Here is a 54,391-nt window from a genome sequence, read left to right as displayed (position 1 = left end):
CCCCCGGATCATGCAAGCGACTGGGGGGACAAAGTCATGCCGGACCTGGCGACCAGGGGCTCCAAGATCAGAGCCACGAAAACGGTAACGGGGGTGCATGACCTGGGGTTCTGGGCGCCCGCAGGGTCTGAGCCGGATGGGCGGGTGCGGGCGATCTGGTGAGTCCGAACACGACCGGCCCATTTTCTTGACTAGTTCCAGTTTTCTGATGGCATACTGGAACCCGTCATGACCCGCGGCGAGCATGCTGGGCCGCACTGGCGACAAGATCGTCGCCGAGGTCAAGGGCCGACGACGTCGGCCCGCCGCTGCTGACTGCGGCAACCACCACGAGCGAAGACCCGGGAGCCCCCGTCTCCCGGGTCTTCGCCCATCCGGGCCGGTGATCGTGCCCGACCGCCCTGTCGCTTCAGGTGAAATCGGCCACCGCGGCCGAGGCCGTGATCAATCCACAATGGATGGTGATGCCCCGTGGGAGTGGGCCCTCGGGGGTGTCCTGCGAGCCGGCGCGACGATGCCGCTTCGCACTCGCCTGGAGCGGGCGGGCGAACCCCGCCTGCCCGGAATTCGGGGACGACGGCAGCCGGTGCGTGTTCGTCTGCAGCCACTCGAACTCGCTACACCCCATGGCGAGACCAGCGACAAGTCCGTCGATGTGGCTGAGCCTGCTCCGTCAGGTCCGCTTCTTCCGCCGGTGACCCTTGGCAGTTTCAATTGAAACTGCCAAGGGTCACCGAGGCTCAGGGGTGAAGGCCTGGGGAGCAGGGCCGACGTCGTCGGCCCATCGTGAACGATTGCGGCGGACCGCCACCTCCGTGCTGGGGCGAGCAGGGCAGCTCGTGGCAGATCGTCCCGCAGCCCGAGGGGAATCTGGGCATCGCGAAAACCGGTGCGTGCACCATGTCCACAATGGAATCGCGGTTAGTCGCGGGCGTGGGCTCCCGGGGCGCTCTGGGGCTGGCCGGGTTGTGGGTGGTGGTGCCGCTGCGGGTGCCCTTGCTGCGGGCGCTGGGGGCCCGGCTGCGAGTGAGCGCCGCGCTGTGCCGAAGCGCCGTGCGAGCCAGGGGAACCCTGCTGACCCGAAGCGCCGTGCTGACCTGAAGAACCGTGCTGACCGTGGGCGGATTGCTGGCGTTGAGGATTCTGCTGGTGCTGCGAGCTCTGCGGCTGTTGCGGCGTCTGCGGGGTCTGTGGCTGCTGCGGGCCGTGGGCCTGGTGGAGAATCAGCCGTTCGCAGCTGCGCAGGACCGTGCGGACCGCGTCGCGATGCGGCCGGTCGTGCAGCGGGTTCACCGCCTGCTCCCGCCAGCGCGACAGCGCCGCAGCCGCTTCGTCGGCCAGATCCACGGCCAGGGCCGTCTCGTCCCGGCCGAGCCGCGCGTGCGGCGCGCTGCCGAACGCTCCCAGCAGCCGCTTCGCTTCCGTCTGCAGCGGACGGGCGAACCGCACCTGCCCGGAATCCAGCGCCGACAGCAGCCGCAGCTCGTTCCACTCGTGCGCGTTCGCCAGCAGCCGCTCGAACTCGCCGCGCAACTGCTGCACGCCGGGACGGGGATTCGCGCGCAGCACCATGTCGACGGCCAGCAACGCCGACCGCGCGCGCAACGCGTCTTGCCGCTCAACGAACTGCTGGTGCACGGTCTCCTGCAGCAGGTTCATTCCGCTCTCGTCGAGCAGTGCCGACTGCAGCTTCTTCCGCTCCGTCACGCCGCTGCGGATCAGCGTCAACGCGCGCACGACGCCGTAGTGGCCGAATCGTTCGAGGAGGCGCTGACGGGCCGGTCCCGGCGTCGATTCCATGGTGCTGTTGATGAATCGATCCGCTGAAAGCAGCAGCGCGTCCTGGTCGTTCTGGGGGAGCCGTGCAACGTTGTGCAGCGACTGGAAGTCGTCGTCGGTCATCGTCGCCACGGCCTGCCCGAGCAGCCCGATCACCGGGATCAGGTGCTGCGCGAACGAACGCAGCGTGGGGTCGTTGCGGTAGCGGTCGGCGATCCGCTCGGCGGCTTCGAGCGCCTCCGCGCCGCCGCTGCCCGTCTCGTCGGCGCGCGAGAACGCGACGATCGTGTTGATCGGCACGCATCGGGCGGTCTGCAATTCGTTGACGGACTGGAGGAACTGCAGGTCCGTCTGCCGCGGGTACCGCGTCAGGTACAGCACCGCGTCCGCCTCGGACAGGATCTGCGCGAGCGCGGAGCGGCCCGTCTCCTGCACCGCCGCGGACGCGACGCCGGGCGTTTCGATCAGGGTGATCGCCTGCAGTCCCGGCGTCGGCGATTCGATGACCAGCCGGGACACCTCGTCCGGCCGCCAGTGCTGCAGGTCGCGGATGGTGCCTGTGTCCAAAGTGGTCACCGGCACGTTCTGCACCGCGCCGTGCGGGGTGTGCACCAGGATCTTCGGTTCCGGCCCGTACTGGTAGAAGGTGCTGACCTGGGTGCGCTCCTCGGCGTCGGTGGGCGCGAGCTCCGCGCCGACCAGCGCGTTGATCAGCGTCGACTTGCCCGCCTTCACCCGCCCGCCGACGGCGATGCGCAGCGGCTGGTCCAGCCTCTCCAGCCGGCCGCGCAGCCACGTCGAGGTGCGCGGATCGTCCCGGTAGAAGGTCATGGTGCGGATCAGCAGCGCCCGGGCGCGTTCCAGCAAGGGATCGCCGCTCATGCCGCGGTGATCCGGTTCTGCGTCAGCATCGTCGCGCGCCGCTGCAGCACCGCGAGTTCTTCCAGCTTCCGCCGGATCTCCCTGGCGCGCTGGTCGCGGTCGACCGCGCTGCGTTCCGCCGATCGCTTGATCTCCTGGATGGCCCGGCTGATCTCCATCTGGGCATCTTCGGTGATCTGCATGTAGTGCGCGTGCAGGCCCCGGTGGACGCCGCGGATGGCGTCCCTGGCCTCCTTGTTCACGTGGAAGATGACCTGCTCCACGTAGCGCTGCACGGCGGCCTTGGCCTCGGCCTGGCGGCGGCGCAGCCGCAGGTCCTTGTCCTCGCCGAGGCTCTTGAGACCCAGCAGCACGCCCGCCGAGATCGACACCACGTTGATCAGCGGCAGGAACGCCGAGGTGATCAGGCCGAACATCAGCACGCCGCCGTAGGAGCCGCGAAGACCGGTGAGGAACTGGTCGAAGCGCTTGTACTCCGAGCCGGGCGGCAGCTTCGGCTCGGGAACCTCGCCCAGCGGTTCCGGCTGCTGGAGCTCCGTCAGGTCGGGCAGGCTGCGCCCGTGTTCGGCGAGCATCTCGTTGGCGACCTGCTCGGCGAGCCGGGCCTGCCGTTGGTCCAGCCACTCGAAGGTTTCGACGATCGCGTCGGTAAGCCGTGCTTCGAGCCAGTCGAGGAACTCGTCCCAGACCTCCAGCGGATCCGCGGTTTCGAAGGCCTCGTTGACCTGGTGCAACACCGCCCAGCTGCGTTCCCGGAAGTCGAACTCGATGTCGGTGTACAGCTCGGAAACGCCGTCGTTGAGCGCCTTCTGCCAACGGGCCGAGACGCGCCGGAGGTCTTCGGCGCGGTGCTGCGCGGTCTCCAGCTCGATGAGGGTTTCGGCCGCGGTGCGCGGGTTCTGCGCCGCCAGCTCGGCGCGCAGCGCGTCGTTGACCTGGGTCAGCGCCTCGGAAACGTTGTGCGCCACCAGGCGCCGGGTCATGTTGTCGTGCGTGCCCGCCATCTCCTTGAGGAATTCCAGCAGCGGCGGGAATCCGGATTCGGCGTTGAGGTTGGCGTCCCGGGCCTGCATCGCGTGCATCCGGATGTTGGCCGAAACCGGGAAGATCTTGGCCGCTATCCCGGCGTTCTCCAGGTGTTTCCGGTTGACTTCGAGGACTTTCCGCCAGTGCGGCGTGCGGTCGATCTTCGGCAGCACCAGCGCGACGTTCGGGCACAGCGCGGTCGCCTGCTTGAGGAACGTCAGCTCGTTGGTGGTCAGTTCCTGGGTCGCGTCGGAGACCATCAGCAACGCGTCGGCCTCGGCGACGACGGAGAGCGTGGTGGCCGTCAACGACGAAGACACGCTGCCGACGCCGGGCGTGTCCATCAGCGCGAGGCCGTTCTGCAGCACGGCGCGGGGGATGCCGACCTCGCCGCGGGTTACCGGGCGCCCGAGCGCGAGGGCGCGTTCCAGCTGCTCGCCGACCTGTTCTATCGGCACCGGCACGCGATCCAGGGCGGCCGGGCCGCGCGTCGCCTCGTGCTCGATGAGCAGGGCGGACGGTTCGTCGGAGTACCGGACGAGGGTGGGCACGACGGTGGTGACGTCGTCGCCGGAGGCGCACACGGACGCGTTCACGATGGCGTTGACCAGGGCGCTCTTGCCCTGCTTCGATTCCCCGACGACCAGCACGAGCTGCGTCGGGTCGAGCACGCGGGTGCGGATCTGCCGCAGCCTTCCGTGCAGATCAGCGCGTTGCTGCTCGGCACATTCCGCAGTCGCGCGATCGATCAGTTCCACCAACGCCGTCTCGATCACGGCGTCGATTGTGGCGTGCCGCGGCGAATAGAGAAACCCAAACGGCTGAACTCACATCCCAGGCGTGCACTGGGAGTACCAAAAGTGCAAGTTTTCCGGGCGAAAGGCGAAGAATGCCGGGATCCGCGAATCGCGGATCCCGGCATTCAGTTGCTCACTGCGTTCAGAGCACGCCGTCCAACGGCAGGGCGCTCGTCACGGTGTCGAGAGCGCCACCGGCGACGTCGCCGACGACCGGCAGGTCCTGCGGGGCCGACAGCGGCAGCGCGGCGGTCACGTCGTCGACCGGGAGGGCCGAGGTCACGTCGTCGACCGGCAGAGCGGAGACGTCGCCAGCGCCACCGGCGATGCCACCCACGGTGTCGACCACGCCGCCGACGACCGGGACGTCGCCCAGGACACCGGTCACGTTGTCGGTCACGTTGGTGATGTCGCCACCGGCGACGTTGGAGACCAGGTCACCGGCGACCGGGATGTTGGTGGCGACCGAGGTGACGTCGCCGACCACGTTGCCCACGACCGGAGCGTTGGTGACGACCGAGGTCAGGTCGCCGTTGCTCACGTTGGTGGTCACGTCGCCCAGCACGTTGGTGACGTTGTTGGCGATGTCGCCGACGACCGGGGCCTCGTTCACGACGTTGAGGACGTCGATGTTGGTCGAGTTGTCGACCACGTTGGTGACGTCGCCGTGCACGACGGTGGCGGCACCGGCGGTCAGGTCGACGCTGGTGTCGAAGACGTGCGTCGCGGTCTGGTTGACCTCGCTGACGGTGTTGCCCACGACGTTGGTGACGTCGCCCAGGGCGAGGCTGTCGCCGACCTGGCCGACGGTGTTGCCCACGACGCTGCCGACGATGTTGCCGTTGGCGATGTCGTTGCCGCTGGCGATGTCGTGGATGCTGATGAAGTTGTGCGAGTCCGTGTCGTTGTGACGCACGTCGATGTCGACGTTGTTCGACGGAGCCGGGGTCGCCGGGACGGCCGGGATGGTGGGCTCGACGTCGCCGTTCTTACCGAAGTCTTCGGCGGGGGCGGGGTTCTTCAGCATGCTCAGATCTTCCTGCTCGTTCGGATGTGCGGGATGCAGTTGGTTGATCGCGACGTGTTGGGTGCTCGCAGCGAACTTCTCGACGCTGCTCTGGAGTGAGCGGTCGTACTCGGTCACGACCTCGACCGGCGCGTAGTCGAGGACGAGTGACGTGGCTTGCAGTACGTCCGTCGCGGTCATGCCCCCGAGGCCGGCCTGATCCAGCGTGGCTTGCGGATCAGAGTCGAAGGCCGATCGGGCTGCCGGGTCGCTGACGAGGCGCGTGAGGAACTCGTGCAGCGTCGGCTCGTCCGATGGGCCGGTGGTGGAGTGTGTCCCCGGGTCGGGAGTGGAGGACTCGGCCGCGTGCTGAGGGTTCACCATCGTTGGGCCTCCCGATGCTCAGCGGTTACTCGGCTGGGTGTCCGAGTGAGGTCGTGTCCCTCACTCCCCTGTGTTGATCACGTTAGGGCGACGGGGCCCCCTAGCCATCGGGTACGACTCCTAGTTATTCGAACCTCTATTAGGGGATCCAGTAGGTGACCCATTGGGGGGTAGGTTGGGGCATCTGACACCTGTGAGTAACCGAGTACGCGCTAAATTGTGTCCACCATCGGGCCGCGCGGGCATCGCCCGATGGTGGCCGATTCGGTGACACGAAGGGATTGCATGCCTTACGTCCTGGGCATTCATCTAGGCGCGACGGCGACCACGGCCGCCATCGCCCGCCGGGACGGCAGCCGGTGGGCGGCGGCCGTGCCGGTTCCGCTGGCGGCCGGGCCGGTGGTGCCGACGGTGCTGTGCAAGGTGCAGGACGGCTCGTTCGTGGCCGGTGAAGCCGCCCAACGGCAGGAGATCACCCACCACGAATGGGTCGCCCGCGGCTTCACCGGGCGGCTCGGGGACGACCTGCCGCTGCTGGTGGGCAGCGAGTTCATCCCGGCGCAGCGGCTGGTCGCGACGATGGTCGAGTGGGTGGCCGACACGGTCGCCCACCGGCAGGGGCACCCCGCCGAGCACATCGCCATCGCGCACAGCGCCACCTGGGGTCCGCACCGCACCCGGCTCGTCCACCAGGCGCTGGTCCAGCTCGGGCTGACCGACGTGACGCTGGTGGCCGAGCCGATGGCCGTCGCCCTGGACTACGCCGCCAAGCAACGGGTCGCCGAGCACGAGCCGATCGTCATCGCCAACGTCGGCGGCAGCGGCTTCGACGCGACCGTGCTGCGGCGGCGCGAGCGCGGGTTCGAGGTGGTCGGGTCGCCGCTGAACGCCGACCACCCCAGCGGCCAGGACCTGGACGACGAGATCTTCGCCGCCGTGCGCGCCGAGTTGGGCGACCGGCTGGACGCGCTGGACCTCGCCGATCTCAACCAGCGGGCCGCCCTCGCGCACCTGCGCGCGGAGTGCGTCCGGGCGAAGGAAGCGCTGTCGCACCAGTCCGGCATGCAGCTGCGGGTGGAATTGCCCGGTCTGCGCACGGAATTCGCGTTGTCCCGTTCGCGGTACGAGCAGCTCGCCCGGCCGCACCTGGAGCGGGTTCCCGAGCTGATCCTGCAGGCGGTGCAGTCGGCGACGCTGTCGCCGGACGACCTCGATTCCGTCGTGCTGGCGGGCGGAACCGCGCGTACGCCGCTGCTGAAGCAGCTGGTGGCCGAGCGGTTGCAGCTGCCGCCGCAGGTCGACGTCGCGCCCGAGCTGGCCGCGGCCGGTGGGGCGGCGCTGGCGGCGGTGCAGGTGCTTTCCACCGACACCGACCAGGGTTCGGTGGCCGAGACCAGCGTGCTGATGCGCATCGAGGGCCCCGAGGAGTCGTTCGACGACGACGCGGAACCGGTGGAGGCGCCGCGCCCGCCGGTCGACGTGGAGCCGCTGCCGCTGGAACCGCCGGACGAAGACCGGGCGCGGCGGATCAAGATCATTAAACTGTCGATCGCCGCCGTGCTGATCATCGGCGGGCTGCTGCTCACTTACTTCCTGCCCAACAACGCGCCACTCGGCGGCGTCCTCAGCGCGATCCAGCACATGCGCCAGTGACCCGGATGACAAGGAATCCAGGCGTGAACCACTCGACGACATCCCGTCCCGCCCTGCTGCCGGACGGGCACGCGGCCGGGCTGCGGTCGGTGATCGCCGCCGATCCGGCCGCGTCGCTCGTCGCCGGAGTGCAAGGTGCGGGCGGATACGGGAAGACGGCGCTGCTGGAGCAGCTCGCCCGCACCTACCACGACGCCGGGATCCCGGTGTTCGACGCGAACGCGCTCGACCGGGCCGGCGACGGCGCGGTGCTGGTCGACGATGCCCACCGGCTCGACGACGCGGTGCTCGGCGAGCTCCGCGAGGTCGCCCGGCGGCCAGGCGCGCGGCTGGTCGTCGCCTACCGGCCGGGGCCGCGGCCCGTGGCGCTGGCGGAGCTGATCGGCGAGCTCGGCGCGCCGGTGCTGCTCGCCGCGCTCGGGCGGGACGAGATCGCGGCGCAGGCCGGGGCGGTCGCGCCGGAGTGGATCGGCTGGCTGCAGGCGCAGACCGGCGGCGTGCCGCGCTACGTGAGCCGGGTGCTCGCGGCGGCCGAGCCGGGCGCGACGGAGCTGCCGGCGCGCGCGCTCGACCAGTTCCAGCACGACCTGGACCAGCTCGGCGAGGCGGGCCGGGAATGCGTGATGGCGATGGCGATCGGTGCGACCCCGCACCCCGATCTGCTCGCCGCGCTGCTCGACCTCGACCCGGCGGAGGTCGGCTCCGCGCTGCTCGCGGTGCGAGCCGCCGGCCTGGTCGGCGCCGACGACGTGCTGCTGCCGATCGTCCGGGCGGCGGCGCTGCGGCTGGCGCCGTGGGAACGGCGGCTCCGGGTGACCCGTCGCCTCGTCGAAACCCAACTGGCCCGCGGCGGTTCGGTGTTGCCGCTGGTCGCTCCGCTGCTCGGGGCCGACATCGCGTTGCTGCCGGAAGCGACCCTGGCCGCGGCGTTCGAGAAGGCGGGCGACGAGGCCCTGCGCGATGCCCCGCACCTGGCGCGGCCGCTGTTCGCCGCCGCGGTTTCGGCGGGGACCCCGGTGGTGTCGGTGGCCGCGCGGCAGGCGCGCGCCGCCGCCGTGGCTGGCGATCTCGACGAGGCGTTGCGCCTGGCGGATCAGGTGATCGTCGACGACGCGGTGCCGGACAAGGAACTCGGCGTGCAGGTCGCGGCGAGCGTCCTGGCGCACCGCGGGCTGCTGGAGCGTTCGGCCGAGCTGTGCCGGTGGTCGGTGGGGAAGCTGCGCTGGCCCGGCGACCGCGCGTTCGCCGCGCTGGGCCTGATCGGCTCCGGCCGGCTGGCCGAGGCCGACGAGCTGCTCAGCTCCTCCGACGACGCCGGGCCGCCGACGTCGATGACCGGCGCCGCCGCGCAACTCGCCGCCGGAGTGCGGGAATCGGTCGTCGGCTCGGCCGCGGCGGCACTGTCCACATTGGTGCGATCAGCCTCGCTTTCGGAGCCGGTGGGCCGAGGCATCCTGGCGCCGGACAGCCCGGCTGCGATCGCCGCCCTCGTCGCGCTGCACTGCGGTGAGCTGGACGTCGCGCAGTCCACGCTGGACCGGGCGATCGGTGCGGACGCGGGCGGCCCGCTGCTGCACCACCGGCACCGGCTGCTGGCGGCCTGGCTGCCCCTCGTGCGCGGCGACACGGTGACGGCGCGCGTGAAACTCCAGGCTGCCGCCGGTCCGGCGGCGCGCGACCGGCTGCTGGCGACCGCGATCGAGGCGGGCATCGCGAGCCGGGACAACGACATGGGGGCCCTCGCCGCCGCCCGGGGGCAGGCGAGGCAGGCCGTCGCCGAGCACTCGGTGGACCTGTTCGCCCTGCTCCCGCTGGGCGAACTCGTGGTCGCGGCGGCGCGACTGCGCGACCAGGACTGGATCGCGCCGTACCTGGCGGAGGCGCGCAGGCTGCTGGAACGGCTCGGCAATCCTCCACTGTGGACGTCAATGCTCACCTGGAAGCGCCTGCAGGCCGCGATCGTGCTGGAAGATCTGGACGACGCGCGGCATCTCGCGGCGGACCTGGACGGCATGGCGCACCACAACCCGCTGGCCACGGCGATGGCCGAAGCCGCCCGCGTGTGGCTGCAGATCCTCACCGGCCAGGTGGACCAGGACGAGGTGGAACAGGCGGCGCGAGGGCTGCACTCGGCCGGGCTGGCCTGGGACGGGGCGCGGCTGGCGGGGCAGGCGGCGATCCACACGAAGGACCGGCGCGCGATGCTCGCGCTGCTGGAATGCGCGCGGGCCCTGCAGGGCAAGCCGCCGCGGCCGCGGGCGGTGCGCGGCGGCGACACCGACCTGCTCAGCGAGCGGGAGAAGGAGGTCGCCGAGCTGGTGCTGGCCGGACTGACCTACAAGCAGGTCGGCAAGCGCCTGTTCATCTCGGCGAAGACGGTGGAGCACCACATAAGCCGCATAAAGCAACGCCTGGGCTGCGCCAACCGGGAAGACCTCCTCAACCGCCTCCGCGAACTCCTGGGCCGGTGACGACCCGGTCCGGATCCCGGGTCCGGCGTCGATTTCGCGCGAAAACGGCGCCTTCGCCCGGTTAGCCGACAGGCGCTAACCGCATCCATCGGCGTCCACCGGCCCTGCGATCAGGCCTTCTGGAGTTCCAGCCCGGCCCGGAGGGTGCCGACGATCTCGAACAGCGCCTCCTGGAAGCGGTCGCCGATCGGGCGGAGGTTGGCGAAGCCGTGGATCAGGTCCGGGAACCGCCGCGCGATCACCGGCACCCCGGACTCGGCAAGCCGCCGCGCGTACTCCTCGCCCTCGTCGCGCAGCGGGTCGAAGCCCGCGGTGACGACGTGCGCCGTCGGCAGCCCGCTGAGGTCCTCGGCGAGCAGCACCGACAGCCGCGGGTCGCCGCGGACGTCCTCCCCCGGCGCGTAGTGGTTCATGAACCAGTCCATGTCGCCGTCGGTGAGCAGGAATCCGTTGGCGAACAGCTCGCGCGACCGGCGGCGCGTGGTGGCGTCGACGGCGGGGTAGATCAGCAGCTGGAACACCGGCTTCGCGGGCCCGGACCGGGTGGCGTGCAGGGCGACCGAGGCGGCCAGGTTGCCGCCCGCGCTGTCCCCGCCGACCGCGATCGCGTCGGGGCTGGTGCCCAGCTCGGCGGCGTTCTCGACGGCGAACCGGTAGGCGTCGAGGGCGTCGTCCAAGGCGGCCGGGTACGGGAACTCCGGCGCGAGCCGGTAGCCCACCGACAGCACCCGGATGCCGGCGTGCTTGGCGAGGAACCGGCACAGGTCGTCGTGGCTGTCCAGGTCGCCGATGACCCAGCCGCCGCCGTGGAAGAAGACCAGCAGCGGGCCCGGCTCGGAAAGCTCGCGCGGCCGGTACAGCCGCGCCGTCAGGTCGCCCGACGCGGTCGGGATCCGGCGGTCCGCCACCACCACGCCGGGCACCTGTCCGGCGGTGATCTTGGTCGACCGCCGCATCGCGGCGCGGGCGATCTCGGGCGTGGCCGCCGACAGCTGCTCGTGGCCGGCCAGCCGCATCAACTTGAGCAGCAGTTGAGCATCGAGCGCGAGTTCCTGGTCGTCCAGTCGAATCGCGCGCCCCGCGAGGAGCCGCCGCGCGGGCTCGGGGAGCGCGAAAACGCCGCGGACGACCGCGGCCTCCAGCGTCGGCTGCACCAGTTCGAGGACCTTCGACATCGGCGTTGACCTCCCCGGAAGGCGACAAGTGGTGCTGAGGTTACCCGCAGGTAGCTGTGGTCCGGGACACGGCCGGGTGGCTTTGACCTCCAGCGCGCTCGAAGTTCTAGCGTGGCGGACAGCCCCGCAGGAGGGGGACAGACGCGGGCAGCGGGTGAAAGGATCGAACGCATGACGGTGACCGTGGTGGGAATCGGCGGATCGGTGCGACCGGACTCGCAATCCGAGCGGGTGCTGCACGCGGCGCTCGCCGGGGCTCGAGAGGCCGGGGCCAAGGTCCACGCGATCACCGGCAGCAGCCTGGCGATGCCGTTCTACGACCCGCACCTGACCGAGCGCACCGACAACGCGCTGGAGCTGGTCGACGCCCTGCGCTCGGCGGACGGCGTCATCCTCGCCTCGCCCGGCTACCACGGCACGATCTCCGGGCTGATCAAGAACGCCCTGGACTACGCCGAGGACCTGCGCGGCGACGAGCGCCCCTACCTGGACGGCCGGGCGGTGGGCTGCATCGGCATCGCCTACGGCTGGCAGGCGACGGTGACGACGCTGCAGGCGCTCCGCTCGGTGGTGCACGCCCTGCGCGGCTGGCCGACGCCGCTGGGCGGCGCGGTGAACTCGGCCGAAACGCAGTTCGAGGCCGGCGGCGAGTGCGCCGACGAGAAGGTGGCGAACGTCCTGCGCACCATCGGCCACCAGGTCGTCGACTTCGCCAACCGCGCCTGACCCCTGCTCCCGGCCGCCCACACCACGCTCCGCCAGGCGCGGAGGTCCGCAATTTCAATGGAAATCGGACCTTCGATTTCCATTGAAATTGCGGCCGCACGCGGACCGGGGGACCGTGATCCGGCTGGGCACACCGCTTCGAAGTGCGAGGGCACCGCCGAGGCAGGACCCTCGAGGGGTCTGCTCGCGTTCGAGGAGGTAGCCCAGCTCATGGCCCAGAAGACCGTCAAGAAGGACCCGATCTCCAGCCCGCTGGCCGACCAGGACCGGGAGATCACCGGCAAGGTGCTGCAAGGCACCCTGCTGGACCTCATCGACCTGCACCTGGTGGCGAAGCAGGCGCACTGGAACGTCGTCGGCAGGCTGTTCCACGACGTGCACCTCCACCTGGACGAACTGGTCACCACCGCGCGCGGCTTCGCCGACGACGTCGCCGAGCGCGCCGCCGCCATCGGCGTCTCGCCCGACGGGCGTGCCGCGACCGTCGCCGACGGCTCCGGCGTGCCGAAGTTCGACTCGGACTGGCGCAGCGACCGCGAGGTGGTCGCGGCGATCGTGGCCGCGTTGGCGGAGCTGATCCGCCGGCTGCGGGCCCGCATCGACGAGACCGACAAGACCGACCTCGTCACCCAGGACCTGCTGATCGGCATCGCCGCGGAACTGGAGAAGTCGCACTGGATGTGGCAGGCACAACTCGCCGAATAGCCGCATCTCCGCAAGTCAGAGCCCGTGCGTACGTTGTGTCGCGAGAGCAGCGCAAAGTGCGCACGGGCTTTCTGCGGCCGGAACGGGGCGTTCAGCGGCCCGCCTCGCGGACCAGGAGCGCGAGCTGGACCCGGTTCGACAGGTTCAGCTTCGCCAGCGCCCGGCTGACGTGCACCTTCACCGTCCCCTCGCTCATCGCCAACTCGGCCCCGACCTCGGCGTTCGACAGGCCCCTGGCCACCGCGCGCACCACGGCGCCCTCCCGCTCGGTCAGCGCCGCCAGCCGCTGCCGCGCCTCCGCTGCCGCAGGCGACTCCAGCTCCGCGAAGGTGTCGAGCAGTCGCTTGGTGATGCTCGGGGTGAGCATGGCGCTGCCTTCGGCGATGATCCGGACGGCGTTGGCCAGATCGCGCGGCGACGTGTCCTTGAGCAGGAATCCCGCCGCGCCGTTGCGCAGCGCGGTGTGCACGTAGTCGTCCAGGTCGAACGTCGTCAGCATGATCACCCGGGGCGGGGCGGGGGAACGCCGCAGCTCCCGCAGCGCGGTCAGCCCGTCCACGCCCGGCATGCGGACGTCCATCAGCACCACGTCCGGCCGGTGCTTCGCGACGGCGATGATCGCTTCGCCGCCGTCGCCCGCCTCGCCGACCACCTCGATGTCCGCCGCCGGTTCCAGGATCATCCGCAGCCCGGCCCGGACCAGCGCCTCGTCGTCGACCACCAGGACCCGGATCACGCGCGCTCCTCCAGCGGGAACCGGACGGACACCGCGAACCCGCCGTCGGCGCGCGGTTCGGCCGCGAACGAGCCGTCGAGCAGCTCGACGCGTTCCCGCAGGCCGACGAGCCCCATGCCGCTGCCGGGCAGCGGCTCGACCGGCTCCCGCGGTGCTTCGTTGATCACGTCGACCTCCAGAACCGAGTCCAGGTAACGCAATCCGACATCGGTGCGAGCCGTTCCGGCGTGCTTGTGGACGTTGGTGAGCGCCTCCTGCACGACGCGGTACGCGGCCTGCTCCACCAGGGTGGGCAGCGGCTGCGGTGCCCCTTCGTCGTGCCGGTGCACCGGGATGCCGGCTTCCCGGGACCGGTCGAGCAGGCCGTCGAGGTCCACCAGCGTCGGCTGCGGCCCGAGGCGGGTGTCCGAGGTCGCGCTCTTGAGGACGCCGATGGAATCCCTGAGCTGCGCCAAGGCTTCCCGGCCGGTGGTGCGGATGAGCTCCGCGGTCGCGGCGGTGCCCGGGTCCACGGCGTTGACCTCCAGCGCGCCCGCGTGCAGCACCATCAGCGACACCCGGTGGGCGACCACGTCGTGCATGTCCCGGGCGATCCGCGCGCGCTCCTGCATCCGCGCCTGCTCCGCGCGGGCGGCCTGCTCGCGCTCCAGCTGCGCGCTGCGTTCGCGGAGGCCGTCCAGCACGTCGTGGCGGGAGCGGTTCCACAGGCCGAGCACGAACGGCAGCGCGACGAACAAGCCGACGCCGCCGAGCGCGGCCAACATGTCGTCCAGCGCCAGGCCCGCTCGGCCGAAAGCCAGGCCGATGGCGGTCGGCAGGAGCACCGCCGCGCTCGCCACCGCGAAGCAACCGATCAGCCGTCGCTGTTCGCGGATCGTGCGGGCGGCCAGGTACGAGCTGACGCACAGCGGCACCCAGGCCGAGATCAGCAGCCAGGCCACCAGCCCGGCCACGATCGTCGGCCAGGGCTTGCGCGGTAGCAGCAGAACGCAGATCACCGATGCGGCCGCCAGCACGGCGGACAGCAGGACGCCGAAGATCGGCGGCGCACCGGAAACCGCCAGCTGGTACGGGATCGGTCCGCCGCTGACCGGCACGAACGTCCCCGCCGCGACCACCGCCGCCAGCAGCACCACCTGCATGCGCTTCGCCACACCACGACCGTAGCCGGGCCGGCCCGCTCCGGCGTCCCACCGAAGTTGAGGCCCGGTGTAACCAAAGTTAGCGCCGGCCGTGGCCTTTCCGGTGACGTGCCGGAGCGGCCTCAGCGCGCACGATTCCGTGCCATGACATCGAAATCGGCCGTCCGGGCAACGGGCCTGGCGAAGCACTACGGCGCGGGAGGTTCCCGGGTGACCGCGCTCGCGGGCGTCGACGTGGCGTTCCGGCACGGCGAGCTCACCGCGATCATGGGGCCGTCCGGCTCCGGCAAGTCGACCCTGCTGCACTGCGTCGCGGGCCTGGACGAGCCCGACGAGGGCCGGGTGTGGATCGGCGACTCCGAACTCACCGGCCTGCGCGACGACGAGCTGACCAGGCTCCGCCGGGACCGCGTGGGATTCGTGTTCCAGGCGTACAACCTGCTGCCCGCGCTCACCGCGCTGGAGAACATCACGCTGCCGTTCGACCTGGCCGGCCGCAAGCCCGACCGGGACGTGCTGCGGAAGGTCGTCGAGGCGGTCGACCTGCAGGACCGGCTGCACCACCGGCCCAGCCAGCTCTCCGGCGGCCAGCAGCAGCGGGTGGCCTGCGCGCGGGCCCTGGTGACCCGGCCCGAGGTGGTCTTCGCCGACGAACCGACCGGCGCCCTGGATTCCGCGACCGCCGAGGAGCTGCTCGGCTTCCTGCGCCGCAGCGTCGACGAGCTCGGGCAGGCCGTCGTGCTGGTGACCCACGAGCCGAGCGTCGCCGCGCACGCCGACCGCGTGCTGTTCCTCAAGGACGGCCGGATCGTGGACGAGATCTCCGCGCCGACGTCCGACAGCGTGCTGGAGCGCATGAAGTCGATGGAGAGGACCGCATCCCGATGCTGAGGACCATGCTGCGCGACCTGCTCGCGCACCGGGCGCGGTTGGCGATGACGCTGTTCGCCATCGCGCTCGGCGTGGCCGCGACGGTCGGGAGCTGGGTGGTCACCGATTCCATCGCGGCCACCCTCGCCGCCCGCGAAATCCGCCATGACGTCGGCGTTTCCGTGCAAAGCCCGGGAAAGGAGCCGGTGCTCGCGCCCATGGACCGGGACCGGCTGGCCGCGGTGCCCGGGGTGGCGCGGGCCGAGGGCGTGATCGTCGGCCGGGCGGGGATCGTCGGCCGCGACGGCAAGCTCGTCCAGACCGGCACGGTCCTGGACCGGGCGGCCACGAACTGGAGCGGCGACGAGCGCTTCGAACTGGTTGCGGGCAGCCCGCCCGCCGGGCCGGGGCAGGTGGCGCTGAACGCGTCGGATGCGCGGACCGCCGGGCTCGCCGTGGGCGATACCGCGCGGATCCTGCTGTCCGAGGGGAAGGTCGACGAGGCCACGGTGACCGCGCTGTTCGGCTACCGCCAGCTGGGACCCGAGTCCATAGTGGACTCGAATGGTCCCTCGGATGCGGTGCCGGTCGTGGCCTACGAGTCGGCGACCGCGGCGGGCCTGCTCGGCGATCGCTTCCACCGGATCGAGCTGACCGGCGCGGATCCCGGAGCGGTCGCGGACGCCGTGCGCGCGCTGGTCCCCGACGACCACCACGTGACGACCGGCCGCGCCCTGGCCGACGCGCTCGCCGAGCAGTCGGCCTCCGACGTGCAGGACCTCCGGATGACGATGCTGCCGTTCGCGGCGGTCGTGCTGCTGGTCGGCATGTTCGTCATCGCCAACACCTTCGCGGTGCTGGTGACCCAGCGGACCCGCCAGTTCGCGCTGCTGCGCGCCGTCGGCGCCCGGAAGCGGCAGGTCAGGGTGGGAATCGCCGCCGAAGCCGCGGCGCTCGGCGTGGCGGGCGGCACGATCGGCACGCTGGCCGGGGTGGCGATCGCCCCGCCGCTGCTCTCGGCGCTGCGCCCGGACGACGAGGTCGCGTTCACCGTCACTCCGTTCGCAGTCCTGCTCGGCTACGCCGTTGCGGTGCTGGTGACGGTACTGGCCGCCAACGGCTCCGCGCGGCGCGCGGCCGCTGTGCCGCCCGTCGCCGCGCTGCGCATGGACGCGGTCGTGCCGCGAGGAGTCAAGCGCAGCAGGAACTTCCTCGGCCTCGGCTGCCTCCTCATCGCCGCCGGGCTGATCACCGCCACGGCGGATCCCAGCTCGTCGAACGCCGCGCGGATCATCGCGCTGGTGGGTGCGGTCGTCGGCGTGATCGGGGTGATCGTGCTCGCGCCGCAGCTCGCCGAGCTCGTGCTGCGCCCGCTCGCGCGAACCTTCGCGAGATCGGGGCCGGCCGTGCGGCTCGGGCTGCGCAACGCGGCGGGCGATCCGCGGCGCACCGCGGGCACGGCGACGGCGATCACCATCGGATTGGCCCTGGTGTGCTCGTTCGCGACGATCAGCTCGACGTTCGCCGCGCTGATCGCCTCGACGACCCGCGCGAACCTGCCGGACCGGACGACGGTCCTGCAGTCCGCCGCCGGCGGCGAATCAGCGCTCACCCCGGCCGAGCTGCGCAAAGCCGCCGGCCTGCCGGGCGTCACCGAGGTGGCGGGGAGTCGCGACGTGCTCATCGAGCTCGCGTACCCGGGCGGCGAGACGGTGCGGCGGATCTCCGCGATCGAACCCGCCGCCCTGGGCACCGTGCTCACGCCGAAGCTGACCGCGGGCAGCGCGGATCTCTCGCGCGGCGTGGTCGTTTCGCAGAACCAGGCCGACATGCTGGGCCTGCGGATGAACGACGAGGTCACCCTGGAACTGGACGCCAAGACCTCGGTCACGCAGCGCGTGGTGGGCGTCTACGACGCGACGGAACTGGGCGCCAGCCTCTTCCTGGACGTCGGCCTGGCGCCCGAATCCCTGCGCAAGCAGGTCACGACGGTGTACGCCTCCGGGCCCGACCCCGTCGCCGCGCGGCAGAGCATCGAGAACGCCTTCCGCGACCGGCCGGACGTGACCATCGGCGACCGCGAGTCGATGGTCCAGGACGGCGTCGACCAGCAGGCGTTCGCCTTCGCCCTGATGTACGCCATGTTCGGCGTCGCGATCGTCATCGCGCTGTTCGGCGTCGTGAACACGCTGATGCTCTCGGTCGCGGAGCGCACCCGCGAGATCGGCGTGTTCCGCGCGGTGGGCGCGATGCGGCTGCTGGTGCGCCGGACGATCCGGGTGGAGAGCACGGTGGTGTCGATCTTCGGCGCGCTGCTCGGGGTGCTGGTGGGCGTGCCGGTGGGGGCGGTGATGCAGCACGCGATGTTCGGCCAGCGCCTGGGGGACTTCACGATGCCGACCGAAGTCATCGCGGCGTCCCTGGTGGCCATCGCGATCTGCGCGGTGCTGGCGGCGATGTGGCCCGCCCGCAGAGCGGCCAGGACCGACGTCCTGAAGGCGATAGCCACGGAGTGACCGGCAAGGTCTCGTGAGTGGTTTGGAGCGCCATAGCAATCCAAACCACTCACGAACCCGGGCAGGACCGGTGCGGTGATCTACCCGATCCGCACCGGCCCACCCCGGTCACCGTTTTTCCGCGACGGGTCAGATCCGGCGGGCTCGTTCGTACTGCTTCGGCCAGATGTTGTCCGCGTGCAGCGCGTCGGCCGCGCGCAGCGGCCAGTGCGGGTCGCGCAGGAGCTCGCGGCCGAGCAGGACCGCGTCCGCCGATCCCGACGAGACGATCTCCTCCGCCTGCTCCGGCGAGGTGATCAGGCCGACCGCCGCCGTCGGGACGTCCGCCTCCGCGCGGATCTGCCGGGCGAATCGCACCTGGTAGCCCGCGCCGATCGGGATGTCCGCCTTCGGCACCGCGCCGCCGGTCGACGTGTCGACGAGGTCCACCCCGCGCTCCGCCAGCAGCCCGGCCAGCCGGACCGAGTCCTCGCCGGTCCAGCCGCCTTCGGCCCAGTCGGTCGCCGAGAGGCGGGCGAGCAGCGGCCGGTCTGCGGGCCAGGCCGCGCGCACCGCTTCGGTGATCTCCAGCAGCACCCGCACCCGGCTCTCGAAGTCGCCGCCGTAGCGGTCGGTCCGGTCGTTGACCAGCGGCGAGTAGAACTGGTGCGCCAGGTAGCCGTGCGCGAAGTGCAGCTCGATCACGTCGAAGCCCGCCGCTTCGGCCCGGCGCGCGGCCGCGGCGAACTGCTCGGGCAGCTCGGCGATCTCGGCCTCGGTCAGCGCGCGCGGCGCGGGCAGGTTGCCGAAGGCGTTGCCGGTCGAGCTGACCGTCTCCCAGCCGCCTTCGGACGCCGGCACCGCATTGCTGCCCTCCCACGGCGGGGTCGTGGACGCCTTGCGCCCGGCGTGCGCGAGCTGCACACCGGTCGCCGCGCCCTGCGCGTGCAGGAAGTCGTTGATCCGCCGCCACGCCGCGACCTGGTCGTCGTTCCACAGCCCGGTGTCCTGCGGGCTGATCCGGCCTTCCGGGACCACCGCGGTCGCCTCGGTGATGATCAACCCGGCCCCGCCGGTGGCGAACTGGCCGAGGTGCACCAGGTGCCAGTCGTCGGGCAGGCCGTCGACGGCCGAGTACTGGCACATCGGCGCGACCCACACGCGGTTGCGGACGACGACGTCGCGAAGCTTGATCGGTTCGAAGAGATGGCTCACGACCAGCTCTGACGCCCTGGCGGAACGAAGTATTCCGAGGCTCCGGCCATCTCACAATCCGGGCGCTCAGAGCGCGCGCAGCAGATCTTCGAAAGCGGCCTCGACGCGGTCGGTGTCGCCGGTGGCGAGCAGGTCGAGCAGCAGGCCGCGCAGCGCCGCGAGCGCCAGCGTCGCCTCGGTGTCGGAGCCGCCGAATGCCTGCCGGAGCCGCGGCAGCCACTCGCGGACGCTCGCCTCGCCGAAGCCGTCCCACGCGCCGCCGTGGGCGTGCAGCGAGCGGGCATAGCTCTCGAAGAAGAACCGGATGATGTTGTGGTGCGCCGGGTCGCTGAGCCACCGCCACAGGGCGCGCAGCACCTCGGCCCGGTCCGCGCAATCGCCGATGGTGTCGGCGAGGAGCCGGAGCTGGACGTCGCGGGCGTGCCGGTGGACTTCCCGCACCAGTTCTTCCTTGGAGCCGAAGAAGTACAACAGCATCCGCGGACTGGAGCCGACCGCCGCCGCCAGCGGCCGCAGCGACACCTCGGAGAGCCCGTGCGTCGCGGAGTAGTCCAGGAGCTTCGCGAGCAGTTCGCCGCGGCGGCCGTCGTCCTGCTGGGTCATCTTCGCCCTCTGTTCCGTTCCTGGTCAGGCTGCTAGCCTACGACTGAAACGATTGTTTCACTCGGCTGGAGCTCCGCATGCCCGACATCACCATCCGGATCGGCCCGCGCCCCGGCGATCTGGGCGCCGTGCTCGCCATGCACGGCGAGCTCTACGCCCGCGAGCACGGCTTCGACGAACGTTTCGAGGCGCACGTCGCGCACGGGCTCGCCGTCTTCGCCGCCGCCCTGGGCGAAGCCCGGGACGAGCCGGGCGCCGAACCCGGCAAGCTGTGGGTCGCCGAGCGCGACGGCGAGGTGGTCGGCACGGTCGCGCTGACCGACGAAGGCGACGGCGTCGCGCAGCTCCGCTGGTTCTTGGTCGCACCGGCCGCGAGAGGCGCCGGGGTCGGCCGGAAGTTGCTGCACGCCCTGCTCGATCACGCGCGCGACCAGGGCTTCGAGCACGTGAAGCTGTGGACGGTCGGCTCGCTGGAATCGGCCGCCCGGCTGTACCTGGATGCGGGATTCCGCTGCACCGAACGAAATCCCGTCCGGCAGTGGGGTCACCGGCTCGAAGAGCTGAGGTACGACCTCGAATTGGGGTGACGGCCATGCGGACCCGAACGTGGCTGCGCGCGGTGACCGAGCACGTGCGGACGATGAACGACCTGTACGACCGCTACCTGCTGGCCTGGCCGCCGCAACCGGAGCCGCTGCACTGGATCCGCCGCGGCGACGCCTGGATCCTGCGCGGCGAAGTGCTCCCCGGGCAACGCCCCGACTGACGCAGGAACGGCCCGCACGCCCGGGGAACGGCGATTTCGCGCGAAATCGCCGCCACTGCTGCAGAGCGCACCGGCGAGTTGGACGAGCGCGGCCCCTGCAACGCCCAACGGACTCACGGCCCTGATCAGCCCAGGTCGGGTTCCGGGCGGAGCTCGATCGAGTCCCCGGGCCGGTGCAGCTCCAGCACGACGAGCTCGTTCTCCCCGGCCCTCCACAGTGGACTCGGGGCGTAGAGCGTGCGCTGCGGGCCGATCGACCAGTAGCGGCCGAGCAGGAAGCCGTTCAGCCACACCATGCCCTTCTCCCAGCCGGGCAGCGCCAGGAAACCATCGGCGGGCTCGCCGATCCGCAGCGTCGCGCGGTGGAAAGCGGGCCCCGCCGGGGCAGCGCCGGGCCGGAACCGCAGGCCAGACAGGTCGTCCAGCGGCAGCGGCCGGATCTCCCAGCCGAACAGCGCCTGCGAGCCGTGCAGGACGCGGTCGGTGATGCCCTTGGGATCGTTGAGCCGATGCCCGTAGTTGATCCGGCCACCGGTATCGACGAGCAGGTCCAGCAGCACCGACTCGCGCGGCACCGGCACTTCGACCGAACCCTGCGGATCGTTGCGGTCGAGCGTGCCGAGCGGCTCGCCGTCGGCGAAGACCAGCGCCCGGTCGGCCAGCCCGCGCACCCGGAGCCCGGCCGTCTCGCACGGGCCCCGCACACGCGTCCGGTAGTGGATCAACCCGTAGGGCTGGCCCAGCGCCTCCATGTGCACCGGGGCGGACCGGTGGACCGGTTCGCCGAGCGCATCGAGCGAGTCCAGCAATCCGGCGGTCGCGTCCGGCTTTACGCGCTGGGCCGGGAGCCGTGGCGGCAGCGCGGGCAGCGGGTCGTCCGGGACCGGTTCGTGCCGGGCGATGACCTCGCGGATCCGGTGGAACTTCGCGGTGAGCTCGCCGGCCTCGCCGATCGGCGAGTCGTAGTCGTAGCTGGTGATCGTCGGCTGGTAGGCGGCCTTCGCATCGTCGAAGTTCGCGCCCGCCCACCAGCCGAAGTTCGTGCCGCCCACCGCCATGTACAGCGACACGGATGCCCCGGCGGCCAGCATCTTCTCGACGTCAGCGGCCGTCTCGACCGGATCGGTGGTGTGGTGCGGCTCGCCCCAGTGGTCGAACCAGCCGTCCCAGAACTCCGTGCACCACAACGGCCCCTCCGGCTGATACCGGCGCAGCGCCGCGAACGGCTCCGTCGGATCGCCGCTGAAGTTCACCGTCGCCAGCTCGTCCGGCAGGTTCCCGCCGCGCAGCATCCACTCCGACGGCCCGTTCGAGCAGAACAGCAGGCTGTCGATCCCGTTGCCGCGCATGGTGTTCCGCAGGTGGTCCAGGTGCGCCCGGTCGTTGCCGTAGCTGCCGTACTCGTTCTCCACCTGGAACGCGATCACCGGGCCGCCGCGGGTCGCCTGCAGCGGCGCCAGCCGCGGCAGCAGCTCGCCGAACCACTCGTCGACCAGATCGCGGTAGGCCGGCTCGTCGCAGCGCAGCGGCAGATCCGGGTCGGCCAGCAGCCAGGCGGGCAGCCCACCGAAGTCCCACTCCGCGCAGATGTACGGGCCGGGCCGGACGACGACCTTCAGCCCGACCTCGGCGGCGGTCTCGACGAACCGGACGAGGTCGCGCCAGCCGGTGAAGTCGGCCGCGCCACGCCGGGGTTCGTGGAAGTTCCAGGCCACGTACGTGTCGACGCTGTTCAGGCCGAGCGCGCGCATCCGGGCCAGCCGGTCGCGCCAGTGGTCGGGATGGGTGCGGAAGTAGTGCATCTCGCCGGCGATGATCCGGAACGGCTCGCCGTCGAGCAGGAACTCGTCGCCGCGCACGGTCAGCCCGGACCGCTGCTGGGCCTGCGCGACGACCTGGTTGGCGCCCACCATGCCGAGGGCGAGGCCGCCGAGCGCGATCGAGCCGACCGAGGAATCCCCGCCGGTTGACGCTTCCCATCACGGCCTCCTTTTCGATGTTGCGCGAAACGACCTAGATTCTTGCGACTTCGAGCGCTCGGAGGCCAGGGGTGCAACCGGATCGGACCAGCGACCACGGGCCGGAAGCCCCTGGCGATCTGTCCCCGCGAGTGCTCATGCTGCGGACATGACGTCGGGCGACGCCGTCCGCTCCGCCACCGTGTGCCACTACAAGCGGGCCGGGGTGGCACCGCCGATCGAGATGATCGAGCGGTTCCGGGTGCTGACCGGGAAGCGGGCCGCCGGACGGGTGCTGGACATCGGCGCGTTCCTCCTCGAAGACCTGCTGGCCTACCGCCACGTCTGCTACCTCGCGATGCTCGGCGCCAAACCGGACCTGCGCAGCGAGCGCCCGGACCTGGACCCCGAGTTCGTCGACGGCGATCCGGCGGACCTGCCGTTCCCGGACGACGCCTTCGACGTGGTGGTCTGCCGGTTCGCCTTGTGCAGCACGGAGAAACCGCAGTCGGCGCTCAGCGAGATCGGCCGGGTGCTGCGGCCGGTCGGCCAACTGCTGTTCCTCGAGCACACCCGGGCGCCCGGCGTCGTGGGGCAGGCGCAGGACCGGGCGCAGGAGATGCTGCGCGGTTGCCGGCGCTGCCGCCTCAACGTCGAGGTGATGCCGCAGCTCTACCGGGCGGGCCTGGTGGTGCGCCGCGCCGACTGGTACTGGCCGTCCGCGCACGTGCGCGCGCCGCTGGTGCAGGGCATCGCCACCCGCCCGGACCCGCAGTACGAGCGCGAACTCGCGTGGCTGCGCAATCCGATTCGCAAACCAGGAGATCCGCCGTGGTCAGGAAGATAGCGGACTGCCGCAAGTACCCGAGCGAGAGCAACTGCTCGCTCACCATCAGCGGCGAGGAGGAAGAGGTGCTGCGCGCCGCCACCGAACACGCGGTGACGGTGCACCGGCACGAGGACACCCCGGAGCTGCGCGAGCAGATCCGGGAACTGCTGGAGGACGAGACCCCGGCCGGCGAGCCGGACGGCATGAACTTCGTGCAGCTCATCGAGTTCAAGACCGGCAAGCTGGACCAGCTCGACGAGCTCCTGGACGAATGGGAGGAAGCCACCGGCGGCAAGCGCACGGCGAAGCGAGCGGTGCTCACCCAGGACCACGAGCACCCGGGCAGCTACTACGAACTCGTCGAATTCCCGTCCTACGAAGAGGCGATGCGCAACTCCCGGCTACCGGAAACAGATGCGCTGTCCCGCAAGATGAGGGACCTCTGCGACGGAGAGCCGACCTTCCACAACCTCGACGTGGTCCGGGCCGAACGACTCTGACCCGAGCACCACGCCACCGGACGAACCCCACCGACCACCCCACCCGCGGAACCCAAGTCCCGTTCGGGTGCGGTTTCAATTGAAACTGCACCTCGGGTATCCGCCGCAACCGGATCCCCAGCCCCAACGGAAACTTGGGGACCACCGGTGTGTCGGGACCACGACACACCGACACCTGTGGACAACTCCCGGGTCCTGTGGACAACTCCCGCAATCTCAATGGAAATCGGACCTCTGATTTCCATTGAAATTGCGGACCCCCGAGACCCGGGGAGCAGTGGGGGTGGGATGGCCTGGGGAGGGGTCAGCCCTGGCCGACGGCGCGGCGGGCGAAGTGGATCTCCGCCGCCACCTGGCGCAACGTCTCCGACACCACCAGCGAACCGTGCCCGGCGTCGTAGCGGTAGAACTCGAACGGGATCTCCCGCCGACCCAGCCGGTCCAGGTAGTTCAGGATCTGCTGGATCGGGCAGCGCGGATCGTTGTCCCCGGCCAGCACCAGCACCGGCGCCCGCACCTCGTCCACGTAGGTGATCGGCGAAGCCTTCTCGTAGATCTCCGGGACGTCCTCCGGCGAGCCGCCGAACAGCGCCCGGTCGTAGGCCCGCAGCGGCTCCATCTCGTCGGCGTACGCCGACACGTAGTCGGCCACCGGCACCCCGGCGACGCCGCCCGCCCACCGCTCCGGCTGCGTGCCCAGCGCCAGCAGCGTCAGGTAGCCGCCCCACGACGCGCCCGCGACGACGCTCAGCGCCGGCGTGGTCAGGCCCGCGTCGATCGCCCAGTCGTGCACCCGCGCGACGTCGGCCAGCTCGGTCAGGCCCGGGCGGCCCTCGATGGCGTCCCGCCACGCCGAGCCGTACCCGGTCGAGCCCCGGTAGTTGATCTCCACGACCGCGAACCCGGCGTCCAGCCAGGCAGCCCGGTAGGCGGAGAACCGGTCCTCGTCGGCCGCGTGCGGGCCGCCGTGCAGGTTGAACACCGTCGGCAGCGGCCCGTCGCCGGCATCGGCCGGGCGCGCCACCAGCGCGTGCACCGTCTCGTTCGGCCCGTACGGGACTTCCACGAAGACGTCGGTGACGGCCTCCGAGCCCGGCGGGCGCTCACCGGGCGGCGTCAGCAGCACCCGGTCGTCGCCGTCCCGCGAGACCGTGCGCACCAGCGACGGCGTCGCCGCCGACGACCACACGTACTCCACCGAGTGGTCCGGGCGCACCGACGCCCCGGCCACCGTGCCCGGCTGGGTCGGCAGCTCGGTGAGGGTGTCCGCAGCCAGGTCGTAGCGGTGCATCGTGGTCCGCGCGTGGTGGGTGTGCGCGATCAGCAGCGCCTTGCCGTCCGGGTACCAGTCGGCGGAGACCTCGCCGGGCAGGTCGAGCTTGATCTCGCTCTCGGTGTCCTCGGCGACGTCCCAGACCAGCAGTTCTTCCTTGCCACGCCGCTCGTGCAGCACCAGCAGCCGCGGGTCGCCGGTGACCGGCGCGAACGCCAGCGCGTCCAGGCCCTTGCCCGGACCGTCCCACTTCTCGGCAACCTCGGATCCGTCGACGCGCAGCACCCGCAGCGCGGGGTGGCGGCTGTCGCCGTGCTCGGAGTGCGAGATCACCACCATCGACTCGTCCCAGGACATCGCGGACAGCCCGCCGTCCTGCTCGTGCTCGTAGAGCACCTCCGGCCGCCCGCCGTCGCGCGCCACCCACACCGTCACGCCGTCGTCGGTGGACATCCCGATGCCGATCACCGACGAACCGAGCTCCAGCCCTGCCGGGTACCCGGGGTGCGTGCCAGGCAGGGCGGGCCGGGACTCGCCGGCGGCGAAGGGCTCGACCACCCAGCTGCCGAACTCGTCGCCGTCGGTGTCGTCGAACCACCAGATTTGCTCGCCGTCGGCGGACAACGTCCCGTGGAACGTCCCTTGTGGACGGTCAGTGACCTGGCGGTGCTTGTCCGCGTCGCGGTCCCAGGTGTAGATCTCCCAGGTGCCGCTGAAGTTCGACACGTACAGGCTGCGTTGCGGGGCGTCCCGCGCCCAGTCGGGTAGCGACACGCGGGGCGCGCTGAACCGGGCCCGCCAGCGGGCCTCCCGCTCCGGGTCGTCGAACAGCTTCTCTGGGATCTTCGCCTCGGGGTAGGTGCTCACGCCCCGATACTGCCCGATGGAGCGGCCGACTGCGGAGCAGGCAGGCGCTCAGCGCCGGACCTCGAAGAAGAAGCAGCCGAACTCCACCGCCCGCACGTGCACCAGCGCGACCTCCGGGTCCATCAGGAGGTCCTCGGCGGTGCGCTCGGAGAGCCCGGTGTTCCGGTCGAGCAGGCAGCCGCCGAGGATGTGGCCGTCCTCGGAGTAGGCGCGCAGCACGCGTCGGCTGCCGCGCAGTTCCTCGGGCCACGCCGGCGAAGCAGGGCCGTCGCAGGACTCGGCGTGGATGAACACGGGCCCGACCTCGTCGTAAGCGCCCGGATCGGCCCCGGTCTCCTGAGCCCAGCGCCGCAGCGGGGCGTAGGAGACGAGCGCGATCCGCTCGCCGGGCTGGGCGCGCCGCAGGCAGCAGCGCAGCGGAGCGCCGTCCTTCGCGTCTTCGATGCGGACGGAAGGTTCGCGCCCGGCGTCATCGAGCTTGCGGAGTTCGTCGAGCACGTCAGGTTCGATGGGCAACACGCGGAAGGTCATACCTCGATCGTCGTCGCACCCCACGGCGGAATCTGGCGGGAAACGGCCGCCTCACTCGGGAAGCCGCCGTCACGGCGTGGTCGGCAGCGCGGACGGGTCGGTGGCCACGCCGCGCAGGCGGTTCAGGATGGCGTTGGCCGCCTTGTCGTAGCAGGTGCTCTCGTCGTGCAGGACGGACTCGGCGTTGGCCATCTCCAGGAACGCCGCGAGCTCGAAGACCAGTTGCGGGACGTCGGCGTCGGCTGCCATCCCGCCCGACCGCTGCGCGTCCCGCGCGATCTGTTCGAGGAAGGCGAACCAGTCGGCGCGGCCCTCGGCGAGGGCGTCGTGGACCTTGCCCTCGCGGGCGTCGAATTCCGCCGACGCGGAGTAGAAGAAGCAGCCGCCCGGGAAGACCCGGTCCCGGGAGTATCCGAGCCAGCCGGCGCACACCTGCCACAGGCGGCCGAGCCCGGGCGGGAGGTCGCGAACCGGCTCGATCACGTGCTCGGCAAAGATCTTGGTGGCCGCGCGGACCACGGCGAGCTGCAGGTCCTCCTTGGAGCCGAACAGGGCGAACACGCCGCTCTTGCTGAGTTCGAGCTCGCTCGCGAGCCGTCCCAGGGACAGTCCTTCGAGTCCTTCGACGGATGCCACGTCGACGGCGCGGCGGAGGACCAGCTGGCGGGTCCGGTTCCCGCGCTCGACTCGCCGGTCGTTGTGCGGTGCTGCCACGTCGGTACCCACGTCTTCCTGGTCGGTCGATGTCCGAGCTTAGCGAGAAGAGTGGACGACCGTGCGTTCGATGTTGTAGTAAAGAAGCACGAACGACCGTGCTATTTGTTAGAGAAGGGCGCGACCAGCGCCTTCGGAGGAGATCTTCATGGGCAGCATCTGGTTCACCTCGTGGCGACCCGGCCCCGAGCCCGGCGGTGCGGCCGTCGTGAGCATCACCGAGTTCGCGCCGCACCGGCCGTGGACCATGATCGGCGTGGGCGTCGCGGGAGTCGTCCTGCGCAGGTCCTGGCCGGATCTGGACGGCGCGGTCGGGATGTGGCTGTGGGCGGTGCCCGGCCTCCGGCGCCCGCGCTCAGGTGCGGTCTCGGTGTGGCGCGACGAGGAAGCCCTGCGGCGCTTCGTCGGACGTCCCGATCACGTGCGGATCATGCGCGCCTACCGCGACCGCGGCGCCCTGCGGTCGACGATGTGGCGAACCGAGCGCTTCGACCGGCCCGCCGTCCGCGAAGCCGCCCGCGCACTCATCACCGGACGCTCCGCCTGGCCGGCGTAGGCGAGAACGAGAAAGGGCCTTGGCCGAAAACTCCGGCCAAGGCCCTCTTCTGCGTCGGGGTGGCGGGATTTGAACCCACGACCTCTTCGACCCGAACGAAGCGCGCTCCCAAGCTGCGCCACACCCCGATCTTCCAGCGGTGAACATCTCGGGTGCTCGTTCAACCGCTGGATCATAGTCTAGCGGACGCTTTCACCCGCTCCGAACGGGGTCCTATTAGCGGCGTTATTACTGGTAGGAGCCGGTTTTTGGGTCCTCGGCAGCAGCGTCAGCAAGGTCGCCTCCGGCGGGCACGCGAAGCGCACCGGCGCGTACGGCGAGGTGCCCAGTCCGGCCGACACGTGCAGGTGCATGTGCTCGCCCCAGGTGGACGCGCCGCGCGCCCGCGACCGGTCCAGCTCGCAGTTGGTCACCAGCGCCCCGTAGCCCGGCAGCCGCAGCTGCCCGCCGTGGGTGTGGCCGGCCATCACCAGGTCGTAGCCGTCCTCGGCGAACGAGTCCAGCACCCGCGGCTCGGGGGAGTGCGTCACGCCCAGGCGCAGGTGGGCGTCGGACGGCACCGGGCCGGCGATCAGGTCGTAGCGGTCCAGGTGCAGGTGCGGGTCGTCGAGCCCGGCCAGGTGGATCCGCATCCCGGCGACCTCGATCTCGTGCCGGCGGTGCGTCGCGTCCAGCCAGCCGCGCTCGGTCATCGCCGCCCGCAGGTCGCGCCACGGCAGCGGCTCCCCGTGGAGCCGCTTCGCCTTCCACGACGGCACCAGGTAGCGGGCCGGGTTCTTCTTGGTCGGCCCGTAGTAGTCGTTGCTGCCGAAGATGAACACGCCGGGCTTGTCCAGCAGCGGTCCCATCGCGCGCAGCGCCGCGGGCACCGCCTGCGGGTGCGCCAGGTTGTCGCCGGTGTTGACCACCAGATCCGGGTCCAGCTCGGCGAGCTCGGCCACCCACCGCTGCTTGGACCGCTGGTTCGGGGTCATGTGCAGGTCGGAGATGTGCAGCACGCGAAGCGGTGCCGCGTCCTCGGCGAGCACCGGCAGCGTCGCCTGCCGGAGCGTCCAGTGGCGCCGTTCGATCGCGGCCGAGTAGGTGACCGCGGCGGCGCCGAGGGCGCCCGTGCTGAGCAGAATCCGCCCGAACTTGTTCACCCCACCAACCCTACGACGACACCGGCCCGGGTGGCGTTCGGCCTGACGCCGGGCGGCCCGGCGCGCAGCGGGATAATCACCACATGGCCGAGCTCAAGGACAAGCTGCGGGCGGACCTCTCCGCCGCGATGAAGCAACGCGACACCGTCGTCACCGGGGTCCTGAGGATGGCGCTGGCCGCCGTCGGCAAGGAGGAGGTCGCGGGCAAGCAGGCGCGCGAGCTCACCGACGAAGAGGTGCAGCGCGTGCTGAACAAGGAGGCGAAGAAGCGCGACGAGGCCGCCGAAGCGTTCCGCGGCGCCGGTCGCGCGGAGCAGGCCGACGCCGAGGTCGGCGAGGCCGAGATCCTGCGGCGCTACCTGCCGCAGCCGCTCGGCGACGACGAGCTGGCGCAGCTCGTGCGGGACGCGGTCGCGGAGGTCGAGGGCGAGCTCGGCGACCGCCCGGGCATGAAGCAGATGGGCCAGGTCATGAAGGCGGCGAACGCCAAGGTGGCGGGCCGCGCCGAGGGCGGCAAGGTCGCGGCCCTGGTCAAGGCCCAGCTGGCCGGCTGACTCCCGAGGTCATGTTTGTGCTGGTCACGGGGCCGTGAGTGTTTCGGGGTGGCATAGCGCCCCAAAGCGCTCACGGCCTCGTGCCTGCTGAAACGTCGTGACACCGCGGTGAAACCCGCGTCCGCATCCTCGGCGTGGTCGTGGACTTCGGTCCGTTCCACGCGAAGAGGAGCCACGATGCAGCACGAACCGAACGAGGGCGCCGCGCTACGCCGGTACGAGGTCGACGGGCGGTGGCTGTTCCCGCACCGTTCGGGCACCGGCGGCCCGCCGCTGGTGTTCCTGCCCGGCGCCGACGGCCTGGACTACCTGAACGTTCTATTCGCCTGTGGCGTTGTGGCGCCAGTAGGCGAGGGCGTAGAGGCGGCGCCGGTCCAGGCCGAGTTCCCGTTGGCAGTGCTCGCGGAGCTGGTGCACCACGTCGGCCTCCGCGCCGATCCACACGTGCGGGTCCGGGCTCAGCTCGGCGGACCGCAGCGCATCCACGAGCAGCGTGCTCTCCGCCGCCGGAACGCCGTCGCGGTGCAGCCAGTGCCAGGTGACATCGGCGGCGGAACCGAGCGACTGCTCCTCCGCCGCATCGGCGACCTCGGCGAACACCTGCACGCGGGCCTCGGCGGGCAGCTCCTCCAGGATCGCCGCGATCGCCGGTAGCGCCGTCTCGTCGCCGACCAGCACCAGCGGATCGGCGTCCGGCTGCGGCCGGTACGCGGGGCTGGGGCCGACGGTGACGATCTGCTCGCCCGGCGCGGCCTGCGTCGCCCACGTGCTGCCCGGCCCGTCGTGGTCGTGCACGACGAAGTCGATCGCCAGCTCCTGCCGCTGCGGGTCGAACCAGCGGACGGTGTAGGTGCGCTGCCGGGGCTGCTGCTCGCGGGGCAGCGCGAACACCTCGGCACGGGTCCGGCCCAGCGGCATCGGCTGGCCGGGCTGCGGCAGGCACAGCTTGATGCGCTGGTCGCTGCCGTTGCTGACGAAGTCCGAGAGCTCCGGGCCGCCGAGCGTGACGCGCACCATCCGAGGCGTGATGCGCTCGGTCGACCGCACGTCCAGCAACCGGTATCGGGATCGCGCGCGCCTGGTGCTCGCTTGCGTGTTCGTCACACCTCCGAGTCTAAGAACCGCCGGTCCGGCCGATCGCGCGACCGCAGTTTCAATTGAAACTGGGAACCCCGGTGCGTCGGAACCCCGGTGCGTCGGGACCCCGGTGCGTCGGGACTCCGGTGCGTCGGGATCCCGGTGCGTCGGGCCTCCGGCACGCCGTGATCCGCGAGTGTCCGGTGAAACCCCGGCCGAGGTTTCAATGAGCGTTTTTCATCCTGGTCGATCCGCAGCCGCGGGTCGCAAAGCTGCACGTCGATGAGGTGTCGCATGCGCCGCAGGCGCATAGCCCACCTACGACACCTGCACCGCCGCGGGTTCACGGTGCCCACCCCTCCGGGGTTCCCTCGGCGAGGACGGCCCTGACGCCGTGTATTGGGCATACATAAGTCAGGGCACCCACAGTCCAGGGAGCCTCTGAGGTTCCGCTACCCGCACCGCCACGCAGAACGAGGTTGGAAAAACCTCAATGGAAACTGCGGGAGTTGTCCACAGCCTCCGGCGTGTCGGGGTCCGACACGCCGGAGATCCGCAATTTCCATTGAAATCGAAGGTCCAATTTCAATGGAAATTGCGGCCGGTCACGGCGGAAACAGCCGGTCACGAGCAGCTGGTCACGGCGGGAAGATGCCCGGCGGCAGCACGGGTTGTTCCGGCTGCTGCGGCGGCCGGTCGCCCGGCGGATGCGGCGGTGGTTGCTGTGGCGGGCCGGGCGGCGGCCTCTCCGGCGATGGCGGCGGCACGTACCCGGTGCTCACCGAGATCGTCACGATCTCGCCCGGCAGCGCGAAGCCGCGGGGCGTCTGGCTGGTCACCGTGCCCTGCTTGCGCGTGCTGCTCACCGAGCGCTCCTGGACCTGGTAGCCCGCCTTCTGCAGGGTTTCCGAAGCCCGCTTGCGGTCCATGCCGACGACGTTGGGCACCTGGAACTCGTCGCCGCCGTTCTCGTACCGGCCGGTCGTCGGCGGCAGCGGCAGCACGGGCAGGCCCTCGTGGATGACCTTCATCGCGTCGAAGAACGTCCGCGCCGGCACCTTGCCGCCGTAGATGTTCCCGCCGTTGACCCCGCACAACCGCGGCGGATCGGAGTCGCAGATGCCCTGCGGCGAGGTTCCGTCACTGAAGGTCAGCACCGCGCCCGCGAACTGCGGGGTGGCACCCAGGAATCCGGCCGACTGGTGGGCCTCGGTGGTGCCGGTCTTGGCGGCCAGCGGGCGGGTCCACCCGGCCCCGTTGGCCGCCGCGTAGGCGGTGCCGCCCGGCTGGTCGTCGCGGCTCATCCCGACGGCCATCGCGTTCGCCAGGCCCTCGTCCACCGCCTGCTCGCACGGGTCCTCGGTGATCGACATCGGGTTGCCGTTGCGGTCCAGGATCTGCTCGATCGGCGTCGGCGGGCACCACACGCCGCCGCTCATGATCGTGGCGGCGACGTTGCTGAGCTCCAGCGGACTGGTCGGCGCGTAGCCGAGCGTGAAGGCGCCGATGTTGCGCTGCTTGACCTGGTCGGCCTGGGACAGCCCGTTCGCCCCGCCGGGCGCCAGCGGATCGCCGCCCGCGGTGTGGCTGAGCAGCGTCTCGCGCATCCCGAGCCGCGCCGCCATGTCCACCGTCTGCGCGAGCCCGACGCGTTCCTGCAGCGCCACGAAACCGGTGTTCGGCGAGGTCGCCAGCGCCATCTGCAGGGTGCGCGGGCCGGGCCGCACGCCTTCGGCGTTGCCGACGGTGTAGGGCGCGGTGCCGTTCTTGTACACCGACGACGTGTAGGAACCCGGCGCCTGGATGGTGTTGTAGATGCCCATCCCCTTCTCCAGCGCCGCCGCCGAGGTGAACACCTTGTAGATCGAGCCCGCGCCGAACTTGATCACGCCGCTGGGCAGCGCGTACGCGGTCTGGCCCTTGGTGGCGTCGAGCCCGAAGTCGCGGTTGGCGACCAGCGCGCGGACCCGGTGCTTGTCCTTGCCCGGCTCCACCACGCTCATCACGTTGGCGACGCCCTTGGTCGTCTTCGGCACGCCGCGCTCGGCGGCGGCCTTCGCCGCGTCGGTGGCGCGCGAGTCGAGGGTGGTGCGGATGGTGTAGCCGCCGCGCTTGAGCTGCTCCTCGGTGAACCCGGCGCGCTCCAGGTAGTCGATCACGTACTTGCAGAAGAAGCCGTCCGACGGCCCGGCGCCGACGCATCCGTTGGGCGGGCTTTTCAGCGGTTGCACGAGGCCGAGCGGCGAGTTGCGGGCCTCCTCCGCGGCCTGCGGCGTGATCCGGCGCTGGTCCTCCATCGCCTTGATCACCAGGTTGCGGCGGTTGAGCGCTTCGCCGGGGTTGTTCTGCGGGTTCAGCGCGCTCGGGCTGTTGACCATGCCGGCCAGCAGCGCGGCCTGCGCGATGGTCAGCTTGTCGGGCGTGGTGTCGAAGTAGGTGCGCGAGGCGGCGGCGATCCCGTACGCCTGGTTCCCGTAGGGCACCACGTTGAGGTACCGGGTGAGCACGTCCTCCTTGCTGAGCTGCTTCTCCAGCTGCAGCGCGATCCGGATCTCGCGGAGCTTCCGCGCCGGGGTCTGCTCGATGGCCTTGGCCTGCTTGACCGGGTCGCCGCCGGCGACCACGTGGACCATGTAGTTCTTCACGTACTGCTGGGTCAGCGTCGAGCCGCCCTGGGCGATCGCGCCGGACATCTGGTTGGTCACCGCGGCGCGGATGGTGCCCGCCCAGTCGACGCCGTGGTGGTCGAAGAACCGGCGGTCCTCGATCGCCACGATCGCCGCCTTCATGGTGTCGGCGATCTGGTCCGGCTGGGCCGGGGACCGGTTCTGGTCGAAGAGGTACGCGATGGGCAACCCATCCCTGTCTGTGACGGTCGTCACAAGGGGTGGTTCCTTGGTCATCAGGTCGGTGGAGATGCTGTTGACCGCGTCGCTGGCGCGGTTGGAGACCACTCCGAGTGACCCCGCTGCCGGGAACAGCAGGCCGGCCACCAGGACCCCGGCCAGCACACAAAGGCCGAACAACTTCAGCAAGCCGTCTCGGACACGCACTTCGCCAGAGTAAATCGAGGTTGCTTCGTGACGGAGTGTCACGGCGTAGATCCGCCCGATGTGATGAGCAAGAAAGATAACGGAGCGACAACCGTTGGTTGGTTGTGGAACCAGCGGGCTCTACAGTCCGTCTACGTCCAGCGACAGCACTGTTGTGGTTGAAGCAGTTCTGAGCACAACATCCGGTGCCGGGGGGCTCCGGACGAAAACGGTCGCCGACGATCCAGTGAGGAGCTGGGGGAACTCTATGTTCGAGCAGGGGGACTGGCGGGTCAACGCCGCATGCCGTGACCAGAATCCGGACCAATTGTTCGTCCGGGGCGCCGAGCAGCGCAAGGCGCGAATGGTCTGCTTCGGCTGCCCGGTCCGTACCGAGTGCCTGAGTGAGGCACTAGACAACAAGATCGAATTCGGTGTGTGGGGCGGAATGACGGAGCGGGAGCGGCGTGCGTTGTTGCGGCGCCGGCCCGACGTCCGGAACTGGCGGGAATTGCTGGAAGCCGCCCGGCAGGATTACGCCGATTTCACCGAGTACCAAGTGAGCTAGTCCGTTCGAGGTCGGTTCGGTCAATTCGCCACGGCGGATTGACCGAACCGACTTCTGCTATTCACCGGCCAGTCGCCGGCCGATCTCCCGGAGTCCGGCCAGGTCGTGCACGTCCGACGGCAGCGCCGGAACGCCGATCAGCGACACCTCCGGATGGGCCCGGGTGAACCGGGCGAGCATCCGCTTCTCCCGCTCGGCCACCGCGACGCGGTCGGCGTGCACCCGCAGCACCGCCGCGGCCAGCGGCGCCGAGCCGGCCTGCTCCACCTCTTCGGCGGCGGTGGCCGCCCGGGGTCCGGCGAGCCCGGCGAGCACCGGGTGGGTGCGGTTGGCGACCAGGCCGACCAGCGGCATCCCCTCCCCGGCGAGCCGCTCCACGAAGTAGGCGGCCTCCCGCAGCGCGTCCGGTTCCGGCGCGGCGACCACCAGGAACGCGGTGCCGGGGGAGCGCAGCAGCCGGTAGGTCTGGTCGGCGCGCTCCCGGAACCCGCCGAAGGTCGAGTCGAAGGCCTGCACGAACGCGGCGGCGTCGGCCAGCAGCTGCCCGCCGATCACGGTCGACACGGCCTTCGCGAACAGCCCGAACCCCGCGCCGACGATCTTGCGCAGGCCCTTGCCGCCGACCCGCGCCGGGCTGGACAGCATCTTGATCAAGCGCCCGTCGAGCACGGTGGACAGCCGCTGCGGCGCGTCCAGGAAGTCCAGCGCCGACCGGCTCGGCGGGGTGTCCACCACGATGAGGTCCCAGGTGCCGGTGGCGGCGAGCTGGCCGAGCTTCTCCATCGCCATGTACTCCTGCGTGCCGGAGAACGACGTGGAGATCGTTTGGTAGAAGGGGTTGTTCAGGATCTGCTCGGCGCGTTCCCGGCCGGCGTGCGCGAGCACCATGTCGTCGAAGGTGCGGCGCATGTCCAGCATCATCGCGTTGAGGTCGCCGGCCGGTTCGAAGTCCTCCAGCACCACCTGCTTGGGCTGGTTGCTGAGTTCCCGCAGGCCGAGCGCCTGGGCCAGCCGCTTGGCGGGGTCGATGGTGAGCACCACGGTCTTGCGGCCGCGCTCGGCGGCGCGCACCGCGAGGGCCGCCGCGGTGGTCGTCTTGCCCACGCCGCCGGACCCGCAGCAGACGACGATGTTCGTGTTCGGGTCGTCCAGCAACGCGTCGACGTCGACCTGCGCGGGTCGCAGCGGTTCGCTCATCGTGGGCTCCGGATGCCGTGTTCGTTGAGTATCTCGGCGAGTTCGTAGAGCTCGGCGACGTCGATCCCGGTGAGGTCGGGCAGCGAGACGGTCGGCAGGTCGGCGTCGGCGAGCTGCGCGCGGGCGGCGTCCTCAGTCTGCGTCCGGATGGCGTGCTCGACCGTCTCGTGCACCAGCCCGCCCAGCGTCTCGTCGTCGACCTTGAGCCCGGCGGCGGCCAGCCCGGCGCGCACCCGCTCCGCGTCCACCCGGCCGCTCGCGGCCGCGGCGACCGAGCGGGCCGGCAGCCGGTTGGGCCGGACGCGATTGCACACCACGCCGCCCGGCCGCAGGTCGGCGGCGTCGAGTTCGGCGACGGCCTCCAGGGTTTCCCGCACCGGCAGTTCCTCCAGCAGCGTCACCAGGTGCACGACGGTGTCGCTGGAGTGCAGCAGGCGCACCACGCCGTCGCTGTGGTCGCGGATCGGCCCGGCCTTGGCGAGGTCGGCCATCGCGCGGGTGACGTCGAGGAACTTGACCACCCGGCCGGTCGGCGGCGCGTCGACCACGACCGCGTCGTAGACGTGGCGGCCGCGCTCGTCGGTCCGGCCGACGCATTCCTTGATCTTCCCGGTGAACAGCACGTCGCGCAGGCCCGGCGCGAGCGTGGTGGCGAACTCGATCGCGCCCATCTTGCGCAGCGTGCGACCGGCGAAACCGAGGTTGTAGAACATCGACAGGTACTCCAGCAGCGCCGCCTCGGCGTCGATGGCCAGCGCGCGGAGCTCGCCGCCGCCGGGCGCCGCGGCGATCCACTCCTCGGCGTAGGGCAGCGGCGCGGTGTCGAAGAGCTGGGCGATGCCCTGCCTTCCTTCCACCTCGATCAGCAGCACCTTGTGACCGCCGGTGGCCAAGGCGAGGGCCAACGCGGCGGCGACGGTGGTCTTGCCGGTGCCGCCTTTGCCGCTGACGACGTGCAGTCGGGCGTGATTCAGTTCCCCGTCCCAGTCGGTCACACGATCAGCGTAAGTGCCGCGTTCCCCGGATGTCTGCCGACCGCGAACTCCCGCCACGCCGTGGGATCGGCGCCGATCAGCGCAGGGCGTGGTCTGCCAGGTCGCGGACGCCCGCGCGCAGTCGCGCCCAGCTGTAGTCCGCCTCCCGCAGGGCGAAGTTGAGGTCCGCGTCGACCGCTGCCAGCAGCGCGTGCGCGAGGTGCTCCGGATCCGCTGCGGCGCCGCAGTGGAGGGTCAGGTGCCGGTGCCAGAACCGGTAGGAACCGATGCGGTACCGGGCGCCCGGCGCGGCCGTTTCCGAGAGCCGGACCAGTTGCAGGTGTTCGGCCAGGTAGTCGACGTAGGCGTCGAGGAAGGCCAGCACGCGTTCCGCGTCGGCAGCCCCGGGCCCGAGCGGCGGCGGTCCGGTGAGCACCGCATCCTGGAGCGCTCGTTCCCGCTCGTCGAGCAGCGCGGCCACCAGCCCGGACTTGTCACCGAAGCGGCGGAAGACGGTGCCCTTGCCGACTCCCGCGGCCTGCGCGACCGCGTCCATCGTCACGCCGTCCACGCCGTGCTCGGCGAACAGGCCGGCGGCGGCGGACAGCACGCGCCGCCGGTTGCGGGCGGCGTCGGCGCGCTCCTGCGGTGGTCGGCTCGCGATCTGGTGCAGCTCGTCGGTCGCATCGTTCACGGCGGCAATCGTACTAGACAACCGGACCGTGGTCCGGTAACTTCGGCGCGGTAAACGGACCATGGTCCGGATTGAATCGAGGAGGTTGTCATGACCGAGCTGATCAGCAGGGAAGAGCTCAAGCGGCGGATCGACGCCGGGGAGGTGACTGTCGTCGATGCGCTCGGCGGGGCCTACTACGAGCAGCAGCACCTGCCCGGAGCCATCGCGCTGACCGAGGACCGCGTCGAGGAGGCGGCGGGCGAGCTGCTGCCGGACAAGGGCGCCGCGATCGTCGTCTACTGCTCGAACGCCGCCTGCGGCAACAGCCAGGCCGTCGCCACGAGGTTGGAGCGGCTCGGCTACACCGGCGTCCGCAAGTACCGCGAAGGCATCCAGGACTGGGTCGAGGCGGGCTTGCCCGTCAAGACCGGGGCGTGAGCGCGGCGGCGCGGAGGGCGGGCGGCCGGTCTCCTAAGCTGCACGCATGCAGAAGTGGGAGTACGCGACGGTTCCGTTGTTGATCCACGCGACCAAGCAGATCCTCGACCAGTGGGGCGAGGACGGCTGGGAGCTGGTCTCCGTCCTGCCCGGCCCGACCGGCGAGCAGATGGTGGCCTACCTGAAGCGGCCGAAGGGGGCCTGACATGGGTCGATGGACGGATCGTCTCGCGGAGCTGGGCGTCCCGCTGCCGGAGGTGGTGCCGCCGGTCGCGGCCTACGTGCCCGCGGTGCGCACCGGCTCGCTGGTCTACACGTCCGGCCAGGTGCCGATGGTCGCTGGCAAGCCCGCCGGGATCGGCAAGGTCGGCGCGGAGATCAGCGCCGAAGAGGCCAAGCAGCACGCCGCGATCTGCGCGCTCAACGCGCTCGCCGCGGTGGACGCGCTCGTCGGCCTGGACTCGGTGGTGCGGATCGTCAAGGTCGTCGGGTTCGTGGCCTCGGCCGAAGGTTTCACCGGGCAGCCCGGTGTGATCAACGGCGCGTCGGAGCTGCTGGGCGAGATCTTCGGCGAGGCCGGGCAGCACGCCCGCTCGGCGGTGGGCGTCGCCGAACTGCCGCTCGGCGTCCCGGTCGAGGTGGAGCTGATCGTCGAGGTCGAATAGGCGGAGTGCGGCCGAATGGCCGTCCGCTACGTCATTTGCGCGGCGTTGCCCGATTTCGGGTGACGCCGCGTTTCGCGTACGTCACGGCGGGTCGTCGGCGAATACCGCCGGCCCCGATTTCGGCGGCTCGGACGCGCGGGGCCGCCTTCGACCAGTACGCTGCGATCATCTCCTGCTCGGGTTCGTCAGATCTGGCGTAACCCGAATAGGGGTAGATCGATTCCAGTGTGTCGCGAAAAGACCGTTCAAGGGCTTGATTGATCCGGTTATCGCGGCCAAAGTTCACCTGGACGGGTGTAGCTGGTCGGGGGGCGGCGAGCGACACCCGCGTCGATGGAGTACGAGCCTTGGGAGGGGCCGACGTGGCGGTGCGCGAAACCGATCTGCTGTGCCACGAACTACTTCTCCGACTCGCCGGCCGACTGCCCGACCGGCACCTGTGGCGCTTCCGCGACTGGCTGGCCGGAGACGCCGCCGACGTGGTCGCGCGGATGCTGCCGGGCACGCTCGTCCGGGAGCGCATCGCGCTCGACGACGCCGAACACCAGCTGCTGGCCAACGCGCTGGCCCCGCTGGGCGCCGACCCCGCGATGGTCAACGCCGTCCTCCCGATCGACCCGGCCGAAGCCCCGCACTACACCTTCAGCGGCGAACGACCGGCGGACAGCGTCGGCGACTCCGCGGTGCTGGTGCTCGGTGCCACGCTGCGCGGCCGCCCCGGCGTCCGCGAGGTGCGCAGCAGCTGGCGGCGCACCGACGGCGCCGCGGCGAAGCTGGTCGTGCTGGTGACCGCGTCCGCCGACGTCGTCGGCCTGACCGGGGAGATCCAGCGCGTTCTGCGGGCGCTCGGCGAACCCGAACCCTGCGTCGAGGTGCTCCCGCCCGACCTGGAACCCGCCGCGTACCACCACGCCGCGCTCGCCGAGTCGGCGCTGGTGTGCACGGGGGCCGAAGAATTCGCCGGCCGCCGCGGTTGAGCGGCCGACATCCTGAAGGAGGCGTGCGTGGTGGACGTGGCTGAGGGGGCCGGGCCGGTGGACCGGCTGCACAACCTCTTGCTGGCCATGACAGGCCGGGTGGACGACGACGGGATCAACTCGGCCCGCGAACTGCTCGGCATCGGCCAGCCGGGCGCCGCCGCCGAATACCTCACCGGCTGCCTGCTGGCCGGCCGCATCCCGGTGAACTCCAGCGAGCAGTACCACCTGCGCCGGATCCTCGACGAGACCCGCTCGACGCACGTCCTCGCGGACCGGGTGAACGTGGTCGACTCGGTGCCGGCCGACGCGCACCGGTTCGGCGAACCGGCCGAGGACGACGGAGACCTGGTGGCGGCGCTCGCGCCGGTCGCGGCACGGCTCCAGGGCGTGCGCGGTCTGTGGTGCGCCTCCCGGACGACGCCGGCCGGCGTCAGCTACGGCGCGGTGCCCCGGCGCATCCTGCTCGCCGAGGTCAGCCCGGAGGGCTCCACCACGGCGGTGGCCTACCAGCTGATCGAAGCCCTGCGCCGGGTCGGCATCAACTGCTCCGTCGACGTCTTCGACAGCGGCGCCGAGCTGCCCGAATACCACCGGGAAGCCCTCGCGGCCGCGCACCGCGTCCACCTCGACGCGCCGCCCGCGCCGCCCGCGGAGCGCCCCGCCGCCCGGGAAGAGCGTCCGGCCGCTCGCGAGGAGCGTCCGGCCGAGCGTCCCGCGGAGCAGCCGCGCCGGGTCGTGGAGGAGCGGCCGGCGGAGCCGGAGCGCTCGATCCCGCAGCCGGCGCAGCCGGTGAGCCAGCCGGAGCCCGAACCGGCGCTGGCGCAAGCCGCCGAGGCGCAGGCCGAGGCGAGCGCCATGCGGGTGCCGCCGGCGGTCGACGCGAAGCTGACCGACCGGGAGCGCAACCTGCTGCGCAAGCTGCACGAGGAGCTCGCGCAGCGCGAACAGGACCGGTCCGGCTCGCGGCGGCCGAACGGGGCGAGCAACGGCGAGGAGGGCTGGACGTCCACCATGCCGGGCGGCACCGGTGGTTTCCCGCCGATCGGCGCGGCCCCGGTCAACAACCAGGCCTACACGCCCCAGCAACAGCGCTCCTAGCCCACCGCCAGGAGCGCCGTTTCGTCCGGAGGGGATGGCGCGAACGGCCGTTGACCTCGTCCATCGAGGCGAACGGTCCGTTCACCCCAGCCTCGCCAGGACGTCGGCGATGATCTGCTGCAGGTGCAGGCCCCGGCGGACGTCGCAGGGGTGCTCCGTGCGCTCCTCGCGGATCATCGCGAGGAGGTCGTCGAGCATCCGGGCGTAGCACTCGCGTGCGGCGGTCCGGCGGCCGAGCAGCGGCGCCTGGCCGTGCTCGCCGTACACCGCGAAGTCGACCATCGCCGGCTGCACCGGCATCCGCAGCGACAGGGTCAACGTGCTGGTCAGGTCGCCGTCGTGGCCGAACACGAGCTGCCAGAGGCCGTCGCTGCTGCGGTGCGCGAAGTGCACCTGCTCGATCTCGCCGAGCGCCGCATCGAGCAGGTCGATTGCGTGCGGCCCCGCGTCGATCAGCGCGCCGTCCTGCTCCTGGCGCCACTCCGACGCGGCGTAGTCGCCAGCCAGCAGCCCGCCCGCGAGCCACCGCCCCGTGCCGCCCTGCACACCGTCGAGACTGCGCACGCCGGCCAGCCACTCCTGCACCTCCGGCGCGAACCGGCGGGTGAGCATCAGCAGCGCGGCCACCCCGGCCTCGTCCACCGTCTCGACGATCTCGCGGGCACCGCCCGGATCCGCGGCCAGCGGCTTCTCCAGCACCAGGTGCTTGCCCGCTCGCGCCGCTCGCGGCGCGAGCTCGGCCTGCACCGCGGGCGGAACCGCGAAGGCCACCGCATCGACCGATTCGAGCAGCTCGTCGAAGCCGTCGACGACGGCCGCGTCGTACGGCTCGGCGAAGGTCTTGGCCGCGTCCGGTCGTCGCGCCCACACCGCCGCCAACCGCGTTCCCGGGTGTGCGGACAGGCCGGGCCCGTGCACCCGGTGCGCCCAGGGACCCGCTCCGACCACGCCGACTCGCAGTGCTTCGTCCATGCCCGCAATGGTGCCGTTGACCCATCGCGGTTACTGCAGTTGGGGGCCCGAACGCCACGGTCGGGTGGCCGGGGCGCTGCGCTCTCCGTGCGAAAAATCAATTCTGGAATCACTTTCTAGTGGTTTTCCGGCATAGGGTGGCCCGCATGGAGCAACTGCCCGAAGATCGCGTCCTGCCAACGGGATTCGTGCCCGATGAGCTCCCCGCGCAGCCGGCCGCGCCCAAGGACGCGGCCACCGTGATGCTGCTCCGGGAGGGCTCGGCGGGCCCGGAAGTGTTCCTGCAGCGCAGGGTGAAGGGCATGGCCTTCGCAGGCGGCATGACGGTGTTCCCCGGTGGCGGCGTCGACCAGCGCGACGCGGACGCGTCGGTGGCCTGGAGCGGACCGGACGCGGACTGGTGGGCCGAGCGGTTCGGCTGCACGCAGGACGTGGCCCGCGCCCTGGTGTGCGCGGCCGTGCGCGAGACGTTCGAGGAATCCGGCGTGCTGCTGGCCGGGCCGGACCCGGCGACGGTGGTCGGCGACACGAGCCACTACACCGGGGCCCGCGCCGCGCTGGTCTCCCGCGAGATGTCGCTGGCGAAGTTCCTCGCCGACGAAGGACTGGTGCTGCGCGCCGACCTGCTGCGGCCGTGGGCGAACTGGGTGACGCCCGAGCGCGAGCCGCGCCGCTACGACACGCGATTCTTCCTCGCCGCGATGCCCGCCGGGCAGCGGGCCGACGCGGTCACCTCGGAGGCATCCGAGGCGTATTGGTCCACCCCGCAACAGGCGCTGGCGGACTTCGAGGCGGGTCGCTGCCACCTGCTCCCGCCGACCCGCGTCACGCTCGGCGAGCTCGCCGAGCGCGGAAGCCTGCCCGCGGCGCTGGCCGCGGAGCGCACCCTCGCCAAGGTCATGCCGAAGCTGGTGCGCCGCAACGGCCGGTGGCACGCGGTGCTGCCGGGCGAACCCGGATTCGAGGAGGCGAAGTGATGGAGCACCCGGCCTACGGAACGCTGCGCCAGGTCACCCCGTACGCGTCGGTGCTGCTCGCGCACAACCCGTCGCCGATGACCCTGGAAGGCACCAACACGTGGGTGGTGCGCAATCCGGGCGCGGGCGACTGCGTGGTGATCGACCCGGGCCCGGACGACGCCGAACACCTGCGCCGGGTCGCCGACCAGGGCCCGGTGTCGCTGGTGCTGCTCACGCACCACCACGGCGACCACACCGACGGCGTCGAGCAGTTCGTCGAGCTCACCGGGGCACCGGTGCGCGCGCTCGACCCGGCGCTGTGCCGGGGCGCGGAGGCGTTCCGCGACGGCGAGATCGTCAAGGCTGGCGGCGTGGAGCTCCGGGTGGTCGCCACGGCTGGCCACACGGCCGACTCGGTGTGCTTCATCGCCGACCACGACGAACCGGCCGTGTTCACCGGCGACAGCATCCTGGGCCGGGGCACGACGGTCGTGGCGCAGCCCGACGGCCACCTCGGCTCCTACCTCGCATCGCTGCGCCTGCTCGCCGAGCTGCCGTCGGGCCTGCGGGTGCTGCCCGGCCACGGCCCGGAGCTGCCCGACGCCCGGGCGATCGCGACGGCCTACCTGAAGCACCGCGAACAGCGCCTCGACCAGGTCCGCGCGGCCGTCCGCGACAACGGGCCGGAGGTCACGCCGCGCCAGGTGGTGGAGGTCGTCTACGCGGACGTCGACCGCTCGGTCTGGCCAGCTGCGGAGTGGACGGTCCAAGCCCAACTCGCCTACCTGCGAGAACAGGGCGAGCTCCGGGGCTGACCGTCAGGTCCGCTTGGGCATCAGCACGTAGTGCAGTTCGGCGCCGGACGGGTCCGGCTCCGCGCCGGTGATCACCGTCGAACGGCGGTTGCCCGCGCGGAGGCCGATGCGGACGGTCTGCGCGCCGAACGCCTGCAGCGCATCCGAGAGGTATCGGGGCTGGTAGGCGGTGGTGATGCGATCGCCGCTGGTGGTGGCCTTGACCGCCTCCTCGGCGTCGCCGAACTGCTGGTCTGCCGCGCGCACGCGCACCTCGGCGTCGCCGACCTCCAGCAGCAGCGTGCCCTGCGCCCCGCCGAACGGCGTCACCCGGCGCACGGCCCCGGCGAGCTCGGCGGCCGCGACGTCGACGGTGCCGTCGAAGGCGTCGGCGAGGTGGCGCGCCTCGCTCGGGAACGGCGCGTCCAGCACGGTGCTGCTGACTTCGGTCGTCGGCCAGCTCATGCCGACCCGGTCCGCGTCGGCGTGCAGCACGACCTGGGCGTCGTCGGCCTGCTTGGCGATCTCGGCGAGCAGGTTCGCCGGGATCAGCACGTCGAGCTCGGCCACCTCGGATTCCCACGGCACGCTCGCCACCGCCATCCGGAACCGGTCGGTCCCGACGAACACCAACCGCTCACCGAGCTGCTTGACGTGCACGCCGGTGAACACGGGGAGCGCGTCGTCGCGCGACGCGGTGGACGCCACGACAGCGGCCAGCGGCAGGACGTCGATGCCGAGCACGCCGACGCGCGGCGGAGCCTCGCGGATGCCGGGGTGGGACGGCAGGTCGAGGAGGGGGAGCGCGAAGCGCGCGTTCGGCGTGCGCAGCGCGAGCTTGCGGCCCTCGACGACGAGCCGCACTTCAGGGCTGTCGATGTTGCGCAGCGTCTCGGCGAAGGGACGGCCGGGCACGAGCACGCGGCCTTCGGCGTGCGTCCGCGCCCCGCGGCTCAACCGCATGCTGCGTTCCCGGTCGGTGCCTGCGAGCACGAAGCCGTGTGCGTCGGCTTCGAGCACGATGCCGCTGAGCACCGGGTCGAGCACCCGGCCACGCAGCAGGCGAACAAGATCGTTGGCGGCGTGCGCAAGCGTCCGGGTCGCCGAGGTGACGTCGAGGTCCATGCGCGCAAGCTAGCCACCAGCACCGACAGCCCGAGCCGCACGACGTTTCCGCAGGTGATGGCTCGTGAGTGGTGTGGAGCGCCATAGCACTCCACACCACTCACGAGCCCTGACCAGGCAGAACGGTTACTTGCCGGCGAGGGAGAGGTCGGCGCGGGACGTGGCGGGGACCAGGGTTCCGCGGCGCAGCCAGAGGACCGCGGCGACGACGACGCCGACCGCGCTCGCGGTCAGGAACGACGCCGCCGGGCCGCTGATCTCGACCAGCTGCCCGCTGATCGACTGGCCGATGGCCGCGCCCAGCGTCACCGAGGTGACCACCCAGCCGAACGCCTCGGTGGCGGTGCCCGCCGGCGCCGCGATCTCGATCGCCACCGAGTGCGCGGTGGACTGCGGCGTGATCAGGCTGCCGGCCACCAGCAGCGCCAGGCACAGGCCCCACAGCGTCGACGGCACGGCCAGCAGCGTGAGCAGCACGGCGAAGCCGAACAGCAGCGCGGGCAGCCGCAGGTGCATCGGTCGAGGCCAGGGCCGCAGTCCGTAGGCGACGCCGACGATCACCGAGCTGACCGACAGCAGGCTCAGCAGCAGGCCGCCGGCCGTCGGGTGGCCCGCTTCCACCGCGGCCGCGGGCACCCCGACCTCGATGAAGCCGATCAGCATGCCGAAGCCCAGCGCGGCCAGCGCCACGGTCCGCATTCCGGGGCTGGCGATCGCCCCGAGCAGGCTCCCGCCACCGCTGGGCACGGGATCAGGGCGGTGGCTGCGCGCGGCGCGGGTGGAGGCGAAGCCGACGCTGCCGACGACCATGCACGCGGCACCGACGACGACCCCGGTCCCCGGCCACGGCATCGCGACCATGAGCCCGGCCAGGCCCGGGCCGAGGATGAAGAAGACCTCCATGCTGATCGCCTCGTACGAGTAGGCCGCGTCCCGCGCCGGGCCGGGCGGCAGCAGTCGCCCCCACAGCGCCCTCGACGCCGGGCCCACCATCGGCTCGCTGATCCCGACCAGGAACGCCAGCGCGGTCATCAGCGCCACCGGGGCGTGCAGCTCGATGACCACCACCTCGATGGCCACCAGCGTCGCGAACACGCCGGACATCACGTACAACGGGATGGTCGGTCCCACCCGGTCCATCACCCGGCCCTGCGCGACCGAGCCGCAGGCGACGCCGATCAGCGCGCCCGCCGACACCAGTCCGGCCGCCGCGAACGATCCGGTCTGGCGCTGCACGTACAGCATCAGGGCGAGGCCGACCATCGCGATCGGCAGGCGGCCGAGCAGCGAGGTGATGACGGGCCCGCGGGCGCCGGGGGCGGTCAGGGCCGTGCGGTAGTCGGTGAGGGACATGGATTGGGACACGCGAACCAGTATTCCAATTGTGGTACGGCAGTACCAACTCGGTTTCGGGTAATCCGCCTCACGCGCGCCAGAAAAGGACCTTTTACCTGGTTCGTCGGGTGCCGAAACAGGGCACACTCAAATTAGAGCGGCTACGCAATCCGGGTGAACTCTGCAACCGGGGCGTGCGTAGGCGCGTCCTGGAAGGTGAGAGGGGTTGCTGGTGGCACCGGCCGTCCAGCATCTTCGACAAAGAGGACTTTCCTCTGGTGCCAAGGATTCGGGGCCGACGCATCGGAGGATCGGGGGAGCGTGGTTGGTCGTCGGGGGACGAACCACGCACATGTGAAGGGGCTGGAGCGCCGCGTCGGGGGCGGCGCCCAGCCCCTTCACATGCACCAAGTGCAGGCGCGGGCGTCAGAAGCCGCCTCCGCCGCCTCCGCCGCCGTCGCCACCGCCGCTGAAGCCGCCGCCCCCGCTGTCGCCGCCGCTGAAGCCACCGCCGCTGTCGCCGCCGAAGCCGCTCCCGCTGTCACTGCTCCCGCTGTCGCTGCTGCCGTAATCGCTGTTCGAGTCGATGTAGGTCGCGGAGGTCGCGGTCGCGCCGGAAGAGCGACGACGCCCGTTGTCCTTGGACGTGGAGGCGATGATCGCCGCCATTACCAGTCCGGCGCCCGCGACCACGGCGACCAGGACCAATGCTTGGATTAAGGCCGGTTCCACCTGTTCGATCCCCTCGGCTCGGTCCGGTCCTCGGTCCGAGGTTGGACGCGCGCCGCCAGCTCAGGGTTGCGACCCGGACACGAAAAGTGAGGGAATCTCAGTCGCCCCCGCCGCCGCCGGAGTCGCCACCCCCACCGGAGTCGCTGCCGCCGCCGGAATCCCAGCCGCCACCCGAGTCGTGCCCCCAGCCCGAGTCGCCGTGGTGCCAGGTGGTGCCGGAATCGACGGCGCCGCCGCTGCTCGTCGAGCTGAGCCGCCGCCGCGCGGCGTAGTTGCGGTTGCGCTGCATGCGCGCGCGGCGCCGCGAAGGCCGGCGGTTGATCCGGTCCCAGATGATCGCGATCCCCAGGAGCAGCAGCATCGCTGCCCCGATGTAGCCGATCCAGTGCATGTCGCCCCCAGCCTGTCGGTCAACCGATCAAGGTTTACACGGGGCAGGTGTCCGATGGGTTGTCTTTCGGACACGAAAAAACGCGCGTCGACTGAGGAGCCCGGGAACGAACCCCGGACCCGTCGGCCGACGCGCGTCAGTTCGCGGCGTCGCTGGTGTCAGCGGGCGCGGCGGGCCAACCGCTCCGGGTCGAGGATGAGCACGCTCTTGCCCTCGAGCCGCAGCCAACCGCGGTGCGCGAAGTCGGCCAGCGCCTTGTTCACGGTCTCCCGCGATGCGCCGACGTACTGCGCAATCTCTTCCTGCGTCAGGTCGTGGGTGACCCGCAGCAGGCCGGCCTCCTGGCTGCCGAACCGCTGCGCGAGCTGCAGCAGCGCCTTGGCGACCCGGCCCGGCACGTCGGTGAAGATGAGGTCGGCTAGCATGCCGTTGGTCCGGCGCAGCCTGCGAGCGACCACGCGCAGCAGCTGCTCGGCGATCTCCGGCCGAGTGGCGATCCACTGCCGCAGCGCCGTCCGGTCCATGCTCAGCGCGCGGACCTCGGTGACCGTGGTCGCCGTCGAGGTGCGCGGCCCCGGATCGAAGATGGACAGCTCGCCGAACATGTCCGACGGGCCCATGATCGCCAGCAGGTTCTCCCTGCCGTCCGGCGACTTGCGTCCGAGCTTCACCTTGCCGGACTGAATGATGTAAAGCCGGTCTCCCGGCTCGCCCTCGGCGAAGATCACGTGTCCTCGCGGGAACTCGACCGGTTCCAGCGACTGGGCCAGTGCCTCTGCCGCGGCCGGCTCAACGCCCTGGAAGATGCCGGCCCGGGCCAGTGTCTCGTCCACCTCGTCCCTCCATGTTGAGACGCGGCGGCTGTCTGTGGTGCCGGACCCGCGAGTGCGAATCTAGCGGTGTGCCGCCGATCACTACCAGTAATTCTAAGACTGGTCGCGGGAACGGCGAGTACGCAGCCTACCGGCGCGTCCCACCCTGCGAAGCTGGAACAACTCCAGCGCGCGTCCAATACCTTGCCGGAACAGCGCCCGCACCTCGTCGGGGCGAGCGTTCTCCAGCAGCTCCTCCACCTCGTTCTCCTGCACCGCCACGTGCCGCAGGCGAGCCTCCACGCGCTCCATGAAGAGGGTGAAGAACATGATCACGAGCGGCACGACGATGACGAACCAGGCAGCCATCATGAGTTAAATCCTCGCTCATACCTTCGGGGCGGGTGCAACCGGGGTCGGGTTCCCGGTGAGCGTGACGATCCGACCACCTTTGGTGACGGTCGGTGCCCATGGTCCGGTGGGGTGCCCGGACCGTGTCGCAGCGCAGCCTATCCGGATGCGCAAGGCCCCCTGCGTCCGACACGCCTTGGCGGCCGGGAGCAGCGCCGGTGCGGCCGGTTGGCCGAGGCGATCGGATCCGTAGTCTGGTGGGGTGTCAGACCTGGCTCGGAACAAGCGCAAGAGTGCCGCCGCCGGCTCGGGCGGTGAGACCCGGCTGGGGCTGGTCCGGCGAGCCCGCCGGATGCTGCGGGCGCTGGCCGAGGCGTATCCGGACGCGCACTGCGAGCTGGACTTCGAGACGCCCCTGGAACTGGCGGTCGCCACGATCCTGTCCGCCCAGTGCACCGACAAGCGGGTCAACGAGGTCACCCCGGCCCTGTTCCGGCGGTACCCGACGGCCGCCGCCTACGCGGGGGCCGACCGCACCGAGCTGGAGGAGATGATCCGCTCCACCGGCTTCTACCGGAACAAGGCCGCGTCGCTGATGGGCCTGGGCGCGGCGCTGGTGGAGAAGTACGACGGCGAGGTGCCGCAGAAGCTGGACCAGCTGGTCAAGCTGCCGGGCATCGGCCGGAAGACGGCCAACGTGATCCTCGGCAACGCCTTCGACGTCCCGGGCATCACGGTGGACACCCACTTCGGGCGGCTGGTCCGGCGCTGGGGCTGGACCGCGGAGGAGGACCCGGTCAAGGTCGAGCACGCCATCGGCGAGCTGATCCCGCGCAAGGAGTGGACGATGCTCTCGCACCGGGTGATCTTCCACGGCCGCCGCGTCTGCCACGCCCGCAAGCCCGCCTGCGGCGCCTGCCTGCTGGCCAAGGACTGCCCGTCGTACGGGCTGGGCCCGACCGAGGCCACCCCAGCGGCAAAGCTGGTCCGCGGCCCGGAGACGCCGCGGCTGCTGGCGCTGGCCGGAGTCGTCGACGAGGTCCCGGAGAGCACTGTCGAACAGGCCGCGGCGAAGGAGCCGGTGGCGTGAACCTGCGCGCCTACGGCAACGAGATCCGCTGGACGATCGTGGTGCTCGTGCTCGCCGTGGTCGGTGTGATCGCGCTCTGGCCGCGCGACGCCGAGCAGCAGCAGGAGCAGACCGCCGCGCCCGCTCCGCCGCCGGCGGCCCGCGCCATCGACCCCGCGCAGCGAGCGGCGGCGGCGCTCCAGCCCTGCCCGGCGGCCGAAGGCGGCCCGGCGGAGCTGGCCGGGATCACCGGCAGTTGCCTGGCCGACGGGCGGCCCGCCGACGCGGGCTCCGCCGTCGCCGGTGGACCGACGCTGATCAACCTCTGGGCGACCTGGTGCGCGCCGTGCCGCACCGAGCTGCCCGCGCTGCAGGCCTACGCCGAGCAGCCGGGCGCGATCCGGGTGCTGGGCGTCCAAGTGCAGAGCGATCCGGCGGACGGTCTTGACCTCCTGACCCAGCTGGGCGTTCACTTCCCCAACGTGCATGACGGGGACAACCGCATCAGGGCCGCGCTGAAGGCGCCGAACGTGCTGCCGATCAGCTACGTGGTGACCGCCTCCGGCGAGGTGCGCCGCATCGATCCGCCAGTCGCGTTCAAGAGCCCGGAGGAGATCCGGGCGGCCGTCGACCGGACCTTGGGGAGCGCTCGGTGAACCCGCGACGAACGGGCCCGCTGGTCGACCCGGCGGAGCTGCCGGACTGGCTGCGCGGCCTGGTCGAGCGGTCCGCCGACCTCGATCCGGGGCACTTCGGCTGGCCGCGCGAGAACCCGCCGGCGGAGGCCCGCCCGGCCGCGGTGCTGGTGCTCTTCAGCGAGGGCGCCGACGGCCCGGACGTGCTGCTGCTGCGCCGCGCCGACGGGCTGAGCTCGCATCCCGGTCAGGTTGCTTTCCCGGGTGGCTCGCTCGACGATGTTGATCGCGGGCCGGTCGACGCCGCGTTGCGGGAAGCCGTCGAGGAGGTGGGGTTGCGGCCGGAGGGCGTCCGCCCGGTGGCGACGCTGCCGGAACTGCACGTGGCGCACAGCGGCTTCCGGGTGACCCCGGTGCTGGCGCACTGGGCCGAGCCGTCCCCGGTCGCGCCGGTGGATCCCGGCGAGACGGCGGCGGTGGCCAGGGTCCCGATCTCCTGGCTCACCGATCCGGCGAACCGGCTGCGGGTGGAGCTGACCGGGCGGCACGCGAGCCCGGCGTTCCTGGTGCCCGGGATGCTGGTGTGGGGTTTCACCGGCGGCCTGCTGTCGGGGCTGCTGGACCTGGCCGGCTGGTCGCGTCGCTGGAACCGTGCCGACGTGCGAGAACTCGACGAGGCGTGGCGGGCCGCGGAGGAGGCCGAGGACATCGGCTTCGGGCGTTCGTGAACGGTTTGAGAACCTGTTCTCGTCTTCCAGCACGCGCGGGACCGCTTCGAGGACGGGTTGTGGGACCGTGGTGCGCCGCCGATCGTCGGCGAGATTGAGGTGAGCGGGTGAACTGGGTCGACCTGCTGGTGGTGCTTCTGGCGCTGCTCGCCGCGGTGTCGGGGGCCCGCAGCGGCCTGGTCACCGCGCTGTTCTCGTTCCTGGGCGTGTTCATCGGCGCGGTGGTGGGCCTCAAGGTGGCGCCGCTGATCCTGGACCGCCTGGACAGCCCGGTCGCCCGCCTCGCCTTCGGCGTCGGAATCGTGGTGCTGCTGGTCGCCTTCGGCGAGACCTTCGGCATGTGGGCCGGCCGGGAACTGCGGGACCGGATCACCTCCCCGAAGCTGACCGGCGTGGACAACGCGCTCGGCGCGGTCCTGCAGTTCATCGCGGTGCTCGTGGTGGCGTGGCTGATCGCGCTGCCGTTCACGTCGGCGTCGGCGCTGCCCGGCCTCGCGGCCGCGATAAGCCGGTCGAAGGTGCTGACCGCGGTGAACTCGGTGATGCCCGCCTCGGCCAAGGCGCTGCCGGACGACCTGCGCGAAATGCTCGGGGTGTCCGGTTTTCCGCAGGCGCTGGAGCCCTTCTCGGAGACCCCGGTCGCGGAGATCGCGCCGCCGGACATGGCGCTGGCCAACAGCCAGGCGGTGCGCAACGCGCGGACCAGCGTGGTGAAGGTCCGGGGCCGGGCCACGTCCTGCGCGCGGGCGCTGGAGGGCACCGGCTTCGTGATCTCGCCGCACCGGGTGATGACGAACGCGCACGTGGTCGCGGGTACCGACCGGGTGGCGATCGAGATCGGCCGCGGCGAGTTCGACGCGAAGGTCGTGCTCTACAAGCCGGACGTGGACGTCGCGATCCTGGCGGTGCCGGACCTGGACGCGGACGCGATGACCTTCGTGCCGGGACCGGCCAGCCCGGGCAACGACGTGATCGCCCTGGGCTACCCGCTGGACGGGCCCTACACGGCGTCGGCGGGCCGCATCCGGGAGCAGATCAGGCTGCGCGGCCCGGACATCTACGACGCGAACACCGTGGTCCGCGACGTGTACACGGTGCGCGGCCGGGTGCAGAGCGGGAACTCCGGCGGGCCGCTGATCGACCCGTCCGGCAAGGTCGTGGGCGTGGTCTTCGGAGCGGCGGTGGACGACCCGGAAACGGGCTTCGCGCTCACGGCGAAAGAAGTGGCGGACGAGGTCGCGGCGGCCCCGAACCTGACCGCGGAGGTCGACACCGGCCCCTGCACCAGCTGACCCGCGCGAGCGGGAGGTCTTGCGGGCAGTGCTTCGGAGGCGCCGAAGCGGCCGCGCGGGGCAGCGCGCTGGGCGCCGTTTCGCGCGAGAACGACGCGCCGGGGGCTTCGCCGCCACGACGCATGGAGTTTCACGTACCGCGTTTCCGGCCAGCGCGGGAGCGTCAGGACGCGGCCGGGGTTTCCTCGTCGTGCTTGCGCTTGGCGATCTTCGTGGTGTCCTTGAGCGTTTCGATGGTGCGCTTCGGCGCCCGGATCTTGCGCACCCGCATGTAGCCGAGCAGCGCCAGCAGGCCCGCGACCAGCAGCATCGCCAGGAACACGATGCCGAAGGCCGCCCAGCGCCACAGGCCGAGCTGGGCCAGCCCCTCGGCCAGCGTGAAGAACAGGAAGAACAGGCTGAAACCGAGCACGGTCAGCGCGAGGACGAAGTAGACGCTGCCCTTGACGGCCTTCTTCATCTCGCCGGCGAGCTCGGTCTTGGCCAGCTCGACCTCCGACCTGACCAATGTGGACAGGTGCGTCGTGGCATCGCGTACCAACGCGCCGATGGACTGCCCGTCGGGAGCAGTGCCCTCTTCGGACAGCGGGATGGACGTGACCGCGGTCCACCCCGCACCGTCACGGCTGCCGTTGGTGCTCTTCTGGGCGCTGTTCACGTGCCCCATCGTGCCACGCGCGATCAGTACGCCACCGGGCGACTCGCGGTGCGTTACCCGCGAGTGACCCGCGGCGCGAGGTGTTCCGCAGTTTCAATTGAAACCTCGTGCCGGGCCTCGGGCCCGCAGTTTCAATTGAAACTGCGGTCTCCCGGGGCTGGACGTGGAGCTCAGGCGTCGTCGGAGACGTCGCCGTTCTTGAGCTTGCGGCCGCGGCGCAGCAGCACCGCCGCTGCTAGCAGCGATGCGATGGCGGAGGCGATCAGCACCGCGGCCTTGGCCCGTTCCGCCGCCGCGCCGGTCAGCGACAGGTCGGCGATCAGCAGGCTGACCGTGAAGCCGACGCCGCCGAGCATCGCCAGCGCCGCCATGTCGCGCCACTGCACCGATTCCGGCTTCGCGCCGATGCCCAGCTTGACCGCGAGGAAGGAGCTGCCGAAGATGCCGATCAGCTTGCCGGCCACCAGGCCGACGATGATCGCGATCGCGACCCGGTCCTCGCGGATCGCGGCCAGCGCCTCGCCGTCCACGGGCACACCCGCGGCGAAGAACGCGAACACCGGCACGATCAGCCCGGCCGACCAGGGCTGCAGCCGGTGCTCCAGGCGCATCGCCGGCGAAGCAGGCTCGTGCGGGTCGCGCCGGACGCGGGTGAGCAGCCCGAGCGCCACGCCGGCGATCGTCGCGTGGATGCCGCTGGTGTGCACCGCGATCCAGGTGGCCACGGCCAGCGGCACGTAGAGCCACGGCGTGGTGACCCGCTTGCGCTGCAGGTACCAGTAGACGACGCAGAGCACGACCGCCGCGAGCAGCGCGAGCACGCTGAGCCCGTCGGTGAACAGCACGGCGATCACGACGATCGCGCCGAGGTCGTCGACGACGGCGAGGCTGAGCAGGAAGACCCGCGCCGCGGTGGGCATCCAGGAGCCGGTCAGCGACAGCACGCCCAGGGCGAAGGCGATGTCGGTCGCGACCGGGATCGCCCACGCGGCGTGCGCGCCGGGCGCGCCGTGGCCGATCGCGAAGGCGAGCGCCGCGGGCACGATCATGCCGCCGATCGCGGCGATCACGGGCAGCAGCGCGTTCTTGACGTTGGAGAGCTCGCCGACCACGAGCTCGCGCTTGAGCTCCAGCCCGGCGACGAAGAAGAAGATCGCGAGCAGGCCGTCCTTGGCCCAGTCTCCGACGGAAAGGCCCAGGTGCAGGGACTGCGGCCCGATCTCGAAGTCGCGGACGGCGTGGTAGATCCCGGCGGCGGGGGAGTTCGCCAGCAGCAGTGCGAGGGCGGTCGCGGCCAGCAGGACCATGCCGCCGACGGTTTCGGTCCGCAGGTAGGAGCCGAAGTCGAAGGTCCGAGCCGACTTGGCGGGCCGGGGCTGGTTGCGGGCGGCTTTTGACACTGGCGGCTCCGATCGCGGATAGCACGAACTGCGACGCCGACCAGTCTTCCCGGCACACCTTTACCGGAATCCTAACATCCGCGGCGCGCGTGATTGTCGGCGCAAACAAGATTGGGAAGGCATCTTCCCAGGTCAAAGCGCCTTTTCCGAATCGGAGAGGTCGCGAACGCAACAGGGGCGCCCTCCGTGCGGGAGGGCGCCCCTGGCGCGTCGGGCGTGCCGGTCAGTCGTCGCTGGAGTTGTTCAGGCCCTTGGAGATCAGCGACATGACGGACGAGTCGGCGAGCGTGGTGACGTCGCCGACCTCGCGGTTCTCCGCGACGTCGCGCAGCAGTCGCCGCATGATCTTGCCGGAGCGCGTCTTGGGCAGCTCGGGCACGACCATGATCTGGCGGGGTTTGGCGATCGGGCCGATCTCGTGGGAGACGTGCTCGCGCAGCTCCTTGAGCGCGGCCTCGCCGCTGGCGGTGTCGTCGGTGCCGCCGCGCAGGATCACGAACGCGACGATGCCCTGGCCGGTGGTGGGGTCGGAGGCCCCGACCACGGCGGCTTCGGCGACGTTGGGGTGCGACACCAGGGCGGACTCGACCTCGGTGGTGGAGATGCGGTGCCCGGAGACGTTCATGACATCGTCCACCCGGCCCAGCAGCCAGATGTCGCCGTCGTCGTCGTACTTGGCGCCGTCACCGGCGAAGTAGAAGCCCAGGTCGGCGAACTTCGACCAGTAGGTGTCGCGGTAGCGCTCGTCGTCGCCCCAGATGCCGCGCAGCATCGACGGCCACGGCTGGTCGAGGACCAGCAGCCCGCCGCCGCCGTTGCCGACCTGGGTGCCGGTCTCGTCGACGACCTTGGCCGAGATGCCGGGCAGCGGCTGCTGCGCGGAGCCGGGCTTGGCGGCGGTGACGCCGGGCAGCGGCGAGATCATGATCGCGCCGGTCTCGGTCTGCCACCAGGTGTCCACGACCGGCGTGCGGTCGCCGCCGATGTTCTTGCGGTACCAGATCCAGGCCTCGGGGTTGATCGGCTCGCCGACCGACCCCAGCAGGCGCAGGGAGGACAGGTCGTACTTGGCGGGGAT

General features: G+C 71.3%; 53 protein-coding genes and 1 tRNA gene. 24 read left to right on the top strand and 30 right to left on the bottom strand.

Going from position 1 to position 54,391, the window contains the following annotated elements:
• Positions 1-921: 921 nt before the first annotated feature.
• From AC07FN_RS36630 to AC07FN_RS36620, 3 genes are all read right to left on the bottom strand, one after another.
• Entirely contained in the window at positions 922-2,661 is a 1,740-nt protein-coding gene (locus AC07FN_RS36630; RefSeq protein ID WP_478399767.1) for a dynamin family protein, read from the bottom strand.
• Entirely contained in the window at positions 2,658-4,463 is a 1,806-nt protein-coding gene (locus AC07FN_RS36625; RefSeq protein ID WP_478399766.1) for a dynamin family protein, read from the bottom strand. The genes AC07FN_RS36630 and AC07FN_RS36625 overlap by 4 nt, the downstream gene beginning before the upstream one ends.
• 163 nt (positions 4,464-4,626) lie before the next feature.
• Positions 4,627-5,874, bottom strand: a complete 1,248-nt coding sequence (locus AC07FN_RS36620; protein ID WP_478399765.1) for an IniB N-terminal domain-containing protein — start codon at positions 5,872-5,874, stop codon at positions 4,627-4,629.
• Positions 5,875-6,159: 285 nt separating this feature from the next.
• Here AC07FN_RS36620 and AC07FN_RS36615 point away from each other — a divergent pair, with 285 nt between their 5' ends.
• Complete coding sequence (locus tag AC07FN_RS36615) at positions 6,160-7,527, top strand: Hsp70 family protein (RefSeq protein ID WP_478399764.1); 1,368 nt, start codon at positions 6,160-6,162, stop codon at positions 7,525-7,527.
• A 23-nt stretch (positions 7,528-7,550) separates the two neighbouring features.
• On the top strand, positions 7,551-9,998 hold the full coding sequence (locus tag AC07FN_RS36610; protein ID WP_478399763.1) for a helix-turn-helix transcriptional regulator: 2,448 nt from the start codon (positions 7,551-7,553) through the stop codon (positions 9,996-9,998).
• A 110-nt stretch (positions 9,999-10,108) separates the two neighbouring features.
• On the opposite strand, the gene AC07FN_RS36605 is transcribed toward AC07FN_RS36610, so the two are convergent.
• Complete coding sequence (locus tag AC07FN_RS36605; protein ID WP_478399762.1) at positions 10,109-11,173, bottom strand: alpha/beta hydrolase; 1,065 nt, start codon at positions 11,171-11,173, stop codon at positions 10,109-10,111.
• A gap of 171 nt (positions 11,174-11,344) precedes the next feature.
• Between AC07FN_RS36605 and AC07FN_RS36600 the strand changes: the two genes are divergently transcribed.
• Positions 11,345-11,899 carry an NADPH-dependent FMN reductase gene (locus tag AC07FN_RS36600; RefSeq protein WP_478399761.1) on the top strand — a complete coding sequence of 185 codons (555 nt, stop codon included), beginning with the start codon at positions 11,345-11,347 and terminating at the stop codon, positions 11,897-11,899.
• A 210-nt stretch (positions 11,900-12,109) separates the two neighbouring features.
• Positions 12,110-12,604: a Dps family protein gene (locus AC07FN_RS36595; protein WP_358567537.1), complete on the top strand. Its 495-nt coding sequence runs from the start codon at positions 12,110-12,112 to the stop codon at positions 12,602-12,604.
• A 91-nt stretch (positions 12,605-12,695) separates the two neighbouring features.
• Here AC07FN_RS36595 and AC07FN_RS36590 read toward each other — a convergent pair whose 3' ends face one another.
• Together AC07FN_RS36590 and AC07FN_RS36585 are read right to left on the bottom strand one after the other, a co-directional pair.
• A complete protein-coding gene (locus AC07FN_RS36590; RefSeq protein ID WP_478399760.1) occupies positions 12,696-13,340 on the bottom strand; it encodes a response regulator in 645 nt (214 codons plus the stop codon).
• Positions 13,337-14,494: a sensor histidine kinase gene (locus tag AC07FN_RS36585; protein WP_478399759.1), complete on the bottom strand. Its 1,158-nt coding sequence runs from the start codon at positions 14,492-14,494 to the stop codon at positions 13,337-13,339. The genes AC07FN_RS36590 and AC07FN_RS36585 overlap by 4 nt, the downstream gene beginning before the upstream one ends.
• Positions 14,495-14,626: 132 nt before the next feature.
• Here AC07FN_RS36585 and AC07FN_RS36580 point away from each other — a divergent pair, with 132 nt between their 5' ends.
• On the top strand, positions 14,627-15,373 hold the full coding sequence (locus tag AC07FN_RS36580; protein WP_478399758.1) for an ABC transporter ATP-binding protein: 747 nt from the start codon (positions 14,627-14,629) through the stop codon (positions 15,371-15,373).
• Positions 15,367-17,868 (top strand): ABC transporter permease, encoded by a 2,502-nt coding sequence (locus AC07FN_RS36575; RefSeq protein WP_478399757.1) that lies wholly within the window; start codon positions 15,367-15,369, stop codon positions 17,866-17,868. The genes AC07FN_RS36580 and AC07FN_RS36575 overlap by 7 nt, the downstream gene beginning before the upstream one ends.
• 129 nt (positions 17,869-17,997) lie before the next feature.
• On the opposite strand, the gene AC07FN_RS36570 is transcribed toward AC07FN_RS36575, so the two are convergent.
• Both AC07FN_RS36570 and AC07FN_RS36565 read right to left on the bottom strand, forming a co-directional pair.
• Complete coding sequence (locus AC07FN_RS36570; protein ID WP_478399756.1) at positions 17,998-19,062, bottom strand: NADH:flavin oxidoreductase/NADH oxidase; 1,065 nt, start codon at positions 19,060-19,062, stop codon at positions 17,998-18,000.
• Positions 19,063-19,128: 66 nt separating this feature from the next.
• Entirely contained in the window at positions 19,129-19,665 is a 537-nt protein-coding gene (locus tag AC07FN_RS36565) for a TetR/AcrR family transcriptional regulator (RefSeq protein ID WP_452613651.1), read from the bottom strand.
• 77 nt (positions 19,666-19,742) lie between these two features.
• Here AC07FN_RS36565 and AC07FN_RS36560 point away from each other — a divergent pair, with 77 nt between their 5' ends.
• Together AC07FN_RS36560 and AC07FN_RS36555 are read left to right on the top strand one after the other, a co-directional pair.
• Complete coding sequence (locus AC07FN_RS36560; protein WP_478399755.1) at positions 19,743-20,252, top strand: GNAT family N-acetyltransferase; 510 nt, start codon at positions 19,743-19,745, stop codon at positions 20,250-20,252.
• Between the two features lie 5 nt (positions 20,253-20,257).
• Positions 20,258-20,431: a hypothetical protein gene (locus tag AC07FN_RS36555; RefSeq protein ID WP_478399754.1), complete on the top strand. Its 174-nt coding sequence runs from the start codon at positions 20,258-20,260 to the stop codon at positions 20,429-20,431.
• Positions 20,432-20,556: 125 nt separating this feature from the next.
• On the opposite strand, the gene AC07FN_RS36550 is transcribed toward AC07FN_RS36555, so the two are convergent.
• On the bottom strand, positions 20,557-22,344 hold the full coding sequence (locus AC07FN_RS36550; RefSeq protein WP_478399753.1) for a glycoside hydrolase family 35 protein: 1,788 nt from the start codon (positions 22,342-22,344) through the stop codon (positions 20,557-20,559).
• 214 nt (positions 22,345-22,558) lie between these two features.
• Here AC07FN_RS36550 and AC07FN_RS36545 point away from each other — a divergent pair, with 214 nt between their 5' ends.
• Positions 22,559-23,236 carry a class I SAM-dependent methyltransferase gene (locus AC07FN_RS36545; RefSeq protein WP_478399752.1) on the top strand — a complete coding sequence of 226 codons (678 nt, stop codon included), beginning with the start codon at positions 22,559-22,561 and terminating at the stop codon, positions 23,234-23,236.
• A complete protein-coding gene (locus AC07FN_RS36540) occupies positions 23,221-23,718 on the top strand; it encodes a DUF1059 domain-containing protein (protein ID WP_478399751.1) in 498 nt (165 codons plus the stop codon). Before AC07FN_RS36545 ends, AC07FN_RS36540 begins: the two co-directional genes overlap by 16 nt.
• A gap of 304 nt (positions 23,719-24,022) precedes the next feature.
• On the opposite strand, the gene AC07FN_RS36535 is transcribed toward AC07FN_RS36540, so the two are convergent.
• From AC07FN_RS36535 to AC07FN_RS36525, 3 genes are all read right to left on the bottom strand, one after another.
• On the bottom strand, positions 24,023-25,858 hold the full coding sequence (locus AC07FN_RS36535) for a S9 family peptidase (RefSeq protein ID WP_358567502.1): 1,836 nt from the start codon (positions 25,856-25,858) through the stop codon (positions 24,023-24,025).
• Between the two features lie 48 nt (positions 25,859-25,906).
• Complete coding sequence (locus AC07FN_RS36530; RefSeq protein WP_478399750.1) at positions 25,907-26,389, bottom strand: DUF1203 domain-containing protein; 483 nt, start codon at positions 26,387-26,389, stop codon at positions 25,907-25,909.
• Positions 26,390-26,458: 69 nt separating this feature from the next.
• The gene (locus AC07FN_RS36525) at positions 26,459-27,115 is read right to left on the bottom strand and encodes a TetR/AcrR family transcriptional regulator (RefSeq protein ID WP_478399749.1); all 657 of its coding nucleotides are present in this window, start codon (positions 27,113-27,115) and stop codon (positions 26,459-26,461) included.
• Between the two features lie 136 nt (positions 27,116-27,251).
• Between AC07FN_RS36525 and AC07FN_RS36520 the strand changes: the two genes are divergently transcribed.
• On the top strand, positions 27,252-27,659 hold the full coding sequence (locus tag AC07FN_RS36520; protein WP_478399748.1) for a hypothetical protein: 408 nt from the start codon (positions 27,252-27,254) through the stop codon (positions 27,657-27,659).
• Positions 27,660-27,713: 54 nt separating this feature from the next.
• On the opposite strand, the gene AC07FN_RS36515 is transcribed toward AC07FN_RS36520, so the two are convergent.
• Positions 27,714-27,787, bottom strand: a tRNA-Pro gene (locus AC07FN_RS36515).
• 51 nt (positions 27,788-27,838) lie between these two features.
• The gene (locus tag AC07FN_RS36510) at positions 27,839-28,801 is read right to left on the bottom strand and encodes a metallophosphoesterase (RefSeq protein ID WP_478399747.1); all 963 of its coding nucleotides are present in this window, start codon (positions 28,799-28,801) and stop codon (positions 27,839-27,841) included.
• Positions 28,802-28,884: 83 nt separating this feature from the next.
• On the opposite strand from AC07FN_RS36510, the gene AC07FN_RS36505 reads away from it, so the two are divergent.
• Positions 28,885-29,355 (top strand): GatB/YqeY domain-containing protein, encoded by a 471-nt coding sequence (locus AC07FN_RS36505; protein ID WP_478399746.1) that lies wholly within the window; start codon positions 28,885-28,887, stop codon positions 29,353-29,355.
• A 318-nt stretch (positions 29,356-29,673) separates the two neighbouring features.
• Here AC07FN_RS36505 and AC07FN_RS36500 read toward each other — a convergent pair whose 3' ends face one another.
• A complete protein-coding gene (locus tag AC07FN_RS36500; RefSeq protein WP_478399745.1) occupies positions 29,674-30,459 on the bottom strand; it encodes a siderophore-interacting protein in 786 nt (261 codons plus the stop codon).
• A gap of 611 nt (positions 30,460-31,070) precedes the next feature.
• The gene (locus tag AC07FN_RS36495) at positions 31,071-33,485 is read right to left on the bottom strand and encodes a penicillin-binding protein (protein WP_478399744.1); all 2,415 of its coding nucleotides are present in this window, start codon (positions 33,483-33,485) and stop codon (positions 31,071-31,073) included.
• A gap of 247 nt (positions 33,486-33,732) precedes the next feature.
• Here AC07FN_RS36495 and AC07FN_RS36490 point away from each other — a divergent pair, with 247 nt between their 5' ends.
• A complete protein-coding gene (locus tag AC07FN_RS36490; RefSeq protein WP_010307833.1) occupies positions 33,733-34,032 on the top strand; it encodes a WhiB family transcriptional regulator in 300 nt (99 codons plus the stop codon).
• Positions 34,033-34,089: 57 nt separating this feature from the next.
• Here the strand turns inward: AC07FN_RS36490 and bagB are convergent, their stop codons facing one another.
• From bagB to AC07FN_RS36475, 3 genes are all read right to left on the bottom strand, one after another.
• The gene (gene bagB / locus AC07FN_RS36485; protein ID WP_452613685.1) at positions 34,090-35,229 is read right to left on the bottom strand and encodes an ATPase BagB; all 1,140 of its coding nucleotides are present in this window, start codon (positions 35,227-35,229) and stop codon (positions 34,090-34,092) included.
• Positions 35,226-36,224: an ATPase BagA gene (gene bagA / locus AC07FN_RS36480; protein WP_478399743.1), complete on the bottom strand. Its 999-nt coding sequence runs from the start codon at positions 36,222-36,224 to the stop codon at positions 35,226-35,228. Before bagA ends, bagB begins: the two co-directional genes overlap by 4 nt.
• Before the next feature lie 76 nt (positions 36,225-36,300).
• On the bottom strand, positions 36,301-36,897 hold the full coding sequence (locus AC07FN_RS36475) for a TetR/AcrR family transcriptional regulator (RefSeq protein ID WP_478399742.1): 597 nt from the start codon (positions 36,895-36,897) through the stop codon (positions 36,301-36,303).
• 90 nt (positions 36,898-36,987) lie between these two features.
• Here AC07FN_RS36475 and AC07FN_RS36470 point away from each other — a divergent pair, with 90 nt between their 5' ends.
• The 3 genes from AC07FN_RS36470 to AC07FN_RS36460 are packed head-to-tail and all read left to right on the top strand — an operon-like array spanning position 36,988 to position 37,982.
• Complete coding sequence (locus AC07FN_RS36470; protein WP_478399741.1) at positions 36,988-37,317, top strand: rhodanese-like domain-containing protein; 330 nt, start codon at positions 36,988-36,990, stop codon at positions 37,315-37,317.
• 46 nt (positions 37,318-37,363) lie between these two features.
• Complete coding sequence (locus tag AC07FN_RS36465) at positions 37,364-37,522, top strand: Sp36 family protein (RefSeq protein WP_093267385.1); 159 nt, start codon at positions 37,364-37,366, stop codon at positions 37,520-37,522.
• A gap of 1 nt (position 37,523) precedes the next feature.
• Positions 37,524-37,982, top strand: coding sequence for a RidA family protein (locus AC07FN_RS36460; RefSeq protein ID WP_093267387.1), 459 nt, complete (start codon positions 37,524-37,526; stop codon positions 37,980-37,982).
• A gap of 31 nt (positions 37,983-38,013) precedes the next feature.
• Here the strand turns inward: AC07FN_RS36460 and AC07FN_RS36455 are convergent, their stop codons facing one another.
• Positions 38,014-38,268 carry a hypothetical protein gene (locus AC07FN_RS36455; RefSeq protein WP_478399740.1) on the bottom strand — a complete coding sequence of 85 codons (255 nt, stop codon included), beginning with the start codon at positions 38,266-38,268 and terminating at the stop codon, positions 38,014-38,016.
• Positions 38,269-38,344: 76 nt separating this feature from the next.
• Between AC07FN_RS36455 and AC07FN_RS36450 the strand changes: the two genes are divergently transcribed.
• Positions 38,345-38,959, top strand: a complete 615-nt coding sequence (locus tag AC07FN_RS36450; RefSeq protein WP_478399739.1) for a hypothetical protein — start codon at positions 38,345-38,347, stop codon at positions 38,957-38,959.
• Between the two features lie 27 nt (positions 38,960-38,986).
• Complete coding sequence (locus AC07FN_RS36445) at positions 38,987-40,060, top strand: hypothetical protein (protein ID WP_478399738.1); 1,074 nt, start codon at positions 38,987-38,989, stop codon at positions 40,058-40,060.
• 81 nt (positions 40,061-40,141) lie between these two features.
• Here AC07FN_RS36445 and AC07FN_RS36440 read toward each other — a convergent pair whose 3' ends face one another.
• A complete protein-coding gene (locus tag AC07FN_RS36440) occupies positions 40,142-41,032 on the bottom strand; it encodes a Gfo/Idh/MocA family protein (protein WP_478399737.1) in 891 nt (296 codons plus the stop codon).
• A 146-nt stretch (positions 41,033-41,178) separates the two neighbouring features.
• On the opposite strand from AC07FN_RS36440, the gene AC07FN_RS36435 reads away from it, so the two are divergent.
• Positions 41,179-42,009: an NUDIX hydrolase gene (locus AC07FN_RS36435; RefSeq protein ID WP_478399736.1), complete on the top strand. Its 831-nt coding sequence runs from the start codon at positions 41,179-41,181 to the stop codon at positions 42,007-42,009.
• Positions 42,009-42,806 (top strand): MBL fold metallo-hydrolase, encoded by a 798-nt coding sequence (locus AC07FN_RS36430; protein ID WP_478399768.1) that lies wholly within the window; start codon positions 42,009-42,011, stop codon positions 42,804-42,806. Before AC07FN_RS36435 ends, AC07FN_RS36430 begins: the two co-directional genes overlap by 1 nt.
• A 3-nt stretch (positions 42,807-42,809) precedes the next feature.
• On the opposite strand, the gene dnaN is transcribed toward AC07FN_RS36430, so the two are convergent.
• From dnaN to AC07FN_RS36400, 6 genes are all read right to left on the bottom strand, one after another.
• Entirely contained in the window at positions 42,810-43,910 is a 1,101-nt protein-coding gene (gene dnaN, locus AC07FN_RS36425) for a DNA polymerase III subunit beta (protein WP_478399735.1), read from the bottom strand.
• A gap of 126 nt (positions 43,911-44,036) precedes the next feature.
• Positions 44,037-45,275 (bottom strand): MFS transporter, encoded by a 1,239-nt coding sequence (locus AC07FN_RS36420; protein ID WP_478399734.1) that lies wholly within the window; start codon positions 45,273-45,275, stop codon positions 44,037-44,039.
• A 396-nt stretch (positions 45,276-45,671) separates the two neighbouring features.
• On the bottom strand, positions 45,672-45,977 hold the full coding sequence (locus AC07FN_RS36415; protein WP_478399733.1) for a hypothetical protein: 306 nt from the start codon (positions 45,975-45,977) through the stop codon (positions 45,672-45,674).
• 97 nt (positions 45,978-46,074) lie between these two features.
• Positions 46,075-46,368, bottom strand: coding sequence for a hypothetical protein (locus AC07FN_RS36410; RefSeq protein ID WP_478399732.1), 294 nt, complete (start codon positions 46,366-46,368; stop codon positions 46,075-46,077).
• 158 nt (positions 46,369-46,526) lie between these two features.
• Positions 46,527-47,201: a Crp/Fnr family transcriptional regulator gene (locus AC07FN_RS36405; RefSeq protein WP_093267402.1), complete on the bottom strand. Its 675-nt coding sequence runs from the start codon at positions 47,199-47,201 to the stop codon at positions 46,527-46,529.
• A 93-nt stretch (positions 47,202-47,294) separates the two neighbouring features.
• Positions 47,295-47,549: a hypothetical protein gene (locus AC07FN_RS36400; RefSeq protein WP_029535541.1), complete on the bottom strand. Its 255-nt coding sequence runs from the start codon at positions 47,547-47,549 to the stop codon at positions 47,295-47,297.
• Between the two features lie 244 nt (positions 47,550-47,793).
• Here AC07FN_RS36400 and nth point away from each other — a divergent pair, with 244 nt between their 5' ends.
• The 4 genes from nth (at position 47,794) to AC07FN_RS36380 (ending at position 51,255) form a co-directional block, all read left to right on the top strand.
• A complete protein-coding gene (gene nth, locus AC07FN_RS36395; protein ID WP_478399731.1) occupies positions 47,794-48,621 on the top strand; it encodes an endonuclease III in 828 nt (275 codons plus the stop codon).
• Positions 48,618-49,256, top strand: a complete 639-nt coding sequence (locus AC07FN_RS36390) for a TlpA family protein disulfide reductase (RefSeq protein WP_478399730.1) — start codon at positions 48,618-48,620, stop codon at positions 49,254-49,256. Before nth ends, AC07FN_RS36390 begins: the two co-directional genes overlap by 4 nt.
• A complete protein-coding gene (locus AC07FN_RS36385; protein WP_478399729.1) occupies positions 49,253-49,963 on the top strand; it encodes an NUDIX hydrolase in 711 nt (236 codons plus the stop codon). The genes AC07FN_RS36390 and AC07FN_RS36385 overlap by 4 nt, the downstream gene beginning before the upstream one ends.
• Before the next feature lie 107 nt (positions 49,964-50,070).
• The gene (locus AC07FN_RS36380; protein WP_452613700.1) at positions 50,071-51,255 is read left to right on the top strand and encodes a MarP family serine protease; all 1,185 of its coding nucleotides are present in this window, start codon (positions 50,071-50,073) and stop codon (positions 51,253-51,255) included.
• A 163-nt stretch (positions 51,256-51,418) separates the two neighbouring features.
• Here AC07FN_RS36380 and AC07FN_RS36375 read toward each other — a convergent pair whose 3' ends face one another.
• The 3 genes from AC07FN_RS36375 to AC07FN_RS36365 all read right to left on the bottom strand — a co-directional run.
• Complete coding sequence (locus tag AC07FN_RS36375; protein ID WP_478399728.1) at positions 51,419-51,922, bottom strand: phage holin family protein; 504 nt, start codon at positions 51,920-51,922, stop codon at positions 51,419-51,421.
• A 161-nt stretch (positions 51,923-52,083) separates the two neighbouring features.
• A complete protein-coding gene (gene nhaA, locus AC07FN_RS36370) occupies positions 52,084-53,313 on the bottom strand; it encodes a Na+/H+ antiporter NhaA (protein ID WP_478399727.1) in 1,230 nt (409 codons plus the stop codon).
• 223 nt (positions 53,314-53,536) lie between these two features.
• A partial coding sequence (locus AC07FN_RS36365) for an AMP-binding enzyme (RefSeq protein WP_478399726.1) occupies positions 53,537-54,391 on the bottom strand: 855 nt, incomplete at its 5' end.

This window comes from Saccharopolyspora sp. NPDC045941, assembly GCF_056431445.1.
This window is presented reverse-complemented; position numbering and strand designations above follow the sequence as displayed.

What these genes read in the sequence shown, in the direction of transcription:
- AC07FN_RS36565 (WP_452613651.1), bottom strand. Translation starts at nt 19,665, where the DNA reads ATGACCCAGCAGGACGACGGCCGCCGCGGCGAACTGCTCGCGAAGCTC.
- AC07FN_RS36375 (WP_478399728.1), bottom strand. Translation starts at nt 51,922, where the DNA reads ATGGGGCACGTGAACAGCGCCCAGAAGAGCACCAACGGCAGCCGTGAC.
- AC07FN_RS36545 (WP_478399752.1), top strand. Translation starts at nt 22,559, where the DNA reads ATGACGTCGGGCGACGCCGTCCGCTCCGCCACCGTGTGCCACTACAAG.
- AC07FN_RS36410 (WP_478399732.1), bottom strand. Translation starts at nt 46,368, where the DNA reads ATGCACTGGATCGGCTACATCGGGGCAGCGATGCTGCTGCTCCTGGGG.
- AC07FN_RS36430 (WP_478399768.1), top strand. Translation starts at nt 42,009, where the DNA reads ATGGAGCACCCGGCCTACGGAACGCTGCGCCAGGTCACCCCGTACGCG.
- AC07FN_RS36470 (WP_478399741.1), top strand. Translation starts at nt 36,988, where the DNA reads ATGACCGAGCTGATCAGCAGGGAAGAGCTCAAGCGGCGGATCGACGCC.
- AC07FN_RS36560 (WP_478399755.1), top strand. Translation starts at nt 19,743, where the DNA reads ATGCCCGACATCACCATCCGGATCGGCCCGCGCCCCGGCGATCTGGGC.
- bagB (WP_452613685.1), bottom strand. Translation starts at nt 35,229, where the DNA reads ATGAGCGAACCGCTGCGACCCGCGCAGGTCGACGTCGACGCGTTGCTG.
- AC07FN_RS36595 (WP_358567537.1), top strand. Translation starts at nt 12,110, where the DNA reads ATGGCCCAGAAGACCGTCAAGAAGGACCCGATCTCCAGCCCGCTGGCC.
- AC07FN_RS36550 (WP_478399753.1), bottom strand. Translation starts at nt 22,344, where the DNA reads ATGGTGGGCGCCAACCAGGTCGTCGCGCAGGCCCAGCAGCGGTCCGGG.
- AC07FN_RS36530 (WP_478399750.1), bottom strand. Translation starts at nt 26,389, where the DNA reads ATGACCTTCCGCGTGTTGCCCATCGAACCTGACGTGCTCGACGAACTC.
- AC07FN_RS36600 (WP_478399761.1), top strand. Translation starts at nt 11,345, where the DNA reads ATGACGGTGACCGTGGTGGGAATCGGCGGATCGGTGCGACCGGACTCG.
- dnaN (WP_478399735.1), bottom strand. Translation starts at nt 43,910, where the DNA reads ATGGACCTCGACGTCACCTCGGCGACCCGGACGCTTGCGCACGCCGCC.
- AC07FN_RS36630 (WP_478399767.1), bottom strand. Translation starts at nt 2,661, where the DNA reads ATGAGCGGCGATCCCTTGCTGGAACGCGCCCGGGCGCTGCTGATCCGC.
- AC07FN_RS36440 (WP_478399737.1), bottom strand. Translation starts at nt 41,032, where the DNA reads ATGGACGAAGCACTGCGAGTCGGCGTGGTCGGAGCGGGTCCCTGGGCG.
- AC07FN_RS36460 (WP_093267387.1), top strand. Translation starts at nt 37,524, where the DNA reads ATGGGTCGATGGACGGATCGTCTCGCGGAGCTGGGCGTCCCGCTGCCG.
- AC07FN_RS36505 (WP_478399746.1), top strand. Translation starts at nt 28,885, where the DNA reads ATGGCCGAGCTCAAGGACAAGCTGCGGGCGGACCTCTCCGCCGCGATG.
- AC07FN_RS36575 (WP_478399757.1), top strand. Translation starts at nt 15,367, where the DNA reads ATGCTGAGGACCATGCTGCGCGACCTGCTCGCGCACCGGGCGCGGTTG.
- AC07FN_RS36620 (WP_478399765.1), bottom strand. Translation starts at nt 5,874, where the DNA reads ATGGTGAACCCTCAGCACGCGGCCGAGTCCTCCACTCCCGACCCGGGG.
- AC07FN_RS36435 (WP_478399736.1), top strand. Translation starts at nt 41,179, where the DNA reads ATGGAGCAACTGCCCGAAGATCGCGTCCTGCCAACGGGATTCGTGCCC.
- AC07FN_RS36605 (WP_478399762.1), bottom strand. Translation starts at nt 11,173, where the DNA reads ATGTCGAAGGTCCTCGAACTGGTGCAGCCGACGCTGGAGGCCGCGGTC.
- AC07FN_RS36400 (WP_029535541.1), bottom strand. Translation starts at nt 47,549, where the DNA reads ATGGCTGCCTGGTTCGTCATCGTCGTGCCGCTCGTGATCATGTTCTTC.
- AC07FN_RS36520 (WP_478399748.1), top strand. Translation starts at nt 27,252, where the DNA reads ATGGGCAGCATCTGGTTCACCTCGTGGCGACCCGGCCCCGAGCCCGGC.
- AC07FN_RS36615 (WP_478399764.1), top strand. Translation starts at nt 6,160, where the DNA reads ATGCCTTACGTCCTGGGCATTCATCTAGGCGCGACGGCGACCACGGCC.
- AC07FN_RS36580 (WP_478399758.1), top strand. Translation starts at nt 14,627, where the DNA reads ATGACATCGAAATCGGCCGTCCGGGCAACGGGCCTGGCGAAGCACTAC.
- AC07FN_RS36490 (WP_010307833.1), top strand. Translation starts at nt 33,733, where the DNA reads ATGTTCGAGCAGGGGGACTGGCGGGTCAACGCCGCATGCCGTGACCAG.
- AC07FN_RS36465 (WP_093267385.1), top strand. Translation starts at nt 37,364, where the DNA reads ATGCAGAAGTGGGAGTACGCGACGGTTCCGTTGTTGATCCACGCGACC.
- AC07FN_RS36555 (WP_478399754.1), top strand. Translation starts at nt 20,258, where the DNA reads ATGCGGACCCGAACGTGGCTGCGCGCGGTGACCGAGCACGTGCGGACG.